At 69.3% G+C, this 57671-nt stretch carries 41 protein-coding genes and 1 pseudogene (1 of these 42 running past the window's edge); 19 read left to right on the forward strand and 23 right to left on the reverse strand.

Translation table 11 applies throughout. From position 1 onward, the window contains the following. Positions 1-265: 265 nt before the first annotated feature. The 4 genes from CIK81_RS13160 to CIK81_RS18870 form a co-directional block, all read right to left on the reverse strand. On the reverse strand, positions 266-1708 hold the full coding sequence (locus CIK81_RS13160) for a sulfatase (protein ID WP_114328005.1): 1443 nt from the start codon (positions 1706-1708) through the stop codon (positions 266-268). 73 nt (positions 1709-1781) lie between these two features. Then, positions 1782-2828 (reverse strand): aldo/keto reductase, encoded by a 1047-nt coding sequence (locus CIK81_RS13165; RefSeq protein ID WP_158542039.1) that lies wholly within the window; start codon positions 2826-2828, stop codon positions 1782-1784. A 1102-nt stretch (positions 2829-3930) separates the two neighbouring features. After that, on the reverse strand, positions 3931-5562 hold the full coding sequence (locus tag CIK81_RS18045) for a hypothetical protein (RefSeq protein WP_147271596.1): 1632 nt from the start codon (positions 5560-5562) through the stop codon (positions 3931-3933). Continuing rightward, positions 5563-5856, reverse strand: a complete 294-nt coding sequence (locus CIK81_RS18870; protein ID WP_369406893.1) for a helix-turn-helix domain-containing protein — start codon at positions 5854-5856, stop codon at positions 5563-5565. It lies immediately after the preceding gene. 149 nt (positions 5857-6005) lie between these two features. On the opposite strand from CIK81_RS18870, the gene CIK81_RS13175 reads away from it, so the two are divergent. After that, a complete protein-coding gene (locus CIK81_RS13175; protein ID WP_114355802.1) occupies positions 6006-7151 on the forward strand; it encodes a DNA cytosine methyltransferase in 1146 nt (381 codons plus the stop codon). 181 nt (positions 7152-7332) lie between these two features. Here CIK81_RS13175 and CIK81_RS13180 read toward each other — a convergent pair whose 3' ends face one another. Further along, positions 7333-8868, reverse strand: a complete 1536-nt coding sequence (locus tag CIK81_RS13180; RefSeq protein WP_241964163.1) for an IS1634 family transposase — start codon at positions 8866-8868, stop codon at positions 7333-7335. A gap of 109 nt (positions 8869-8977) precedes the next feature. Between CIK81_RS13180 and CIK81_RS13185 the strand changes: the two genes are divergently transcribed. Together CIK81_RS13185 and CIK81_RS13190 are read left to right on the forward strand one after the other, a co-directional pair. Then, on the forward strand, positions 8978-9130 hold the full coding sequence (locus CIK81_RS13185; protein WP_199586373.1) for a hypothetical protein: 153 nt from the start codon (positions 8978-8980) through the stop codon (positions 9128-9130). A gap of 251 nt (positions 9131-9381) precedes the next feature. After that, the gene (locus CIK81_RS13190) at positions 9382-10047 is read left to right on the forward strand and encodes a bifunctional 2-polyprenyl-6-hydroxyphenol methylase/3-demethylubiquinol 3-O-methyltransferase UbiG (protein WP_114306841.1); all 666 of its coding nucleotides are present in this window, start codon (positions 9382-9384) and stop codon (positions 10045-10047) included. Positions 10048-10223: 176 nt separating this feature from the next. Here the strand turns inward: CIK81_RS13190 and CIK81_RS13195 are convergent, their stop codons facing one another. The 6 genes from CIK81_RS13195 to CIK81_RS13220 all read right to left on the reverse strand — a co-directional run bounded on the left by CIK81_RS13195 (position 10224) and on the right by CIK81_RS13220 (position 19739). Beyond that, complete coding sequence (locus CIK81_RS13195) at positions 10224-11861, reverse strand: DUF1524 domain-containing protein (protein WP_158542037.1); 1638 nt, start codon at positions 11859-11861, stop codon at positions 10224-10226. Between the two features lie 314 nt (positions 11862-12175). Beyond that, positions 12176-14971, reverse strand: coding sequence for a sugar-binding protein (locus CIK81_RS13200; RefSeq protein ID WP_114355803.1), 2796 nt, complete (start codon positions 14969-14971; stop codon positions 12176-12178). Between the two features lie 50 nt (positions 14972-15021). Beyond that, positions 15022-16326 (reverse strand): carbohydrate kinase family protein, encoded by a 1305-nt coding sequence (locus CIK81_RS13205; protein WP_241964164.1) that lies wholly within the window; start codon positions 16324-16326, stop codon positions 15022-15024. Next, complete coding sequence (locus CIK81_RS13210; RefSeq protein WP_096197516.1) at positions 16323-17126, reverse strand: carbohydrate ABC transporter permease; 804 nt, start codon at positions 17124-17126, stop codon at positions 16323-16325. Before CIK81_RS13210 ends, CIK81_RS13205 begins: the two co-directional genes overlap by 4 nt. After that, positions 17123-18058, reverse strand: coding sequence for a carbohydrate ABC transporter permease (locus CIK81_RS13215; RefSeq protein ID WP_114312186.1), 936 nt, complete (start codon positions 18056-18058; stop codon positions 17123-17125). The genes CIK81_RS13210 and CIK81_RS13215 overlap by 4 nt, the downstream gene beginning before the upstream one ends. Before the next feature lie 301 nt (positions 18059-18359). After that, on the reverse strand, positions 18360-19739 hold the full coding sequence (locus tag CIK81_RS13220) for an extracellular solute-binding protein (protein WP_338076152.1): 1380 nt from the start codon (positions 19737-19739) through the stop codon (positions 18360-18362). A 135-nt stretch (positions 19740-19874) separates the two neighbouring features. Here CIK81_RS13220 and CIK81_RS13225 point away from each other — a divergent pair, with 135 nt between their 5' ends. Genes CIK81_RS13225 through CIK81_RS13235 form a run of 3 tightly spaced genes read left to right on the forward strand, consistent with a single transcriptional unit; the run spans position 19875 to position 22911 of the window. After that, positions 19875-20639 carry a DeoR/GlpR family DNA-binding transcription regulator gene (locus tag CIK81_RS13225; RefSeq protein ID WP_114329630.1) on the forward strand — a complete coding sequence of 255 codons (765 nt, stop codon included), beginning with the start codon at positions 19875-19877 and terminating at the stop codon, positions 20637-20639. Further along, a complete protein-coding gene (locus CIK81_RS13230; RefSeq protein ID WP_114329632.1) occupies positions 20636-22162 on the forward strand; it encodes a 6-phospho-beta-glucosidase in 1527 nt (508 codons plus the stop codon). Before CIK81_RS13225 ends, CIK81_RS13230 begins: the two co-directional genes overlap by 4 nt. Next, positions 22159-22911, forward strand: a complete 753-nt coding sequence (locus CIK81_RS13235; protein ID WP_096197520.1) for a TSUP family transporter — start codon at positions 22159-22161, stop codon at positions 22909-22911. Before CIK81_RS13230 ends, CIK81_RS13235 begins: the two co-directional genes overlap by 4 nt. Before the next feature lie 11 nt (positions 22912-22922). Here the strand turns inward: CIK81_RS13235 and CIK81_RS13240 are convergent, their stop codons facing one another. Beyond that, the gene (locus CIK81_RS13240; protein ID WP_114329634.1) at positions 22923-24284 is read right to left on the reverse strand and encodes an alpha-L-fucosidase; all 1362 of its coding nucleotides are present in this window, start codon (positions 24282-24284) and stop codon (positions 22923-22925) included. A 132-nt stretch (positions 24285-24416) separates the two neighbouring features. On the opposite strand from CIK81_RS13240, the gene CIK81_RS13245 reads away from it, so the two are divergent. From CIK81_RS13245 to CIK81_RS13270, 6 genes and pseudogenes are all read left to right on the forward strand, one after another. Then, positions 24417-26066: a M81 family metallopeptidase gene (locus CIK81_RS13245; protein ID WP_114329636.1), complete on the forward strand. Its 1650-nt coding sequence runs from the start codon at positions 24417-24419 to the stop codon at positions 26064-26066. 240 nt (positions 26067-26306) lie between these two features. Next, positions 26307-27251, forward strand: a complete 945-nt coding sequence (locus CIK81_RS13250) for a hypothetical protein (protein ID WP_241964165.1) — start codon at positions 26307-26309, stop codon at positions 27249-27251. Positions 27252-27293: 42 nt separating this feature from the next. Further along, the gene (locus CIK81_RS13255; protein WP_096165467.1) at positions 27294-28508 is read left to right on the forward strand and encodes a toxic anion resistance protein; all 1215 of its coding nucleotides are present in this window, start codon (positions 27294-27296) and stop codon (positions 28506-28508) included. A 312-nt stretch (positions 28509-28820) separates the two neighbouring features. After that, positions 28821-30070 (forward strand): annotated as a pseudogene (locus CIK81_RS13260) (integrase core domain-containing protein). A 363-nt stretch (positions 30071-30433) separates the two neighbouring features. Next, the gene (locus tag CIK81_RS13265) at positions 30434-31204 is read left to right on the forward strand and encodes an SDR family NAD(P)-dependent oxidoreductase (RefSeq protein ID WP_096165799.1); all 771 of its coding nucleotides are present in this window, start codon (positions 30434-30436) and stop codon (positions 31202-31204) included. A 94-nt stretch (positions 31205-31298) separates the two neighbouring features. Beyond that, positions 31299-33290 (forward strand): hypothetical protein, encoded by a 1992-nt coding sequence (locus CIK81_RS13270; RefSeq protein ID WP_141393715.1) that lies wholly within the window; start codon positions 31299-31301, stop codon positions 33288-33290. Positions 33291-33583: 293 nt separating this feature from the next. Here CIK81_RS13270 and CIK81_RS13275 read toward each other — a convergent pair whose 3' ends face one another. The 9 genes from CIK81_RS13275 to CIK81_RS13315 all read right to left on the reverse strand — a co-directional run bounded on the left by CIK81_RS13275 (position 33584) and on the right by CIK81_RS13315 (position 43378). Further along, positions 33584-34279 (reverse strand): GntR family transcriptional regulator, encoded by a 696-nt coding sequence (locus CIK81_RS13275; protein WP_096165809.1) that lies wholly within the window; start codon positions 34277-34279, stop codon positions 33584-33586. 224 nt (positions 34280-34503) lie between these two features. Beyond that, entirely contained in the window at positions 34504-35547 is a 1044-nt protein-coding gene (locus tag CIK81_RS13280; RefSeq protein WP_096165797.1) for a Gfo/Idh/MocA family protein, read from the reverse strand. Next, positions 35544-36548, reverse strand: a complete 1005-nt coding sequence (iolB, locus tag CIK81_RS13285; protein ID WP_096165796.1) for a 5-deoxy-glucuronate isomerase — start codon at positions 36546-36548, stop codon at positions 35544-35546. Before iolB ends, CIK81_RS13280 begins: the two co-directional genes overlap by 4 nt. Before the next feature lie 92 nt (positions 36549-36640). Next, a complete protein-coding gene (locus tag CIK81_RS13290; RefSeq protein ID WP_241964166.1) occupies positions 36641-37609 on the reverse strand; it encodes a deoxyribose-phosphate aldolase in 969 nt (322 codons plus the stop codon). Continuing rightward, complete coding sequence (gene iolC / locus CIK81_RS13295) at positions 37606-38640, reverse strand: 5-dehydro-2-deoxygluconokinase (protein ID WP_096165795.1); 1035 nt, start codon at positions 38638-38640, stop codon at positions 37606-37608. Before iolC ends, CIK81_RS13290 begins: the two co-directional genes overlap by 4 nt. Positions 38641-38933: 293 nt before the next feature. Beyond that, the gene (locus CIK81_RS13300) at positions 38934-39323 is read right to left on the reverse strand and encodes a tautomerase family protein (RefSeq protein WP_096165794.1); all 390 of its coding nucleotides are present in this window, start codon (positions 39321-39323) and stop codon (positions 38934-38936) included. A 93-nt stretch (positions 39324-39416) separates the two neighbouring features. Then, on the reverse strand, positions 39417-40421 hold the full coding sequence (locus CIK81_RS13305) for a sugar phosphate isomerase/epimerase (protein ID WP_096165793.1): 1005 nt from the start codon (positions 40419-40421) through the stop codon (positions 39417-39419). Between the two features lie 94 nt (positions 40422-40515). Continuing rightward, positions 40516-41712 (reverse strand): Gfo/Idh/MocA family protein, encoded by a 1197-nt coding sequence (locus CIK81_RS13310; RefSeq protein ID WP_096165792.1) that lies wholly within the window; start codon positions 41710-41712, stop codon positions 40516-40518. Between the two features lie 55 nt (positions 41713-41767). Continuing rightward, a complete protein-coding gene (locus tag CIK81_RS13315) occupies positions 41768-43378 on the reverse strand; it encodes an MFS transporter (protein WP_096165791.1) in 1611 nt (536 codons plus the stop codon). 411 nt (positions 43379-43789) lie between these two features. Between CIK81_RS13315 and iolD the strand changes: the two genes are divergently transcribed. From iolD to CIK81_RS13340, 5 genes are all read left to right on the forward strand, one after another. After that, entirely contained in the window at positions 43790-45700 is a 1911-nt protein-coding gene (gene iolD / locus CIK81_RS13320) for a 3D-(3,5/4)-trihydroxycyclohexane-1,2-dione acylhydrolase (decyclizing) (protein WP_096165790.1), read from the forward strand. Positions 45701-45748: 48 nt separating this feature from the next. Then, the gene (locus CIK81_RS13325) at positions 45749-47245 is read left to right on the forward strand and encodes a CoA-acylating methylmalonate-semialdehyde dehydrogenase (RefSeq protein ID WP_114355804.1); all 1497 of its coding nucleotides are present in this window, start codon (positions 45749-45751) and stop codon (positions 47243-47245) included. A gap of 437 nt (positions 47246-47682) precedes the next feature. Continuing rightward, positions 47683-48660: a TIM barrel protein gene (locus tag CIK81_RS13330; RefSeq protein ID WP_241964167.1), complete on the forward strand. Its 978-nt coding sequence runs from the start codon at positions 47683-47685 to the stop codon at positions 48658-48660. A 77-nt stretch (positions 48661-48737) separates the two neighbouring features. Next, positions 48738-49607, forward strand: a complete 870-nt coding sequence (locus CIK81_RS13335; RefSeq protein ID WP_096165788.1) for a sugar phosphate isomerase/epimerase — start codon at positions 48738-48740, stop codon at positions 49605-49607. A 145-nt stretch (positions 49608-49752) separates the two neighbouring features. Then, positions 49753-50913 (forward strand): Gfo/Idh/MocA family protein, encoded by a 1161-nt coding sequence (locus CIK81_RS13340; RefSeq protein WP_096165787.1) that lies wholly within the window; start codon positions 49753-49755, stop codon positions 50911-50913. A 256-nt stretch (positions 50914-51169) separates the two neighbouring features. Here CIK81_RS13340 and CIK81_RS13345 read toward each other — a convergent pair whose 3' ends face one another. Together CIK81_RS13345 and CIK81_RS13350 are read right to left on the reverse strand one after the other, a co-directional pair. After that, positions 51170-54259 (reverse strand): alpha-mannosidase, encoded by a 3090-nt coding sequence (locus CIK81_RS13345; protein WP_114306830.1) that lies wholly within the window; start codon positions 54257-54259, stop codon positions 51170-51172. A 25-nt stretch (positions 54260-54284) separates the two neighbouring features. Then, the gene (locus CIK81_RS13350; protein WP_199586375.1) at positions 54285-55646 is read right to left on the reverse strand and encodes a glycosyl hydrolase; all 1362 of its coding nucleotides are present in this window, start codon (positions 55644-55646) and stop codon (positions 54285-54287) included. A gap of 243 nt (positions 55647-55889) precedes the next feature. Here CIK81_RS13350 and CIK81_RS13355 point away from each other — a divergent pair, with 243 nt between their 5' ends. Both CIK81_RS13355 and CIK81_RS13360 read left to right on the forward strand, forming a co-directional pair. After that, positions 55890-57194 carry a sugar ABC transporter substrate-binding protein gene (locus tag CIK81_RS13355; protein ID WP_096165785.1) on the forward strand — a complete coding sequence of 435 codons (1305 nt, stop codon included), beginning with the start codon at positions 55890-55892 and terminating at the stop codon, positions 57192-57194. Further along, on the forward strand, positions 57191-57671 hold the 5' portion of the coding sequence (locus CIK81_RS13360) for a carbohydrate ABC transporter permease (RefSeq protein WP_096165784.1). 467 nt of this gene lie beyond the right edge of the window; 481 of the gene's 948 nt are visible here — the first part of the coding sequence; the start codon lies at positions 57191-57193; its stop codon lies off the right edge, out of view. Before CIK81_RS13355 ends, CIK81_RS13360 begins: the two co-directional genes overlap by 4 nt.

Below are 57671 nucleotides of genomic sequence, written 5' to 3' on the forward strand. Positions count from 1 at the left end.
CAACTGTCACCGATGTCCTGATACAGAACTGTCACCGAAGTCCTGAGACATCACAACCGATGCTGTGCCGCGCATCGGTCGCTGGCCCGCAAAACTCGCTCGCGGCGGCAGCAGCGGCAGCGGCAGCGGCAGCGGCAGCGGCAGCGGCAGCGGCAGAACCTGCTCACGACGGCCGACACGGCGTCTCTCTCAAGTGGGCCACCCCAACAGCCGGCACGGCGTCCCTCTCAGGCGGGCCACCCCAACAGCCGACACGGCGTCCCTCTCAAGCAGGCCACTCCAGGCGGGGCGTGTCCGGGCCGCGGTAGGGCTCGTCGCCGTAATGCTCCTGCAGGTCCGCGAGCAGCTGCTCCATCTCGGCGAGCGCTCCTGCGTGGCCCGGATCTGCGACCACGTTGGTGAGCTCGTTCGGGTCGGCGACGAGATCGTAGAGCTCGTCCTCGACGGGCATGATGCGGTCCGACGAGCCCGGGCTGCCGAGTCCGTCGTTGTAGTAGCGGATGAACTTGTGGGTCTTCGTGCGCACGCCGTAATGGGCGGGCGCGTGATGCTCGGGGTCGTCGTGCTCCCAGTAGCGGTAGTAGACCGACTGCCTCCAGCCCTCGACGCTCTCGCCGCGCAGCTGCGGCAGGAAGCTGCGACCCTGCTGCTGCGGGAGGTCCGACGGGGACCGCCCCGCGACCTCGAGCAGCGTCGCGGCGAAGTCCACGTTGGTGATCATGTCGGTGATGTGGGAGCCGGCCGGGACCTGCGCGGGCCAGCGCACCAGCATCGGCATCGTCAGCGACTCGTCCAGCATCAGGCGCTTGTCGAACCAGCCGTGATCGCCGAGGAAGAACCCCTGGTCGGAGGTGTAGATGACCACGGTGTCCTCGTCCAGCCCCTGCGTCTCGAGCCAGCCGAGGATCTCACCCACGGAGTCGTCGACGGCCTGCACGCAGCGCAGGTAGTCCCGCATGTACCGCTGGTACTTCCAGGAGGCCCGCTCACGGCCCTTCCCCTCGCCCTCGAGCTCGGGCGGCAGCTCGTCCTTGTAGTCCGTCGGCCGCAGATCATCCAGGTTCATCCGGACCTGCTGGACCACCTCAGCGCGGGTCGCGTGGTCGTCCCACATCGTCTCCGGCTCGGGGATCGTCCCGGCCTCGTACATCCCCTCGTACCGGGGGTGCGGTACCCAGGGACGATGCGGCGCCTTGTGGTGCACCAGCAGGCAGAACGGCCGATCGGGGTCGCGCTGTTCGAGGAAGTCGAGGCTCTGCTGCGTGACGATGTCCGTCGCGTAGCCCTCGATGGTCTCCTCCCCGTCGGGCCCGATCATCACCGGGTCCACGTAGTCGCCCTGGTCGGGGAAGATCCGCCAGTCGTCGAAGCCGCGCGGCCGGGATCCCTCGGAGCGGCCCAGATGCCACTTGCCGAACAGTGCGGTCTGATAGCCGCAGTCGTGCAGGACCTCCGGGAACGTGGGCACCCGGTAGTCGAACTCGGAGTAGATCGACGGGGCGCGGTTGATGTGGCTGTAGGTGCCCGTGAGGATCGAGGCGCGCGAGGGCGTGCAGATGGAGTTGGTGCAGTACACCGCGTCCATCCGCGCCCCCTCGTCGGCGAGACGGTCGAGGTGCGGGGTGGTGTTGACCCTGCTGCCGTAGGCGGAGATCGAGTGCGCCGCGTGGTCGTCGGACATGATGAACACGATGTTGGGGCGGGACAAAGCAGATCTCCTCAAGGTTCCTGGGGCGTTGATGGTCCGGGGTGCTCTCGGCGTGGTCAGGACCGCCGGGCGATCACCAGCGGGGGTGGATGTTCTTGCGCAGCAGATCGTCGTAGGTCTGCTGCACGGCTGCGTCGAACCGCGCGAGGACGGCCTGCTGCTCGTCGGCGGGGGCACTGCCGGCGGCGGCGTTGCGACGAGCCTGCTCTCCGCTGCTCGCGCCCGGGATCGCCGCGGTGACGCCGTCCTGGGCGAGGATCCAGCGCAGCGTGGCCTCCGGCAGCGGCATCGCCCCGTCGAGGGCCTGCTCGAGCCGGGCCACGGCCTGCAGCCCCACGTCGTACTCCACACCGGAGAAGGTCTCGCCCTGGTCGAAGGCCTCTCCCGCGCGGTTGAAGCTGCGGTGGTCGTTCGCCGCGAAGGTCGTGCCCGGGGAGAATTTGCCGGTGAGCAGACCGGAGGCGAGGGGCACTCGCGCGATGATCGCGACGCCCTTCTCACGGGCCAGCGGCACCACCTCGTCCAGCGGCTTGAGACGGAACGGGTTGAGGATGATCTGGATCGAGGCGAGGTGCTCCCGCTCGAGACTGATCAGCGCCTCCTCGCAGGTCTCGACACTGACGCCCCAGGCGGCGAGCTTCTGCTCCGCGACCAGGGCATCCAGCACGTCGAACACCCGGTCGTCGCGGTAGATCGCGGGCGGCGGGCAGTGCAGCTGCACCAGGTCGAGGGTGTCCATCGCGAGGTTCTGCCTCGAGCGCTCCACCCAGGCGCGCAGGTTCTCCTCGGTGAAGGACTCCGGAGCGAAGGGATCCGCCCGACGGGACGCCTTGGTGGCGACGAACAGCGGGGCCGACGGGGACGATCCGCCGAAGGGCTCGTCGCCGTTCGCCTGAGATCCGCCGGCGTTCTGCCGCATCGCCCCGACCAGGCGCTCGCTGCGCCCGTCGCCGTAGACGTCGGCGGTGTCGAAGAACGTCACGCCCGCGTCGAGGGCGGCGCCGAGCACTCCCTGCGCAGACTCGTCGGAGACCTCGCCCCAGTCGGCGCCGATCTGCCAGCAGCCCTGGCCGATCACGGACAGCGGACGGCCCAGACGGGCGGGGCTGCGGTACTGCATGAACATCGTTGACCTCGTTCTGTAGGACGTCGCAGAGCTGCGGCGCCAAGCGTTCACCCAGTCTTGCAGAAATAGCTCGGACTCCGCCCGTCGGCCGCTTTCTTGCTCATGCACTTCCGGTTTCCCTGATTCGGACACGAGTCCGACTCAGCGTTCGATGACCTCCCCCGCGGCGATGTTGTACCGCCGCCACTGGCCCTGAAGTCCTTCAAAACGCGCCTCGGGATCGATATTCTCTATTCAGCCCCCGAGATTTAGACCGTCCCATCGAGGCCAGCGGAGATGCCGAAGACGGCGGCCAGCACCATGTCGCAGAAGGACCCGGCAGACGAGCACAACCCATCGATGATGTAGGGCAGTTGAGCGGGTGTCTTGCGCGCTCCCCCATCTATTGCGTCGATCCCCTACCCAATGAACTGGGCCTGCCGGGCGGACCCTGGTTCGTCGATCGCGCCAACCCGGGCAGCCAGTCGAGAACGGCCTGAGAGTCACCGACGGTGATCGTGCCCGAGCGGCTTCCGGCGGCCACGCCGGGTAGGCGCCGTTCCACTGGTGGTCCGCCCTGATCGCGTACCCCGCATCCTGATCGAACGGGGATACCGCGCGAAGCCACGACGTCGCGCGAAGTTCACGGACGAAGAAATCGGTCATATCGCGACGCATCGGCTCCGGCAAGTCGTCAGAGATCGTGCGGCAGCCCCAGCCGGCCACTCGTACGGCACCTCGACACGGAGACGTCACCGATACGACGGGTGAGAGCGCGCAATCCGCCGCGCCGTTACCTTGTGAGCACCCCCCGACAGTGAGGAGAAGACCGATAATAAAAGCGACTAGCGCATCCCGGACGCACTGCTTCCGAAACATCCATCAGCACCCCAGGCCAAAAACCAAGCCGCTTACTGGGTCTTGCCAACCCTGCATCAAACGAGACTCGGTTCCGCCGAAGGCTCCCCACCCCGGGGCGCCCATATCGCACCGAGTGGCTAACCATGACGATTGAACGGTCAAAAACTTTTTGACACGGGCGCCTAATTGCCGGCGGAGACCCCGAGACGGGGTATCTGTTTAACGCAAAACGACTCATTGCGAAATCGCCCAAAAACTAACCAAGCGAGATTTGGTTGAACCGTTCCTTCACGCCATTTGGGACCCATTGACTCTGAAGCGGCTCCACAACACGGTACAGGAAGATCTCGTAAAGCTCATCTTTACCCAAGAGTTGAGACACTTGCCTCCAAACCTCGGAAAACGTCTCAAACTTCCAACTGACCACAAAACCTTCGATATGGCTCTCGGCAAGACCATCCGCGACGGGTCCGATATCGTGAGCAATAAAACGAATACACATATTCCATTGGTCAGCCTCGCCAAGCTGCTCAAGCTCCACCAGCCTAGCTTTCAATATACGTCGCAATGAAAGGCGGTGCAAATCTACGTAAAGCTCCTCTAGCGCACCTCCATGCGCCTCAAAAGCTTGAACCCGCCGTTCCGCCTTATACAGGAACTCAACGTCCCCCAGCTTCTTCCTGGCTGAATTGCTGGCCGAAACAGAATCGCCTATTCCCCTGCTTACGCTTTCCGCTGGCCTGGCCCGATCAAGCGCCACTGCGAAGCAGTCCACGGCTCGCTGCTCGAGAATTCCTCGGGTGCGCGAATTTTCCTGACTCACACCCTCGAAGAACCTCTCCATTCCCTCGATTCCGGGGGGAGACACGGTCACCGCCAGCACCCTATGCACGCTCTCGATTCTAGCGAGCCATGCACGAATCGACCTAGCCAGCTCACGCCGTGCTGGATACGACATCCGGCTCAAATAGAACAGAAGGTCCGCCAGTGCAAGCGCCTGCCGGCGGAGTCCCCCCTTTCGAGACCATGCCCAGTCACTATCAAATGCCGATGCACCTTTGGAGTTGTTCAAATATGCGTTCTCGGTGGATGCATACGACGGATGGAATTCTCTTTGAAATTCTAGAGATAGCTGGCTTCTCGGCGAAAACTCATACGCCGCATTGGCCGGATGGTCAAAAAATTCGGAAACGAGAAGATTATAGTGAAGAATAACCGCGTACTGTGGGACAAAGTCAATACCGTCCCCGTAAAACCTCTGAAGATCTTCAGCAATGGGACCTATGTATCCCAACGACTCGGCTTCGGAGGCTATCTGCTCAATGCACTCAACAGGGGAAGCGTCAGCGAATTTGCGCTCAGATTCCGCCTCGTCCGTTTCGTAAACTTTTCGAGCTTCAATGTCATCGATCACCGGGAGCGCCTTCAATTGGCGCGCCACAATTTGGACCTGCTTCCAATTGTACTCGTACCCTCCGAGTATGGCGGTGAGGACCGCGGCTACTTGCGCGCATGACATATGCTGGCGCACCAGGAGTTCAGCAATCGTCGCGGACTGGCTCAACAAAGCGGAAGCGTTAGAAAACTCCAATTCGCCCTGCTCCATAAGCTTCCTATGCGTCGTAAAGAAGCTCTTGCTGAAGTCTGGGTGGAAGGTTTCAGTTACCCGAAGACATTCACGAACTAGATCTCGCAGAAACGACGACACGGAAAGATCGTGACGCCAGCTTTCGATATGCTGAACAAGCAAGTCACCGTACGAGTCGCATGCAACCGTCGCATTGCTAGCAAAATAGGTGGACGCGGCCTCGACGACTTCCGCCTGATTATCGGGCTTTACCGGCAGAAGGAGCCTGTCGAGAGCGTCCTTTAACGCCTTATTCTGCACTTAGGTATCTCCATTCAATTCTTTATACTCATCAGGCGCTGAACACAGAAATGCATCGAGCACCTCACCGGGTTTGACGTTTAATGCGAACGATATTTTGGTGAACACCTCCACACTGCAGCGTGTTGTGCCGGACTCCAATCTCGATATGACAGAGGCATCGACCCCGATCTGCACGGCCAGCTCGCTTTGTGCTAGGCCCGCATGCAACCGCAACCATAGAAGCTGCTGGCCAAAAGCCGCCGAAAAGTTCGCCACTGTGCCTCCCGGTCGATCGTCGCTCACCAAGGTCACCAGGCGTCTGCATGCCTAGCATGTGCTGACGGCCACTCTACCGGTCAGTCAATCACGCAAAGCAGGACCCAGGGATGGTAGTGTAAGCCAGCAACTTGCAGTTCCAGCAAGAGCCCACCCCTTGAGACCACACCTGCTTGGAGGACCGAATGAGCGCTCCCCGCGTCGTCTCACTTTTCAGTGGAGCCGGAGGTCTCGACATCGGCTTCGCGATGGCCGGATATATACCTGTTTTTGCGAACGAGATAGATCTGTTTGCGGCAAAAACTTATGAGAGCTGGATTAGCGCTGCTTCAAAAAAGCATCCTCATCTCCAGTTGGATGGCCATCGTGTCGCGGTAGGAGATATTACCCGTGTCGACGGGATTCCTGGACCGGGCACGGCAGACGTTGTTATTGGTGGACCGCCATGCCAGGGCTTCTCGGTCGCCGGGAAAATGGACCCAAATGACCCTCGCTCCAAGCATGTGTGGAATTTTCTCAAGGTTGTTGAGCGCGTCCAGCCGGTTGCATTTGTCATGGAAAATGTTAAATCTCTCGCGGTGAACACGCGTTGGGCGGGTTTGAAAACTGACCTTATCGAACGCGCCGAAGGCTTGGGCTACAAGACGTCTCTTCACGTTCTTAATGCGAGCCACTTTGGGGTCCCCCAGTCGCGTGAGCGCATGTTTCTCGTCGGGGTTCGGGACCGCGAATTGCCGCTACCCGCCCCAGAAGCGGTCACGGCAAGCCGACCTCCCGCATTGAGGTGGGCCCTTGAGTCGTTACCTACCTGGGGGGCGCCAGGCAACGATACAATCTGCACTGCACGAGTCACCCCGGCCAAGAAGCCAGTGCTTAGGAAGTCTCCGTTCGCAGGAATGCTATTTAACGGTCAAGGAAGACCAATGGATCTTCAACGCCCCGCGCCTACCTTGCCAGCATCAATGGGTGGCAACAGGACGCCAATTATTGATCAGCACCAGTTTGCCCAAGGTAGTGCCAGCTGGGTAGCTGATTACCATTCATCACTTATTGCCGGGTCCGATCCGATTGCCCGCGTTCCGGACCGCCTCCGTCGAATCACGGTCGAAGAGGCGGCGGCTATTCAAACGTTTCCGAAGGAACTTGATTGGCAGGGTCCTCAGAGCGCAAGATATAGGCAAATCGGTAATGCGGTGCCGCCAGTTCTTGGATACCACGTAGCGAACGCTTTAGGAGAGTTCCTGGGATTCGACTTGTCCCACGCCATAGGTTCTCTTTTGGGCCTATCCCCGGACATGCATTGCCCACAAGAGGATCCGGTCGCAGCATAAGGGACTCATCGCATCTGAGGGTGTAGTAGGCTTCCGAATCCTCCGGTGTCGAGCAGAGAGCGAAGGAAGTAGTGGGTCAGGTTGCGGAACCCCAGGAGGTGCCTCGGAGGTGCTCGAGGCGGCCGTTGAATCTCCTATGTTTGTCAAGCGGTGAGTCTGGCGCGCCCTGACTTGCACGGGTTTAGTGTGTCAGCGCGTTGCGGACGTGTCGGGCGTCGTCGGTGTGGTCGGGCTTCGCGGTGATCTGCTGCCCGGCCAGGGCGATCGTGACGTCCTGCAGCGGACAGAGAGTGCGGATGATCTTGCGGATGCTGAACCCGGTCTTGTCCTGCAGGAAACGGGCGATTGCGAGCGCGGTGAGGACGATGGTGAGGTGGGCTTCGATCGCCTCGCGCTGATGATGAAACATGGGCCTGGCCTGGAGGTCTGTCTTGCTCATGCGGAATGACTGCTCCACGTGCCAGAGGTTGTGGTAGCTGGAGAGCACCTCCGGCGCGGCCATAGTGCTCGAGGGAATGTTGGTGACGTAGCCCTTCAGACCGACCAGCTGCTTCGCCTTCTCCAGCGAGTCCTCATCCAGTTCCTTGCCGGCCTTGGTGGATTTGATGAACCGCGTGCCCTTAACCGAGGCGTCTCCGGCGATCACGGCTCGGGCCCTGTTCTCCTGCTGCGTGAGGGTGTAGTTGTCGTGGACTGCGCGTTTGCGGGAGTAGGACCAGACCGCGCGCCAGTGCCCGGGATGCTCCTGCGCGTCCCAGACCGGCTCCCTGCGGCGCCGCTTCGACTCGGTCTTGGTGGAGCCGTGGCGCGGGGTGATCGTGTCGATCAGCTGCCCATCGCTGAACGCGTCGCCGTTCCAATGGAAGTGATTGGCCAGGTCACCGGGCGCCTTCTTCGGCCGTGAGCCGACGATGAACTTCAACTCCGCCTCGGCCAGGGCGTTCAGGTTCGCCATCGATAGCATCCCGGCGTCCGCGACGACGACCATGTCCGCCGGGTTGTGGCGGGCCTGGAACTGCTTGATGATCGGCACGATCGTGAGGGTCTCAGCCTTGTTGCCCTCGAAGCAGCCGATCTCCAGCGGGAACCCTTCACGATCGACCAGGAGGCCGACCACGATCTGAGGATCGACCCTCCGCTCTTTGCTGAAGCCAACCTTCCGGAGCTCGTCTTCCTTCGGGGCTTCGAAGTAGAGGGTGGTGACGTCGTAGAGCACCAGGGAGATGTCTCCGCTGGTCGAGGCGTGTGTGAAGCACCTCGTGGCGATGCGGTCGCGGTACTCACGCTCGGCGCAGCGCCGTAGAGCGGCGTGGAAGGTGTTGCGGTGGACCGGCTCCACCCCGACGTCGGAAAGGACGCGGCGGGAATCGCTCATTGACGTTGGCTCGATCAGCCTCGCGGCGCCGAGCTGGAAAAACGCCTCATCCTCGACGACGTCGAAGCCAAGCGCGGACCAGGCCGAGCGGAGGGTCTCCACCAGCAGGCGAGAGTGTTTCGAATCGACCACCGCGGACTGAGGATCCTGGGAAAAGTCGAGGTCAAGAGCCAGTTGCCCGGCGTGGATCTTGTCCCTGCCGACACTCATCAAGGCCGCGAGTTCCGCTTCGGTACGCGCGGAGCCGAGGTGCTCAAGGACCACGTCCCGGCGGTTCTTCCGCTCAGCGATCTGCACGGCCGTCGCACCCGAGGCCGTGGTCACCTTCCGCAGAAACGCCACCCAGTTAGTGTGTCACTTTCTCACCGCGCGATGCGCTCACCAGCACGAACACTCCCAAATCTCCAGAATCGGCTCTCACCTGTGCAAGTCAGGCGTGTGGCTCCCCTTCGTGTCCTTCAAATCCATCCGACTGGGCACCCGACGTTTCCAGAAGTGCCCGGTCCATCAGCGCTGGGAGCTCGCTCGGGTGGTCACCGAAGACGAGTGGAGCGAGGAGATCGTCGCCGAGGCCGCAGCACATCGCGACTCGAACATCATCTGATCTCTCGTCGGGCGCCCGTCAGCCGTCGTGCGGATGGCCGCTGGCCGCATATCCAGCTCCACACATCCAGATCCGAAGCCCGCCAGCCTGTCACCGTCCCGGCGGCGTCGCCCATCCCGCATCGCGCGCTCGAGTGATCGTCACCGCACCTTTCCTGACCACGTATGCGCGACGCGCACGTCTCGTCACCCTGCGGCGGCGTTCCGCGCACGCACCCTCCCGGCCACCCGCGCATCTGCCAGGCTCTGCCCATGACCCACCAGCACCAGCACGCCGCCACGCACGATCACACCCCTGCCGAGCCCGGTCTTTCCCCCGCCGAGCACTGGGAACAGCGCTACGCCGGCGATGACCGCGTCTGGTCCGGGCGGGTCAATGCCACCCTCTCCGCGGTGGTCAGCGGCTTCGCTCCCGGCACCTCGATCGACCTCGGCTGCGGGGAGGGCGGGGACGTGCTGTGGCTGGCCGAGCGCGGCTGGCAGGCGACAGGCCTCGACATCTCGGAGACCGCCGTTGGCCGTGCCCGGACCGAGGCCGCCGCACGCGGTCTGCACGGCGCGACCTTCACCGCGACGGACCTCAGCGCCTGGCAGCCGGAACCCGCCACGACGGACCTGGTCACCGCATCCTTCTTCCAGTCCGACGTCGAACTGGACCGGCGAGCGATCCTGCGACGGGCCGCCGGCGCCCTCCGCGAAGGCGGGCACCTGGTGGTCATCTCCCACGCGGCGCCGCCTTCCTGGGCCGACGATCACCGGGCGGACATGGTCGGCGCGAGCGAACAGGTGGAGCAGCTTGCCCTTCCCGCCGAGGAGTGGGAGGTGGAGGTCGCCGAGGACCGCCGCCCAGCCACCAGTCCCGATGGCGAGCACGGCGAGCATCTGGACGCCGTGGTGGTGCTGCGCCGCAGGCGCTGACCGCTTTCATGGCTCTGGCGACGTTGTTCTACGAAAGACCCCAGCGTCACAACGCAGATCCCTGATCATGGCAAGCTGCCTGGTCCGCGCCAATCGCCGTCGCACGAGCCCGTGCGGCACTCACTCACGACTGTCCTGCCACCACGCCATGACCCCTCGGAGACAGCAAGGATGCGTTACTCGCAGCCCACGCCGTCCCCGTCGCGGTCCAGGTGCTTGGCGTATCCGGGGTCTCCGGAGTGCACGGGCGCCGCGCCTGCGGCGCGGGCGGCGTCGCAGTTCTTGTAGTACACCGAGCCGCCCGAGGAGGAGCCCGACCCTTCCGAGCTCGACCCGCTGCGGGTGCCCGAGCTCGAGCCGGAGCCGCTGCTCGGAGTCGTCGCCTTGGCGGGCTTGGGCGCCGGGGCGGGTGCGGGCTCCGGTTCCGGAGAGGGCGCCGGGGCGGGCTCTTCCTGAGTGGCGATCACGTCGCCCTCCCCGGCCGCGGGCCACAGCAGAGTGTCGTCGTCGGCGATCGCGGCGAAGCCGTCGCAGTCGGCGAGCACGCCCTCCATGGCGTCGGCCTCGGCGGGCTTGACCCACAGGTCGTACTTGTCCTTCACCGCGATCTGGCGCCCGACGTACTCGCAGCGGTAGTCCTTCTTCGGCGGCAGCCAGCTGGCCGCGTCGCTGTCGCTCTTCTGCCGGTTCAGGCTCGACTCGACGGCCAGCAGGTTCAGCGGGTCGTTCGCGAAGGCGGCGCGGGTGGTCTCGTCCCAGGCGAAGGCGCCGGTCTGCCAGGCGTCGGAGAGGGCGACGACGTGGTCGATGTCGATCGAGTTGTCGTCGCGGTCGAAGGCCACGGAGTCACCGCTGTACGGGGACTTCAACGTGCCCAGCTGCACGACGCAGCCCTTGGAGCCGCCCTTGAGGGTGATGTCCTCCAGGTCCCGGCGCAGGATGTCGTTGCGGGTGTCGCAGCCGTTGTGGTCCACGTCGTTCCGCCAGCCGAAGGAGTCCCGGTCGTAGTCGGTCTTCGGCGCGCGGCCCTTCTCCTCGAGGCCGGCGAGCATTGCGAGCGCGGTGCCGTCGGCCGCGATCACGGCGTCCGTGGTCGGGGCGGGCTCCGTGGTGGTGGGCGTGGGGTCCGGTGCGGCGGTGGTGGTCGGTGCGGCCTCGGTGGTCGGATCCTCGACCGGCTCCGCCGTCTCCTCCACCGGCGCCTGGAGGTCCTTGGTCTCCGCTGCCGGCGCTGCGACCTGGGATTCAGTCTCCGGTGGCGTGGGAGTGTCGATCGAGCCGGCCACGGCGAAGAGCGCGAAGACGCTGGCGACCGCGACCGCTGAGATCACCCGGGAGGGCCACTTCGCCGTCTCGAACTGCTGCAGCGGGCGCCCCTTCGCATCTCGCACCGTGCCCGTGAGCAGGAGCACGAGGTCGATGAGGTACCAGACGAAGAAGCCGCCCATCGTGACGAGCTTCAGCAGGCCCGTCTTCCATCGTCCGAGGTAGAAGCGGTCCACGCCCCACACCCCGAGGAACAGCGACAGCGCCCAGGCGACGGCGTAGCTCTTGCCGGGCGCCGACAGCCCGTTCTGCGGCGTGCGGTAGGCCGACGACGCCAGCGGCGTCTTGAGGTGGTGCGGCCCCGAGGCCGACACGTTCGACCAGTCCTGCCCGGCGGGCGGGGCACTGGGCCAGTCCTGCCCGGCCGGAGCGCTCGGCCAATCCTGCCCGGCGGGCGGGGCGCTGGGCCAATCCTGGCTGGCGGACGAGGCGCTCAGGGGGTCCTGGCTGCTGTCATGGGGCTGCGGGGCAGGGCGCTGCGGAGTCATGCGCATCCTTGGAAGTCGTCACCGATGCCCGAGGGTCGCCTTCCGGGCGCCTCCGAGCCGGAGCGTAGGCACCGGCCGTCTGCTCACAGCGCCCCGACGGGACGCAGTTGCAGCTTACTGTTCAACTACCCGTTTTCTCCGGGTTTCTGGACACTGGTCACCGAGGTCACAGGGACGCTGGACACAGCGCGCAAGGTGCGCAGCAGTCCTCTCCCCCGGGCACCGGGCACCGGGCACCGGGCACCGGGCACCGGGCACCGGGCACCGGAGCATCCGAGCGACAGCGCATCGGAGGAGGCGTTCCACCGCCGTGCTCAGAGGGCGGCGGCCGCCGCGGACGTTCCACTCTCCCCCTCCAGGGACGCCACCACGCGCAGCCTCGCGCCGTCGGCCGCGTCCTCGTCGAGCGGCACCTCCAGCTGCTGCGTGCCCGCAGTGATCTCACCCGCCTCGAGCTCCCCGAGGATCGTCGTCCCGTCCCACAGGTACACACGCAAGGTGCCGGCCTCCTGGCTGCGAAGACGCACGGAGATCATCTCTCCGTCCTGTCGGGCCTGATCCAGGCGCAGACTGCCGCTGGGCAGCGCGGGAGCGCCGCCGAGGCCGGTGCCGTCGACCGCGGCCTGGAGGATCGAGGCCGGGGACTCCACGGAACGGGCTGCGGAGTCGGGGATCCGGGGCTGGACCGGGGCCTCCTCGCCGGCGGGCAGGTCGGGCAGCTCGAGCACGCCCCAGCGGTAGGGATCCGCCTGGATGCCCGGGAAGGTGGACCATCCGATCCGGGACTGGCCCGTCTGGTCGTCGGTGTCCGAGTCGTAGACGACCACGTTGAAGCCGATGTTCGTGGGATCGACGCCGTCGGGCAGCTCCGCGAACGGGATTCGGGTCTCGATCACGTACCCCTCGTACGGCTCGGAGATGCTCGCCGCGATCCGCACGCCCGGCGCGACCTCGTCGATCGGTCCCTGCCGGTTGTCATGATCGCGGCCCGCGACCGGCCCGCCGATGCCGTCCTCGGCAGCGGTGCCGGGCAGGACCCCGAGGATGAAGGTGCTCGAGGTGTCGTCCGAGGCGCCGCGCGGATCGATCATGATCTCGATCGAGTCGGTGCGGAAGCGCTGCTTGTTGTCCTCCGCGGGCAGCAACGCGCCGAGAGTGTCGTCGTTGACCTGCACGAACACGAACAGGTTCTCGTCGTCGTAAGTGACCCAGGTGCTGCCGGAGGCGTCCTCGGGCGTGACCTCCTCACCTTCCCAGAGGGTGCCGATGTCGATCGGATCGCCGGGGTATTCCGTGTCGCCCCGCTGCCCGTCGACCTCGACGCCGTCGCTGCGCGCGGCCACCAGTCGCGGAACCAGGTGGAGTCCTTGGGTGAGGGTCGCGGTGATGCCGTCCGCCGTGGTGGTCGCGGTCAGCGGGTAGACGCCGCCGTTCGGTGCGCGGTTCGCCGTGGGCAGGTCGGGATCGGTGTTCTCGATCCGCACCTCGGCGGAGGCGGTGCCGCCGGCGGGAACTGCCTCCAGCAGCAGCTCGGGCGGATCCGCGGTGATCCCCTCGGGCAGCTCGAGCACCAGTTCGGCGTCCTGGTCGTGCTCGGAGTGGTTGCGAGCGATGATCTCGAAGGTCTCGGCGCGTCCGGAGCCCAGAGCGCGCCGCGTGGGCACCAGCGCGTCCAGGCGCTGCATGCCGAGCTCCTCGGTCCACTCCAGGAACGCGGCGATCTCGGGGCGCTCGACGAGCCCTGCCTCGACCGGCCCGGCGGTGCGCAGCGGCAGCACGTTCTCGCCGTCGCCTCGTCGCGAGGTGACCCGGGCGCGCAGCAGCACGTGCTCCCCGGTGGCGGCGCCCGAGGGGACCGACACGGTGAACGTCGCGGTGCGCTCCCGGTGCGCGGGGATCGTCCCGATCCCCTGGGCCCGGCCGACGCTCCATCCGTCGGGGCCCTCGAGCGCGACCTGCACGCCGGGCAGGGCGCTGCCGGGCGCGGCGATGCGCACCGTGATCTCGACCTCTCCGTCGGGCAGGACGGCGAAACGGTCAGCGGTGACCTCGAGCCGTGTGCCCAGCGGCAGGCCGCCCTCGATCGGCAGCGACGCGCCCTCGAGGGCGGCGGTGTCGGAGCTGGTGGGATCCGCGAGCGGGGTGCGGGAATCGATGAGCGTGAACCAGGTCGCGGGGATCTGCTCGGGGTCGGTGGGCGAGGGAGGGTTCACGTGCCAGCCCTGGGTGCGATAGGCGTGCACGGAGTCGTCGCGCACCGCGCTCCAGCGCTTGTCATGGTGCGCGGAATCGGTGCCGTCCCAGGCACCGAAGACCACGTCGCTGGCCACCTCGGGCTCGTATCCCTGCGAGACGGCGTCGGGTCCGGTCCCGGAGCTGCCGTTGGATCCGGAGCGCAGGATCCGGCTCGGGGAGAACGGGGCGAGACCTTCCTCGAAATGCTCCGGGAACACGTCCTCGCGCCCGGCCAGGTGGTACGCCTCGACGGCGAACATCGCGGCCTGCTGATGGTTGCCATGATTGCCCTCGACGGCGGACGGGTTCATGGTGACGATGACGTCGGGCCGGGTCGCGCGCACCACCCGGATGACGCGGCTGAGGATCTCGGCGCCGTCCCAGACGTCGTAGGTCAGGGGCGCCGAGAGGGTGTAGAAGAAGTCGACCGCGTCGAGGTTGAAGACGTGCTCGATGCCCGCGTAGCCCACGGCGGTGCGCTCCTCGGTCTCGCGGATCAGGCCCAGCTGGGGGCCCTCCTCGAGGCCCACCGCGTTGCCGCCGCCCTCGCCGCGGGTCACGGTGATCACTCCGGCCTTCTGGTCCGCGAACTCGTTCCACTGCCCGAAGGCCGCGAGGGTCCACGCCTCGTCATCCGGGTGAGCACCGATGTACAGGATGTCGAGATCGACACCGCCGTCGGCGAGCGCCCGCTCCATCGGCGGGAGGGACGGAAGGTCGAGGACGCTCGCTCCGGCGGCGAGGCCGAGAACGGCCGAGCCCTGCAGCAGGCGCCGCCTGCTCAGCGAGAGCTCCGGGCCCCGCTCGGGGCGCCTGCGAGGAGTCCGGTCGGGGTGCGGAGCGGCGGGATCGAAGAGGAGGGGTGTGGTCGACATGGGATTCTCGTCTCTCACGGGCGCCGCGACGGTGCGGCGCTGGGATCAGGTCAGTGCTTCCCGGCGTCGGAGCGCAGGGCGAAGGTTCCCTGGGCCCGGCGTCGGCCCTGCACCTGGTGGTCGGGCACGATGTCCTCGAGGAAGCAGTACCCGTCGCGGGTGTAGGCGGCCCGCAGGTCGCCGCCGTCGGAGGCGTCGGTCAGATGTCGCCACCAGTCGGTGATGTCGCCCCAGCCGGGCGCGGCCAGCGACCCGCCGAACTGCTGCACGGCGAGCGCCGAGCAGAGCGAGCCGAACTTGAGGCGCTCGGACAGCGGCCAGTCGGCGAGGGTGCCCAGCACCATGGCGGCGGCGAACACGTCGCCGGCGCCGGTGGTGTCGGTCGCGGTGACGGGCACCGCCGGGCAGTACGCCTCCTCGCCGGTGGTGCCGTCGATCGCGTAGGAGCCGGCGGCGCCATCGGTCACCACCGCGAGCGGGACCATCTCCGCGAGCTTGCGCACAGCCCGGTCGGGGCTGTCGGTGCGGGTGTAGCTCATGGCTTCGAGGGCATTGGGCGTGAACGCGTGGCAGTGGGCGAGCGGAGCGAGGTCGGCGAGGTCCCAGCGCCCCGTCTCGTCGAAGCCGATGTCGGCGAAGATCTTCGAGCCGCGCCGGGCCAGGTCAGCCCACCAGGCGGTCTCCCCCGCGAGATCCACGACCGCGGCGCGCGCGGCAGGGGCCTGCGCGATGAGTGCGGAGAGCGGCTCGGGGAGGTCGTGCCCGTGGGTGGTCATCGCCCGGTCCCCCTGGGTGGCGACGGAGACCGTCAGGGAGGAGTGGAAATCGGGGAAGCGACGGGAGGCGCTGAGGTCGATGCCCTCCTCGTGCGCCATGGTGTGCCACATCCAGTCGGCGTAGGCGTCGTCCCCGAACCCGGCGACCAGCCCGGTGCGCAGGCCCAGACGGGCGGCCGCGACGGCGAGGTTGGCGATCCCGCCGGGACTGGATCCCATGCCCTTGCTCCACAGCTCCTCGCCGGGCTGCGGTAGTCGCTCCAGCCCGGTGAACACGATGTCGAAGAAGACCGTGCCGGAGAGCAGGACGTCCAGGGGCGGATCGTCCGCACGGCGCTGCGCGGCCAGGGGATCCCATTCGTGGGCCGCGTCGAGCGCGGCGATCTCCTCGGGCGTGCAGGGGCCGGCACCTGGGGCGGGCGGCGGTATGCCCGCGTTCGTCGGCGCGATCGTCGGGGACTCGGCCGCCGACAGCTGCCGGGGCGTCGGGCCGGGCGTCGTCGGGCCGAGGGCCGTCGGGTCGGGGGTCGTCCCGTCGGGGGTCGTCGGGCCGGGGGTCGTCGGGTCGGGGGTCATCATTTGACGGCTCCTTCGAGCATTCCTCGGATGAAGTGGCGCTGCAGGAACAGGAACATGATCACCATCGGCAGGGCGACGATCACGGCACCCGCCGAGAGCAGCGCGGTCTCGGCGGTGTACTGGCCCTGGAAGTTCGCCAGGCCCAACGGCGCGGTGCGCAGACTGCCGCCCGGTGCCATCACCAGGGCGATGAGAAACTCGTTCCAGGTCCACATGAACACCAGCACCACCAGTGTGGTCAGCGCCGGCACCGAGGCGGGGGCGACGATCCGCAGCAGCGTGCGCATCGGACCGGCACCGTCGATCGCGGCGGCCTCGAGCATGCTCTCCGGCATCGACCGGAACTGGGCCCGCAGCCAGAAGGTGCCGAAGGCGACGGACTGCGCGATCTGGGGCAGGGCGATCGCGGCATAGGTGTCGGTCAGCCCCACGGTGCGCAGGTCGAAGAACAATGGGATGACCGTGGCCTCGGTGGGGATCATCAGCCCAAGCAGGAACACGTAGAACAGCACGGTCGATCCGGGGAAGCGCATCGTGCCGAACGCATAGCCGGCCAGTACGGACAGCGTGACCGCGCTGGTCACGACGATCGCCGCGATGATCAGCGAGTTGCCCAGCGAGCGGCCGAAGCCACCCACCTCCCAGGCCTCGAGGAAGTTGGCCAGGTGCAGGCCCGGCGCCTGGCCGATCTGCGGGGAGACGGCGGTGGCCAGGATGGTGATCACGGGGATGAGCGCGAAGAGGGCGAACACCCCCAGCACCACGTAGTTCATCGTCCGCTCGGCGGAGGAGACCCTCATGAGGCACGCTCCCCGATCCGGGTGACGCCCACGTTGATCGCGAACACGAGCAGGGTCAGCACGATGGCGACGGCGCTCGCGGAGCCCACCTCGCGCAGCTGGAAGGCCCGGAAGTAGACCTCGTAGCTGGGCACCGTGGTGGCATTGCCGGGCCCGCCGGAGGTGGTCAGGTAGACCAGGTCGAAGGTCTTCAGCGCGGCGATGATGGTCAGCACGAGCGCCACCACGATCTCTCCGCGCACCGAGGGCAAGGTGATCGCGAAGAACTCCCGCACCGGGCCGGCGCCGTCGAGGCGGGCGGCCTCGAAGAGATCATCGGGGATCCGGCTCATCCCGGCCAGCAGGAGCAGCATCACCAGCCCCATCTCGAGCCAGGTGCCGATGAAGCCCACGGCGGGCAGGGCCGCGCCGGGGTCCCCCAACCAGCCCCGAGCCAGCCCGTCCAGCCCCACGGCGCGCAGCGCCTCGTTCAGCGGCCCGCCGGGCGCGTAGATGTTCCGCCAGGCGACGGCGACCACGACCAGCGCGATCACCTGCGGCAGGAAGATCACAGAGCGGAAGAAGCCCATCCCCCGCACCTGCCCGCGTCGGAAGATCGCGGCGAGCACCAGTCCGATCACGAGAGGCAGCACCGCATAGAACACGATCAGCACCAGGGCGTTGCCGATCGCCGCGAGGAAGGCGGCGTCCGAGGCCAGATCCACGTAGTTCTGCAGCCCCACGAAGGTGGACGGCCCGAAGCCGGGCCACTCGAAGAGCGAGAACTGTGCGGCCCGCACCAGCGGGTACAGCGAGAACGCCGCGTATACGACGAACGCGGGCAGGATGAACAGGTACGGGGTGGCACGGGACCGCACGACGGCCGAGGGACGGTGCCGCGCCACGGCCGAGGGGCGGCGCCGCGTCACGGCCGACGACCCAGCGGTGCGCACGCGCCGGCGCGTGTCCTGGGCGGGCCGCTGGTGACGCCATCTGGCAGATATGCCACCTCGCCTCACCAGCGGCCCGTCGGGAACAGGCCCGGTGGCTGGCGGGAGCTCACCAGTGGCCGGCGGGGTCCCACCGGTGGAACCGGGCCGGGCCCCGCGGGTGGAGCCGAGCGGGGTCCCACCGGTGGAGCCGAGCGGGGTCCCACCGGTGGAGCCGAGCCGGGCCCCACCGGGGGAGCCGAGCGGGGTCCCACCGGGGGAGCCGGGCGAGGGCCCGCCTGCCTGTTCGGATGCCATGCGCTGCTCAGGATCCCGCGGTGAATTCGGAGTAGTCCGCCTGCAGCGTCTCGGCGGCGGCCGACGGCTCGGACTGGCCGCCGATGACCTCCTGCAGAGCGGCGCCCGCGGTGTCCGCGAAGGACGGCGTCGCGTAGTCGAGATAGGGCAGCAGCACCCCGTCGGTGGAGACGGCGTCGAAGGCTTCGTAGATGTCCTTGTTGACCCCCGACGACGGGGCCAGATCGGCGGTGTTCAGCACCGGCATCCCGCCCTTGTCGGCGATCAGCTCCATCGCCGTGTCGCTGGTGATGTAGTCGATGTATGCCGCAGCGGCGTCGGCCTGGGCGGCCTGGGCCGGGATCGCGAAGGGCAGCCCGGTGCCGCCGGTGGTGGCGACCGTGCCGTCCGTGCCCGCCGGGGGCGCCATGAACCGCAGGTCCTCCCCCATCACGGCCTCCATGTCCGGGCCGAGCCAGGAGCCGCCGATCAGGAGCACGCCGGTGCCCTTGGTGAAGTCCGCCCAGGCGGTGTCGTAGGCGAGGCCGTTGGGCGAGTCGCCGAAGGCGCCGCTGGCGGCCCAGTCCGCGAGCTGGGTGAGCGCCTGGACGTTGGCGTCGTCGGTCCAGTCCGCACCGGCGTTGCCCATGGCGAGGGTGACGATCTCGTCGCTGGGCACGAAGTGCGCCTGGAGCGGGCCGAACACGTGCAGGGCCGGCCACTGCTCGAGATTGCCGAGCACGAGCGGCTGCTCGTCGGCCTTCTGCGCGGCCTCGACCAGGGCGAACAGGTCCTCCCAGCTGGCGGGAGGCTCCGCCCCGAGGGCCTCGAGCTTCGTCGCGCTGTAGTAGATGCCGCACACCTCGCCCGTCTGCGGAAGTCCCCACAGGGGCCCCTCTCCGAAGGTGACGGCGTCGGCCGAGTAGCGGGCCTTGGCGAGCACGGAGTCGGCGAAGCGATCCTCCCAGCCGTAGGCCTCGGCGTAGCCGGAGAGGTCGGTCAGCTGGCCGGCCTTGACGAACTCGCCCATGTCGCCGCGCGCGTTGTTGACCTGCAGCACGTCCGGCACGTCGTTGCCGGACAGCGCGAGGCCCGTCTGCTGCTGGAGGTCGTCGAAGGACTGCGAGACGCGGTCCACCGTGATGTTCGGATAGTCCTTCTGGAACGCCTCGATGAGGGCCTCGATCGCATCGTTCTGCGCGCCGCGCACCTCCTGGTCCCAGACCTTCAGAGTGATCTCGCCGAGTGCGGCCGGGTCGGTCTCGACGTCGGACGCGGCAGGGCCGGAGCCGCCGCCGTCGCTCCCGCCGGAGCCGGAATCGGAACCGGGCGCGCAGGCGGCGAGGAGGCCGAGGCCCCCGGCGGCGGCGCTCGAGCCGAGGAAAAGACGACGGGGCAGTCGACGCATGGGGTCCTCCTGAGGGGCGTGGGGCGACAGCCGCGATGCTGTGGCGCAGAGCACCATGATGGCACATCGTGAGCGGAGATGACAGGTCATGCGCGATCCTGCTCGAAACTGCGCGGACGGTGCTACGGTGACGTCATGCTCAGCGAAGAACGCCACGAGGCCATCGCGGCCTTCGTGCGCCGTCACGGCTCCGCATCGGTCGGCACGCTGAGCGTCGATTTCGCCGTCTCCGAGGCCACCATCCGGCGTGACCTGGAGATGCTGTCCGATTCCGGCGTGGTGCGCCGGGTGCGCGGGGGCGCCTGCGATGTGCGCGGCTCCGTGCGCCCCGAGGCTGACGCACGCGGCTTCGCCGAAGTGGCCACCTCGGCCTCCGCCGCCAAACGACGGATCGCCGAGCGCGCGGCCGGCTGCATCGCCGACGGCGACGTGATCGCACTGGACATCGGCACCACCGTCGCGGCGATGTGCCCCCTGCTGGTGAATCGCTCGCTCACCGTCGTCACCGCCTCGCTCGCGGTGGTCAAGGCGCTCGCGGACGCCCCGAGCATCGACATCGTGGTGCTCGGCGGGCTGCTGCGCCCCAACTACCAGTCGCTCGTGGGCACGCTCACCGAATCCGCCCTGCGCCAGGTGCGCGTGGACGCCGCGTTCGTGGGCACGTCGGGGGTCCGGCCCGACGGCACCGTGCTCGACTCCACGCCCAGCGAGGTTCCCGTCAAGCGCGGCCTGCTCGACGTCTCGACCTCGGCGTTCCTGCTCGCCGACCACGAGAAGTTCCCGGGCTCGGGCTTCCTCGAGGTCTCGACCCTGGGCCGTTTCACCGCCCTGGTCACCGACCGCTCCCCCGATTCGCTCACCCTTCCCGACGGGGAAGACCTGGAGGTCCTGCTCGCATGAAGCTCACGATCCTGGGCGGTGGCGGCTTCCGCGTGCCGCTCGTGTACGAGGCGGTGGCCACCGGCGCCACCGGCCTGCAGGTCGACGAGATCGCTCTGCAGGACGTCGATCCGGACCGCCTGCGCACGATCGCCGACGTCATCGAGGGGCTCCGCGCGCAGCTCGAGGCCGACGGCCGGATCAGCCATGCCCCACGCCTGGTCGCCACCACCGACCTGCGCGACGCCGTCACCGCAGCGGACTTCGTGTTCAGCGCGGTGCGGGTGGGCGGCGCCGAGGCCCGCACGGTCGACGAACGGGTCGCGCTCGGCCTGGGCCTGCTGGGTCAGGAGACCATCGGGCCCGGCGGCCTCGCCTATGCGCTGCGCACCCTCCCCGTCGCGCTCGACATCGCCCGCACGGTCGCCGAGGTCGCCCCGGCGGCGTGGGTCATCAACTTCACCAACCCCGCCGGGATCGTCACCGAGGCCATGCGAGGCGTGCTCGGGGACCGCGTGGTGGGCATCTGCGACACCCCGATCGGGCTGGTGCGCCGCGTGGGCCGCCTGCTGGACGTGGATCTGGTGGCCGGCGAGCGGGGCGCCGAGGTCGACTACGTGGGCCTGAACCACCTGGGCTGGCTCCGCTCGGTCACGGTCGACGGCACGGACCGCCTGCCCGACCTGCTCGCGGACGATGCCGCCCTCGAGGAGATCGAGGAGGCCCGCCTGATCGGCAAGGACTGGGTGCGGGCCGACGGGGCGCTGCCCAACGAATACCTGTACTACTACCTCCACACCGCCTCGGCGATCGACCGGATCACGGGCTCGGCCACCACGCGCGGCGAGTTCCTGGCCAAGCAGCAGGGCGACTTCTACCTCGCGGCGGGGAGCGCGGACGCAGCAGGGAACGCGCACACGTCGACGAGCGCCGCACCGTTCGACGGAGCGTCGTCGGCCGGCGCAGTCCCGTCGGCCGATGCCTGCTGCACCTCCCCCCTGGACATGTGGCGCGAGACCCTGCACGAGCGGGAGGCCACGTACATGGCCGAGTCCCGCGACGAGGAGCGTCGCGAGGAGGATGTCGCCGGCGGCGGCTACCAGGAGGTGGCGCTGCGGCTGATGACGGCGCTGGCCACCGGGCGCCGCGAGCGGATGATCCTCGACGTCGGCAACATCGGCGCCGATCGCCAGGAGGCGCCGGCCTCGGAGCGGATCGTGCCGGAGCTCCCGGCGGACGCCGTACTCGAGGTGCTCTGCGAGGTGGACGGCGACGGGGTGCACCCCCTGCCGGTCAGGCCCGTCGAGCTCGGGCGGCTCGGCATGATGAGCTCGCTGCGCGCGGCGGAGCGGAAGATCCTCGACGCCGCCAGGACGGGCTCCCGGGACGCCGCCTGGCAGGGCTTCTCGATGCATCCCCTGGTCAGCTCCCCGGAGCTGGGCGCGAAATTGCTCGAGGGCTACATCGCCGGGCACCCGCAGATCGCGGAGCTGCTCGACGAGGGAGCACCGAGGGGCTCCGAGCCGTCCGAGCCCACTCGATGAGCCTCGCCCTCTCGCTCTCCCTCCTCCTTCTCGTACTGATGGCCGCGACCATCCAACGCGTGGTCGGCCTCGGCCTGGGCATGCTCTTCGCGCCCTACGCGGTCGTGCTGATCGGCGCGCACGAGGGGATCATGCTGGCGAACTTCCTGGGCACCCTGATGCCCGTCCTGCTGCTGCCGCGGATCTGGTCCGACATCGAGTGGCGCACGGTGGCATGGATCGGGCTCCCGGCCGTGGCAGTGATGCCAGCGGCGGCGTGGGTCTCCTCGATCTCGCCACCGGGCCCGCTCTATCTCGTCGTCGCCGCACTGGTGCTGCTCAGTCTCGTGATCTCCGTGGTGCTGGCGCGGGTGGACCTGACAGTGGGTGGCCGCAGGGCGCAGGTGGTCACCGGTATCGGCTCAGGCCTGGGCACGGTGCTGGGCGGAGTCGGCGGGCCGGCCGTGACCGTCTACGCGGTGCTCTCCCGGTGGCCCGTGCTGCCGATGGTGGCGACCCTGCAGCCGCTGTGGATCCTGATCTCCTCGACGTCGTTCGCGACCAAGTGGGCGTGGGACGACGGGCAGCTGCCGGACCTCCCCGTCTGGTTGTGGATCGCCATCGTGGTGGTCGTCGTCGCATCCATCGGCCTCGGCGAGGCCGTCCAGAAGCGGCTCCGCGAGAAGACCATCCAGCGCGGCGTGATGGTCCTCGGCTTCGTCGGAGCGCTGCTCGCGCTCGGCACCGGGGTGCGCCTGCTGCTGGGCTGACGCCGAACGGTTCAGCGCACAGGCAGCGCGACCGTACCCACCGGACCGGACGTCCCCGCCGGTGTGAGCACCACGCGCTCCCCGACGAGACCAGCACCCTCTGCCGCCGAGACGTCGACCCGCTCGCGGATCGCTGCGGAGACCTCGAGGTCCAGCTCCACCGGCCCTGCCGCCGGGTCCAGCAGCAGCGCGTGGAGCACCTCCCCGCCGTCGGCCGACGCGCCGAGCGTGAAGCGCACGCCCGGTGGCGGCGTCCGCACCGCCTCGTGGAACCACGGCCGCGTCCCGTAGACCGCCGTGCCGTGCCGTCCCAGCCATTCCCCCAGCTCCTCGAGCGCGCGGGCCTGCAGCTCGGGGATGCTGCCGTCGGCCCGGGGGCCGACGTTGATCAGCAGGTTCCCGTTCTTGGAGACCACGTCGACCAGCAGCCGGATCAGAGCGGTGCCGTCGAGTGCGTGGTCGGTCGACTCATCGGCGTTGCAGCCGAAGGAGAGGCCCAGGCCGCGAGTGGATTCGAAGACCTCGTCCTGCACGGTCCCGATGTCCTGGTACTCGCGGGTGAGCACGCCGTGCGCGGGCACGCCCCAGCGGTCGTTGACCACGCCGTCCGGCACGGCGTCGAGGTAGCCGCGGAAGAGCTCCTGCAGGGAGTCCGGGCCGGCGTACTTGCCCGCGTCGGGCCAGTCGATGTCGTTCCACAGCACGTCCGGGGCGAAGCGGCTGATCAGCTCGCGCAGCTGGGACGCGGCGAAGCCGGCGAAGGCCTCGTCATTGCGACGCAGCGCGAACAGCTCGTCGTTCGAGGTCAGGGGCGGGAACTCGCTCGCGTGCCAGTCGTGGGCGCCCGAGTAGTACAGGCCCAGCCGCAGCCCGGCCTCGCGCACCGCGGCGGAGAACTGGGCGATCAGGTCGCGTCCCGGCCCTCGACGCGCGGCGGTGAAGGGCGTGGTGGCGCTGTCCCACAGGCAGAAGCCGTCGTGGTGCTTGGTCGTCGGCACCACGTACCGGGCACCGGCGCGGCGCGCGAGATCCACGATCCCGGGGACCGCGTCGGCCGCCGGGTCCCAGTCGTCGGCGAAGTCCTCGTACGAGTGCCCGACGCCGTAGAGCCGCTCGTGGCGCTCCCGCGTGGGGCTCCCCTCGATGCGCACCGTGTTCGCGTACCACTCGGCGTACTGATGGCGGGCGTAGGCGTTCTCGGCCGTGACGTCGTGGCGGTCCAGCACGTCGGCCCAGGCGGGCACGGAGTACAGGCCCCAGTGCACGAAGACCCCGAGCTTCGCGTCGCGGTACCAGTCGGGCACGGACAGCCGCGGGTACGCCGTCGCAGGTGCGGCGTCCTCGGGTCCGTGGCGGTCATCGAAGCTGATCATGGGAGGGCTCCTTCGGGGCGCGGCGTCGCGCTCCTGGTCGGGTCCGTCCCCGCGCCGCCCCTGGCGGTGGCGGCGGTCGGGTGGAAGGATGTCCCCACCATTATCAACCGCTTAAGCCACGGGAGCACCCCCATGCCTGCAACGACGCAGTCCGACCGCCGCCCCCGCATCGCGATCGCCGGCATCGCCATCGAATCCTCGACCTTCACCCCCTACCGCTCCACCGCCGAGGATTTCGAGGTGCGTCGCGGCACCTCAGCGATCCTGGAGAGGTACCCCTTCTTCAGCGGCGCGGACGATCCGGGATCCGCGCCAGGGCCCGCAGCCTCGAGCGGTCTCGGCGGCGGTCCGTCGCCGGCCGGGCGTGCGCTGCGAGAGGCCGCCGAGTACGTCGGAGTGCTGCATGCGCGCGCTCTGCCCGGCGGCCAGCTGGTGCGCGAGGTCTACGAGGGCTGGAAGCAGGAGATCACGGAGGGTCTCGCCGCCGCGCAGGCCGAGGCGCCGCTGGACGGCTTCTTCTTCGACATCCACGGAGCGATGAGCGTGGAGGGCCTCGAGGACGCCGAGGGCGATCTGATCACTGCGATCCGCGCGGCGATCGGGCCGGACGTGGTGGTCGGCACCGCGATGGACCTGCACGGGAACGTCTCCGAGACCCTCTTCGACGCCTGCGACCTGCTCACCTGCTATCGGCACGCCCCGCACATCGATGCCTGGGAGACCCGCGAGCGCGGCCTGCGCGATCTCGTCGAGACGGCGGCTTCCGTGCGGGACGGCGGCGCGCTCCCCCACAAGGCGCTCGTGCACGTGCCGATCCTGCTGCCCGGGGAGAAGACCTCCACCCGCATCGAGCCGGCGAAGTCGATCTATGCCGGGATCCCCGCGATCACGCAGCGCGAGGGCATCACGGACATCTCGTACTGGATCGGCTTCGCCTGGGCCGATCAGCCCCGCTGCCAGGCCGCGATCGTGGCTTTCGGGGACGAGGCCTCCGCCGTCGAGCAGGCGGCGCTGGAGCTCGCCGGCAGCGTCTGGCAGGCTCGCCACGACTTCGAGTTCGTCGCTCCCACCGGCACCTTCGAGGAGTGCCTGGACCAGGCGATCGCCTCGTCGGCCCGGCCGTTCTGGATCTCCGATTCCGGGGACAACCCCGGGGCGGGAGGGGCCGACGACACCACGCACTGCCTGGCCCGTCTGGCCGAGCGCGAGGAGATCCGCTCCGGAGCGGTGAGCGCTCTGATGGTCTCCCTGGTCGATCAGGTCTCGGCCGACGCCGCCTGGGAGGCGGGCGTCGGCGGGAGGATCCAGGTGCAGGTCGGCGCACGGATCGACACCCGTGAGCCCGGGCCGGTGCCGCTGGCCGTCGAGGTGGCCGCGCTCGACGAGTCCGGCTCGACGGGCCGCGCCGCCGCTCTGCGCGTGCTCGACGTGGGCGTGCGCGGCGAGGGCACGACCACGGATCTCGCGGCCGCCCGGCCGACGGGCCTGACCGCCGTGGTCACCGCGCGGCGCTCGCAGTGGGCGCGTCATGAGATGTTCGAACGCCTGGGCCTGTCGATGACCGGCTTCGACGTGGTCACCGTGAAGATGGGCTACCTGGAGCCCGACCAGTACGAGGCCGCGGCGGACTGGCTGCTCGCACTCACCCCGGGCGGTGTCGACCAGAACCTGGTGCGGCTCGGCCATTCGCGGATCGAACGGCCGATGATCCCCTTCGACGAGGAGATCCCCGCACCGAGCGCCGCCGTGGTCCGGCACGGCGGCGGCTCGACGCGGGGATGATCCGGGCCCGTCGGCTGCCGGGTTGAGGGCCACAGTAGCCCCGCTGACGGGCATCCGGTGCGCGGTGCGTCGAGAGACCGTGGAGCCTCCGTCGAAGCAGGGTCCTGGAGCCGTCCAGCCACCCGCGTTAGTCTTCGATGACGCCCCGGACGAGGCACGCGCGGGATACGGAGCGGACACGCCGCATCGCCCCGTTGCGCAGCACCTCGTCCCCGCTGTCGGAGGGAATCGCGGATTCGCGTGAACGAAGGGATCGATCCACCGGCCCGCAGGCCGGACACCGGGGACACCACGCCCCGCGGCCCCCTCACGCCCGAAGACCCCGGCACCGACGAGGTCTCCCCGAGCAGCGTGCACGTCTCCCCGGGGGACATCGACCTGCCCTGGAAGGCGACCGCCGAGCGCCGCTCCCTCTGGGGCCCGATCCAGAAGCCGCTCGAGGGCACCGTGCACGCCCCAGGCTCCGCAGCCGTCGGCCACCCTCGTTCCGCACGCTCCGGCCTGTTCTCGATCGGCGTCCCCCTGCTCACCGGCGGCCTGGTCGCCGCGGCGTGCCTGGTGGTGGGCCTCGGCACGGCGATCGTCGGCCCGCTCGCGGCGCTCGGGATCGCCGCCGGCGCCGGAGTGATCGCCGCTGGAGGCAGCGGAGCAGCCGTGCGCGCTCTCCGCGCGCCGACGACCCTGCAGGTCACAGCGTCGGCCGGAGAATCGGGGACCACCGCGCAGATGCTCGCGGAGATCCGGGCGGCGACGGCCCGCAGCCGGGAACGGACCGCGGAGCTGCGTCGTCGGGCCTCGGAGCCGACGGTCGGCCTCGTGCTCGAGAACGTCGACTCCCTGGCCCGGCGCATCGACGCCCTCGCCGACTCCGACACCCTGCGCGGGCAGCGCCCCTACGAGAGCGAGGTGACGCTGCTCGAGGGCATCGCCACGCGCTATGTCCCCGAGCTGCTCGACAGCGTCGAGGAGATCGTCGGATTCCTCGCGACCTTCGCAGGATCCGCCCGACGCGAGGCGCTCGCCAACCTCGAGGACATCGACCAGCAGCTCGCCGTGCTCGCCGAAGGGGTCGAACGGGTCGAGAGCGACATCGTCGCCGGCGTCTCCCACTCCCTGGACGTGCACGCCGAGTTCCTCCGCGCCCGCTTCGCCGACCAGCACCTCAGCCCGATCATCGACGTCTGATCCCCCACCATCCACCAGCCCCATCGCCCCGAGGAGGCCCCCATGGACAAGCTCCAGCCGCCCACACCCGAGCCCGAGATCACCCCCTCCGAGCCTGTCGAGGAGGTCCCTGCGGACCGGGCCGTCTCGATGCTCCCCGAGCTGCCCGACGAGCAGCAGCAGGACCTCGCCGCCCGCGCCGACCAGTGGGTCGACCAGATCTCCGCCCTGAACCCCCACTCGCAGGAGTTCAGCGCCCAGGTCGACGCGCTCGGCGCGGTGGCCCGCCGCACCTTCGAGCGCACCTCCGGCACCTCCTCGCGCTTCATGCAGCAGTCGCTGCGCGATGCGAAGGAGAGCGGTGGAGGCCAGGAGTCGGTCTCGAAGTCCCTGTCCCAGCTGCGCACCACCATGGAGGACCTCGCGCCGAAGGAGGACACCTTCGGGTCGAAGGCGCTGTCGTTCCTGCCGGGCAAGAAGTCCGCGAAGCGGTACTTCCGCAGCTACGAGTCCAACCAGAAGCAGCTGGACGAAGTGCTCGCGGCGCTGGGCCGCGGGCAGGAGATGCTGCAGCGCGACAACGCCGAGCTGTCCGTCGAGCGCCGCGCCCTCTGGGAGGATCTCGGCGCGCTGCAGAAGGCGTCCTCGCTGCTGGGTCTGCTCGATGAGCGCACCGTGCGCAGGGCCGACGGGCTGCGCGGCGAGGGCAAGCCCGATGCGGCCGACGCCCTCGAACGGGATGTGCTGTTCGCCGTGCGCCAGCGCCGCCAGGACGTCGCCACCCAGATCGCCGTCACCGTCCAGGCCTATCTCGCGATGGGCCTCATCGAGGACAACAACACCAAGCTCGCCCAGGGCGTCGACCGTGCGCGCACCACCACCGTCACGGCGCTGCGCACTGCGGTGATCACGGCGCAGGCGCTCGAGAACCAGAAGCTGGTGCTGGACCAGATCGACGCGGTCAACCGCACCACCGACTCGCTCATCGATCGCACCTCCCAGATGCTCGCGGACAACACCCTGAAGATCCAGGAGCAGGCCGCCACCTCGGGGGTCTCCCCCGAGACCCTGCAGAAGGCCTTCGACAACCTGTTCACCACGATGGACGGCATCGATTCCTTCCGCACCCAGGCGAACGCCAACTTCCTGACCACGGTGAACGCCCTGGAGCAGCAGGTCCAGCGCTCGCAGCCCTATCTCGAGCGCATGCAGCAGGAGGGCGGCGACGAGCACGAGACCCTCGAGAGCGTCTCGGACCTGCTCGAGATCGAGGACTGAGCCGAGGCCTGGACCGCGGTCGAGGCCTGAGCTCGGCGGGCGGGCCCGGCCCATGCCGGCCGACACAGGTCGGCAGGCGCAGGTCGACGCGTCGACGCTTCCCCGAGTTTTGTGGCCTCACGACCGATGCGAGCGCCTTGTTATGTCGCAGGACATCGGTGACAGTTCTGTATCAGGACATCGGTGACACTTCCGTGGCTCTTGGTGGTGACACTTCGCCGGTAAAAATGGGCGGTGAGCAGAAACGAGCCCGTCGATCCCACTGTCCGCCTGGCCATCTCGCGGTGGCCTGATGACGCGCCGCGTGGGTCGGTGAGCACGTTCTGCGTCGAGCACGGCATCTCGCGCAAGACGTTCTACGTCCTCCGTGCTCGCGCCCGCGTCGATGGGCCCGCGGCCGTGCTCGAGCCCCGCACCAAACGACCACATACCTCCCCGGGCCAGCTCGATGAAGAGGTCAAGGACCAGGCTGTTCAGGTCCGCGCCGCACTCGAAGCGTCTGGGCTGGATCACGGTCCGATCAGCGTCCACGACCGGATGAAAGCGATGGGACTTGAAGCGCCATCGATCGCGGCCCTGGCACGGATCTTCCGCGAACGAGGCGTGGCTCGACTGGAGCCGAGGAAGCGGCCTCGCGCGTCCTGGCGGCGGTTCGTCTATCCGGCACCGAACGCGTGCTGGCAGCTGGATGCGACCCAGTACGTCCTCACCAACGGCCGGACCTGCGTGATCTTCCAGCTCCAGGACGATCATTCGCGCCTCGCGGTCGCCTCTCACGTGGCGGGCAGCGAGACCGCTGAAGCAGCGATCGCGGTGTTCAACAAGGGCACCGCGCGTTGCGGAACTCCACAGCGTCTGCTCACCGACAACGGAGCCGCGCTGAACCCCACGCGCCGTGGGATGAAGGGCCAGCTCGTCATCCACGTGACCGCGCTGGGAGTCGAGGCGATCACCGGGAAGCCCTACAAGCCGACCACGCAGGGCAAGAACGAACGATTCCACCAGACCTTGTTCCGCTGGCTGGACAAGCAGCCCATCGCGGGAAGCATCGAAGAGCTCCAAGCACAGGTCGACGAGTTCGACGTCATCTATAACGAGCAACGCCCTCACCAGGGACTTCCCGGACGGATCACACCACGCCAAGCCTGGGACGCGACTGAGCCGGCACCGTCTCCCCGGCCTGTCGTGGAGCCCAGCCTGATCATCGAGTCCGTCGGGGACAGCAAGAAGCGTTCCCGGAAGCTCCCCCGGGAGCGGGTCATCCAGACCGGTGAACGAACACGGGTGGTGAACAACAACGGCACGATCACCCTCCACGGCGTCGCGTTCCAGGTCTCCTACCCTCATGCCCAGCAGGAAGTGCACGTCCTCGTCGAACAGGCCAGCGTCACGTTCGTCGACCTTCACGGCGAGATCCTGGCCGAGCACGCTTGGCCCCCGCTCGGCATCCGATACGCCTCCAAGCACACGGGTCAACGGAGCGGCAAACGCCGAGGCCGGCCACCGAAGAACCCCGAACCGTCACCGATGTCCTGAGACATCAACTGTCACCGATGTCCTGATACAGAACTGTCACCGAAGTCCTGAGACATCACAACCGATGCGAGCGCCGACATCGGTCGTGGGGCCACAAAACTCGCCGGCCTGTGGTGCCGGTCGGGTCATCCCGCCGCTCGTGCGGGCGGCGGGGCCCTCATGGCGCCCAGGCGGGCGTCCGCCCCCGCCCCCGTCCGACGAACGCACCGTCCGACGAGCGCCCCGTCCAACGAACGCCCCGTCCGACAAACGCACCGACCTTGAAATTGGTCAACCGGTTGGGCAGACTGAGTGACATCACGAGCCGCCGTCGTCGTCCGGGCACCTGCCCGACACCGCGCCCGTGCCACGCAGCAGAGAAGCTCCGCCCCCGATGAACGGATAACCCCATGCCCCGTCTCGCCTCCCGCACCGCGCTGGTCACCGGAGCCGCCTCCGGCATCGGCCTCGCCGTGGCCTCCCGCTTCGCCCGCGAGGGCGCCCGCGTCGTGATCGCCGACCGCGACGGGGAGTCCGCCGCGAGCGCCGCCGCCTCCATCGCCCAGGAGAACGGCGAGGGCACCGCCCGCGCGCTCACCGTGGACATCTCGGACGAGGCCGCGGTCGAGTCCGGTTTCGCCGAGCTGAACTCCGCGGGCTGGGCGCCGGACGTCGTGGTCGCGAACGCCGGCGTGCAGCTGTTCGGGCAGGACGCGAAGATCGCCGACCTCGATCTCGAGGTCTGGCAGCGCACGGTGGACGTGAACCTGACCGGCACCTTCCTCACCGTGAAGCACGCCGTGCGGTCGCTGTCGGCCAGCGGCGGCGGATCGATCATCCTCACCGGCAGTCCCACAGGTCTCACCGGTGAGGGCAACGACTTCACCGCCTACTCGACGACCAAGGCGGGCATCCACGGCCTCGCCCGGACCGTCGCCGCCGCCTATGCGGCCGACGGCATCCGCGTGAACACTGTCGTCCCCGCTTATACCGAGACCCCGCTGGTCACGACGATCTCCGACGATCCGGACGAACGTTCCGCGATCGTGGGTCGTATCCCGCTGGGCCGCGCTGGCCAGGCGGAGGATGTCGAGGGGATCATGGTCTTCCTCGCCAGCGACGACGGCGCCTTCGCGACCGGCTCGCTGTTCGCCGTCGACGGCGGCATGACCGCGCTGTGAACTGCCCTGCGAGCCGCGCCGCCAGTCGCGCTGCGGACCGCCCTGTGAACCACGCCCTGAGCCGCCCCCAGCAGCCGACGCCATCGCCCGCCTCATGAGCACGAACTCTGCTGCCCCCTCCCCTGTCTGGGGGCCCGTGCCCTCCGGCGAGCGCTGGGGGTCAGGCCGATGGTCGCTGGATCTGCGCAGCGATGAGCTGGCGGACATCCGCTGCGACGGCCTGGTCGTGCTCCGCGGGGTGCGGGCCGTGGCCCGGGATGCCGATTGGCAGACGGCCGCTTCGCGCGTCACGCACGTCGAGCGCAGCTCTTCGAGCCTCGTCATGGAGCTGGAGATCGCCGATCGCGGGATCGACCTGGCCGGCGCCCTGCGCGTCGAGGCCGACGGGGACCAGCTCTCGGTGACCTTCGAGGGCGAGGCGCGCTCGGACTCCCCCACGAACCGGACAGGGCTCGTGGTCCTGCATCCACCGCACCTGGCCGGCACCGATCTCACCGTCGGCCGCACCGACGGCACCGAGCTCGCGATGACCTTCCCGGCAGCGATCAGCCCCCACCAGCCGGCCCGCGATATCGCAGCGCTGAGCTGGGCGGATCATGGCACGACGTTCCGCGTGGACCTTCGCGGCGACGTCTTCGAGATGGAGGACCAGCGCAACTGGTCCGACGCCTCGTTCAAGACGTACAACCGATCCCTGGACGAGCCGTTCCCGTACACGCTGGCCGCCGGTGAGACGGTCCGGCAGCAGGTCGTCCTCACGGCCACGGGGTCGACGGGCCCGCTCGCACCGGCGCAGGTGCCGGCGACCGTTCAGGCCGCGGCGGCGGGAGCCACCGGGCCGGCAGAGCACGCGGAGCCGACGACGACGGCGTCTGTCACGAAATCCACAGGCGCACCGGATGCCGGCACGGCCGCATCTCCCACCGTCCTGACGCTCGTACCCTGCGGCCCGTTCCCGACCATCGCCGTCGGCGCGTCGACCGCACCGGAGCCCGGGCCTCAGCGCACCGGTGAGCTCCGCGACGTCCTGCACGTAGAGCTGGATCTCGCCGATCCGGCCTGGTCCGCCGCCCTGGAACGCGCCCGTCGTGAGGCGGACGGGCTCTCGGTGATGCTGGTGAGCCCGACGCCTCCGGAGCCCGCCGTGCTGCGCACGGTCCTGGACACCCTCGCGGACGTCGACCTGCACCGCATCGGAATCGTTGACGCGTCATCGCACGTCTCCGAGCCCGCGCTGGTCGAGGCGCTGCGCGCGGTCACGCCGCCCGGGATCCCCGTCGTCGGCGGCTCCCGCTCGCACTACACGGAGCTGAACCGGGAGTGGGATCGGCTGCCGCACGCGGACCTCGATGGCCTGACCTTCCCGATCACGCCCCTGTTCCACACGCTCGAGACGGAACAGCTGGTGGAATCGGTCGCGATGCAGCGCGTGATCGTCGAGGATGCGACTTCCCGCGCGCCGGGCGTGCCGGTGCACATCGGTCCGGTGACGCTCCGACCGCGCTTCAACAACGTCGCGACCAGGCCCGTCGCCGCACCCGCACGAACGGGCCTCTCGGCGGGGTATGGCGCCCACCGCACCGCGGCCGACGATGCTCGGCAGGCCTGTCCGGAGCTCGCGACCTGGACGATCGCGAGCGCCGCGGCCCTCGCGGTGCCGGGCGTCGCCTCGTTGACCTGCTTCGAGCAGTGGGGGCCGCGCGGAGTGCGCACGGCCGACGGAGCCGACCTGCCGGTGCGCGCCGCGATCGACGCGCTCAGCGCGCTGGAGGGCGGGCAGCTGCTGACCGCGGCGAGCCCGGACGGGCTGGTCTGGGCGATCGGGGCACGGCGCAGCACGCGTCTCCCACACCATGCCCAGGTCCAAGACCAGGACCGGAACCAAGACCAAGACCAAGACCAAGACCAAGACCAAGACCAAGACCAAGACCAAGACCAAGGTTGCGGCACGCCCGGCCACCACGACGAGGTGCTGCTGGCGAACCTGTCCGGATATCAGCGCCGAGTGGAGCTGCGGAACACTGGCGCCGACACGTCGCGGCACGACCTCGGTGCCTTCGAGTGGGTCCGCAGCGGCACGCCGTAGGAAGCGGGCGGAGCGCTGAACCGGCAGCAAATGTCGCCTCAGGACCCATGTGGGCGCGTCACATGGGTCCTGAGGCGACACTTGCTGAGTGCTGGAGCCTGTAGGGCCGGTCGCTCGGTCCGGGCCGGTCAGACGAGTCGAGCGGGTCGAGCGGGTCGGGCAGGTCGCTCGGGTCGCGCGGGTCGGGCAGGTCGCTCGGGTCCCGCGGGTCGCGCAGGTCGCGCAGGTCGGGCGGGTCGAGTGGGTCGCGCACGGCCGGCCTGAGGTGAGGCACGGGGCCGAGGGTGCCCGGCTCAGGAGTCGACGAGGGTGACCTCGAAGGAGTACCGCGAGGCGCGATACACGTGGTAACCGAACTCGACCACGCTGCCGTCGTTCGCGAAGGACTTGCGCTCCATGGTGAGCAGGGCCGCGCCCTGCTCCTCGTCGAGGAGCTCGGCGTGCTCCGCGTCGGCCACGGTGGCACCGATGCGCTCATGAGCGAGCACCGAGACGACGCCCTGCTCACGCAGGGAGGCGTACAGGCCGTTGCTCGCGAGGGCTTCGCGACGCGGGGCGATCCGTTCGGGCAGGGTGTTGCGCATGACCGCGAGCGGCTCGTCGTCGGCGTAGCGCACACGCAGCAGCTCGAGCACCTGCTCACCCGGGCCCAGCTGCAGACGGTCCACCGCCTCGGAGTCGGGGCGGCCGATGCGGTACTCGATGATCTCGGTGCGCGGGGCCTTACCGGCGCCCCGCAGGTCGTCATACAGGGAGGTCAGCGCGACCTGACGGTTCACGGGCGCCTGCACCACCTGGGTGCCCACGCCGCGCTTGCGCACCAGCATGCCCTTGTCCACCAGCTCCTGGATGCCCTGCCGGACCGTCGGCCGAGAGAGCTTCAGCCTGCCCGCGAGATCGAGCTCGTTCTCCAGCCGGCTGCCCGGAGGGAGCTCCCCGGCCTGGATCGCCTTCTCGATCTGGGTGGCCAGCTGCAGGTACAGCGGCATGGATAGGTCGCGATCCACCACCAGGTCCACTCTCACGGCACGATTCCCTTCGGCTCCGTCCACTGCACTCTCCTCGGTTCACGCCGGTGTGACCGCGCCAGGATACGGCGCGGTCACCGGTTGTTCGTCCAGTCCGGCTCTCGTGCGCACGGTACGGACCAGTGCTCGGGCGGCCGACGCCGACCCGAGACCGGCCTCGTGCTCAGCTCAGTCGGCCTTCGTGCTCAGCTCGGCCGGGCCTCGAGGGCGATCTCGACGGGCCCGTCGGCGGTGAGGGAGCGTTCCGTCGCCTCGCACACCGCGGCACCCACGTACCCGTCCCAGGCGGTCGCCGAGCGCGCGGCGACATTGCTGCCGTCGGCCACGGCGTTGATCCAGGCCTGGACCTCGGTGTCGTAGGCGGCCACGAAACGGGGACGGAAGTCCGGCGGCACGCTGCCGCCCCAGCGCCCGCCCTCGAGCTGGGTGGTGACCCGGCCGATGTCCTGGCCGATGGTCGAGGCGCCGCGGGAGCCGACCAGCTCGGTGCGCACCTCGTAGCCGGCGTTCGTGCTCACCCACAGCTCGTCGGTGACGACCACGCCGGACTCGGTGCGGAACAGGAACAGCAGCGGGTCGTGCAGGCCCTCGGGGGCGAGCTCGGTGCTGCGCGGCACGACGGTCTGCACGGAGACCACCGGCTCCTCGAGGAAGTAGGAGATCGCGTCGATCTCGTGGACGGCCGAGTCGTAGACCATCATCGTGTCGTCGAAGCCCGGGAGCACGGTGGCGTTGCGGTGCTTGCAGTTCAGCAGCAAAGGCGTGCCCAGCTCGCCGGCGTCCAGGGCGTCCTTGAGCTCGGCGTACTCGGCGTCGAAGCGGCGCATGAAGCCCAGCGACACGTACTTCGCGCCCGACGCGGCTTCGGCCCGGACCACCTCGTAGGCGTCCTGCGGGTTCATGGCCAGCGGCTTTTCGCACAGCACGGGCTTGCCGGCGGCGATCGCGGCGAGGGTCTGGTCGCGATGGAACGCGCCGGGGCTCGCGATGAGGATCGCGTCGACGTCGTCCGCGCCGATGACCTCCTCAGGGGTGTCCACGACGCGCGAACCGGGGGTCTCGGCCGAGACCTTCTCGGCGGTCTCCCGCACGTAGTCGCTGATCACGCTGATGCGGGCGCCCTTGATGCGGGAGCGGACGCGCTCGACATGGTCGGCGCCCATCCGGCCGACGCCGATGATGCCGACGCGCACGTCTTGCGGGAGGGTGGTCTGCTGGGTGTCGCTCATCGATGCTCTCCGTCGAGTCGGGGGTCGATCCCGGCGTCGGCCCAGGTGTCGCGCACCCAGGTCTGCTCGGGATGGTCGGTGATGTTCCAGGCCCGCACCGGGTCCGGTCCGGCCATGACGTTGAGGTAGTACATGTCGTGCCCGGGGGCGGCGGCGCAGGGGCCGTGCCAACCGTGGGGCACCAGCACGGTGTCGCCGCTGCGCACCTCGGCCAGCACGTCGATCGGCTTCGCCTCGCCGCTCGAGGTGGTCTGGTGGAAGCCGAATCCGGGTCCGCTCGGGCCGTCCTGGATCTCGTAGTAGTAGATCTCCTCGAGCTCGGACTCGACGTGCTCGCCGTCGTCGACGGTCTCGTCGTGCTTGTGCGCGGGGTAGCTGGACCAGTTGCCTCCAGGAGTGATGACCTCGCAGGCGATGAGGCTGTCACAGCCGTCGAAGGCGCCGACGGTGCCGAAGTTGCGCACCTTGCGGGTCATGTTCCCGCCGCCGCGGATCTCGACCGGGATGTCCTCGGCGGGGATCAGCGCCACGGGGTGCACGCCGGTCGCGACCGCGGTAGCCACGGCGAAGCGGCCGCCGGCCTCGGAGGAGATCGTCGGCTGGGAGCCGACGGGCACGTACAGCACGTCGGTCGCCGACGCGAACACGTCGGCGCGGCCGCGCAGCGTGTACGTCTCCCCCGCCACGGAGACCTCGCAGCCCCCGTTCAGGGGCACGATCATCGCCTCGACGCTGTTGGCGGTGAAGATCTCGCTCTCACCGGGGCCGAGCGCGAGCACGCGCAGCCCGGTGTGGACCCAGCCGTCACGGGCGCCGGGATCGATGATCGTCTCGTAGTTCCCGCGACCCGTGGAGCCTGCGGGCAAGTGCAGCTCGGAGGAGTCCGGGACAGCGGAGGCGTGCTGGGTGGCGGGCGCCGAGGCGGAGCCGACGGTGGCAGCCGAAGCGGAGCCGGAGGTGGCAGCCGAGGCGGAGCCGGAGGGGGTGGAGGCGGAGGACATCGGTGGTCTCCCTTCGAAGGGGCCGGTCGGTCGGGGCGCCGATCGGCGGGGTGCCTCTCGGCGCGGGCGCCGATCGGCGGGGTCGTCTGTCGTCAGCGGAGCATGTCGACCGAGGCGGTCACCGCGGCGGTGACATCGTCGTCGGCCGGATACAGCAGGGTGCGACCCACCACGAGGCCGCGCACGTTCGGGCGGTCCAGAGCCCGCTTCCACGTGGCCCGCAGGGTATCCGGATCGTCGTTGGCGGGGTCGCCGCCGAGGATCAGCGTGGGCAGGGTGGTCGCATCCATGACCCGCTCCATGTCGTCCACCGCGGGGAGCTTCAGCCAGGTGTAAGCGCTGGTGGCGCCGAGACCCTGGGCGATGTGGATGGACTTGATGACGGCCTCGGGGCTGAGATCATTGACGATCTTGCCGCCGCCGGGCCGGCTGGACATGAACGGTTCGACCATCGCGATCAGCTCGTGCCGGGCGAGGTCGGTGACAGCGTTCGCGCTGGCCTCGAGGATGAACGAGGTGCGATCGTCGGCCAGGTCGATGCGGGTGAGCATCTTCCCGCCGTCGAAGCCCGACTGCTTGATGGCAGCGGCGTCGTAAGCGGTGAAGCGATCCTCGATCTCCCACGAGCTGCCCTGCAGGCCGCCGCGGTTCATCGAGGCGAAGACGATCTTGTCCTCGAGCGCCCCGAGCAGCAGCAGGTCCTCCAGGATGTCGGCAGTGCCGAGCACGCCGTCCACACCGGGCACGGCGAGCGCCTCGCGCATCCTGTCCAGCAGCTCACGCCGGCTCTCCATCGCGTGCGGGCGGCTGCCCACACCGAGGGCGCCGCGTGCGGGATGGTCCGCCGCGATCACCATCATGGTGCCGTCGGTGTCCGCCACGGTGCGGCGGCGACGCGCGGCCGCCAGGCGGGCGATCCGCGAGGGATCCTCCAGGCGCACCCGCGTGACCTCGTCGTAGGTGCTCACGAACTGGTTCGCGGCACCTGCGGCCTGGGCCGCGGACTGAGGGGTGGAGCGGGAAGCCGTCTGGGAGGTGGTCTGGGAGGCGGTGCTGCTCATGCGGTCTTCTCCGGGGCGGGGGCGTCGACGCCGCGATTGCGGAGCGCGCCGAGCATCTGCTCGACGGTCTGCCCGTGGTTGGGGTCGCCGCCGGCGACCAGCAGGTCGATCTCCTCGCCGGTGGGCATCGCCGTGGAGCACTCCAGGCGGCTGGTGACGATGGCGCCGGCCGCATTGCACCTGGTCAGAATGGTCTCGAGATCCTGGCCGGCGAGCAGACCGTGGCAGAGGGAGCCGCCGAAGCTGTCCCCGGCGCCGAGGCCGTTGATGACCTCGATGAGGTTCGGGGCCACCTCGACCCGGCTGTCGCGGGTCTTGCCGAGCACGCCCTTGGGGCCCTGCTTGACGATCGCGATCTCGACACCGGCCTCGAGCAGGGCGTCGGCCGCGCGCTCGGGCTCGGTCTCGCCGACGGCGACCTCGCACTCCTCCTTGTTGCCGACCGCGACGGTGGTGTGCTTGAGCGCCTCGCGGTACAGCTCGCGGGCCTCCTCCGGGGAGGACCAGAACATCGGGCGGTAGTCGAGGTCGAAGACGGTATGCGCGGTGCGGCCACGGGCCTCGAGCGCCGCGAAGTGGGCCGAGCGGCTCGGCTCCTCGGAGAGCCCGGTGCCGGAGAACCAGAACAGCGGCACGTTCCGGATGGCCTCGAGGTCGAGGTGCTCGGGCGCGACCTGCAGGTCCGGGGCGCTGGGCTTGCGGTAGAAGTACAGCGGGAAGTCGTCCGGCGGGAAGATCTCGCACAGGGTGATCGGGGTGTTCAGCTCGTTGTTCGTGACGACGAACTGACCGGAGACTCCCAGGCGCTCCATCTCCTTGACCACGTAGCGGCCGAAGGGATCATCGCCCACTCCGGTGATCACGGCGGGGGTGTGCCCGAGCCGAGCCGCGGCGACGGCGACATTGGTGGGGCTGCCGCCGAGGAACTTGCCGAAGCTGTTGATGTCCTCGAGCCCCTTCTCGATCTCCAAGGGGTAGATGTCGACACCGCTGCGACCGAAGGTGATGATGTCGAGGTCGGGTGCTGCCATGATCTCAGAGCCTCTCTGCGTTGAAACCTGGGCGGTGACCAGGGCTGTCTGCCCGGTGGTACCGCTCGATGGTCCTATCGTGCCATTGCCGGAATCATTTGTCCAGACAAATGAGCGAACATGTCCGGAAGGAGTGGGGAAGGGTGCAGGGTGGATCCGCGTGAGGCGTAGCGCGAGGCGGTGACATGCCCGCCTCAGAGCCCCGGCACGGACCGGGCTCCGGGGCCCGGTCCGCTGGGCTCCGGGCCGCGGGGCCCGGGCTCCGGGCAGAGTTCCCGGTGGCGAGCTGCGAGTCAGAGCTCCCCGGTGAGGAACTGCGCCCGACCATGGCCGAAGGACCAGTCCTCGCGATCGTTGTGCACGACCGAGATGATGAGGTCCTCCGGCCGCACCAGGTCCGCTGCGGCGAGACGCTCGGCGAGCGCCGCGTAGACCGCCTGCTTCTGCTCGGTGCTGCGCCCCTGCTGGGTGACATGGATGATCACCACGCCATCGCTGCGCTCGATCCCGAGCCCTGTGTCCTCCGCGAGGATCGAGCCCACGGGCAGTGTCTCCACGATCTGGTACCGGTCCCCCGCCGGCGCGGAGAACAGCTCGAGCATGACGTCCTGGACGATGTCCGCCATTCGGCGCGACTGCTCAGGGGTGCGGACGGCCTGCTGGGTGATGCGTACGAGGGGCATGATCAGTTCCTTGTCAGGTGAGGAGGGGCGCCGTGGATGACGACGCGTCGGACCGCACGCGCGCTGGAGGCGGCGCGCAGCCCGGGACGGCTCTCAGAGGCCGGACTGTGCGGCGGCGGCCAGGAGCGTCTTCGCGCCGCGGGCGATGCCCTCGACGCGGTCGAAGGCGGCATCCTCGTGCTCGATGTTGACGTTGAGCTGGGGATCCACTGCGGCGAGCGCCGCCAGGAACCGGCTCCAGTACTCGGCGTCGTGGCCCTCGCCGATCGCGACGAAGCGCCATGCCGGGTCCTCCGGCCAGGTCGAGCAGTAATGGCCCATCCCGGTGGGGGTGCGCTGGGCGGGGTCCTCCGGCACGGGGCCGAAGTCGGTGTCCAGCACACCGCGGGTCGCCGCACCGGGCAGCACGGAGGTGTCCTTCGCGTGCACGTGCGTGATGTACGAGCCGAGGCGCTCGATGCAGTCGATCGGCTCCATCTGCTGCCAGAACAGGTGCGAGGGGTCGAGGTTCACGCCGATGTTCGTGGGCTCGACGAGCTCGACGAAGCGCTCGAAGCTGGGCGGGGAGAACACGAGGTTGCGCGGGTGCATCTCGAGGGCCACCTTGACGCCGTGCGTCCGGGCGAGGGCGTCGATCTCCTTCCAGAAGGGCACCGCGACGGACCACTGGTACTCGAGGATCTCCAGGTCGATGCCGTTCCAGGGGTTCACGATCCACGCCGGGTAGCGCGCGCCCGGATCGGTGCCCGGGGTGCCGGACATGGCCACCACGTCGCGCACGCCGAGCAGCCCGGCGAGCTCGATCGTGCGGCGCAGGTCATGGGCGTGGCCGAGACCCTCGGTGGGCAGGGGCGAGAGCGGGTTGCCCGACGCCGTCAGGCCCGTGAGCTGCATCTCGGCGTCGGCGAAGACCTGCAGGAACTCGCTGCGTGCGCGCTCGCTGGCGAGCAGGGCGTCGACCGGGGCGTGCGGGGAGGGGATGAAGCCGCCGGTGTTGACCTCGGCTCCGGTCAGTCCGATCCCGCGCAGGACCTCGAGGGCCTCGGGAAGGGTGCGATCCTGCAGGCAGGCGGTGTAGGCGCCGTAGGTGAACGACATGGGGTCTCCTCTCAGGGAAACGGGTGAGGTGGGGTAACGCGGGTGAGATGGGATCACGCGGGCGACGGGTCACCCGGGTGACGGGTCACGAAGGTCAGGAGACCTCGATCGCGGAGCCGCCGTCGGCCGCGGAGCGGGCCACGGCATCGAGCACCCGCATCTGGCGGTAGCCGTCGGCGAAGGTGGCGCACTGCGGCAGGGCGCCCTCCGTGATGCCGGCGACCTGCTGCAGGAAGGCGTGCGCCTGGTAGGTGAACTGTTCGATCTGGTTCAGGCCCACGCCGCCGAAGGCCATCGAGGAGCCGTTGCCGAAGTAGGGGAACTCGGGGTTCACCAGCACCTGGCGCATTCCGCCGAGGCCCGCGGGCGAGGAGGAGTCGGCGATCTGGATCTCGCCGGTGCGGTCCAGGGACCAGCTCGCGGTGCCGCCGGTGCCCAGAACCGTGAGCGCCTTGTAGTTGGGCAGGCCGTGGGCGACGCGGGAGACGGAGAAGGTGCCGGCCGCGCCCGAGGCGAAGCGGGCGGTGAAGGTCGCGACGTCGTCGTTCTCCACGGCCTCCTTCGGGGCGTCGGCCGCAGCAGCGACACCGCGGCCGCCTGCGACGGCGCCGCCGGCGACCGGGCGCTCGGAGATGGTCTGCACGAGCTGCGCGCCGGAGACCTCGACCACCGGGCCGAGGATCAGCTCGGCCGAGTCGACCAGGTGGGAGCCCACGTCGCCGAGCGCGCCCGAGCCCATCGGGCCCTTGTACCGCCAGGCCATGGGCACGTTCTCGTCGGCGCCGTAGTCGCACCAGTAGCGGCCGTCGAGGTGCGCGATCTGACCCAGCGCACCCTCGGCCGCGAGCTTGGCGAGCATGGCGACGCCGGCATTGCGGCGGAAGGTGTAGCCGGTGGCGAGCACCAGGTCGGGGTGCTTCTGCTCGAGCGCAGCCATCGCCTCGGCGTCCTCGAGGGTGCCGGCCAGCGGCTTCTCGCACAGCACGTGCTTGCCGGCCGCGGCCATGGCCTCGGCGATCTCGCGGTGCAGGGCGTTGCCCACCACGATCGAGACGATGTCGATCGAGTCGTCCTCGGCGACGTCGCGCCAATCCCCCACGGCCTTCTCGTAGCCGTAACGGGCCGCGGCGTCCTCGGCGAAGGGCAGGTGGGCGTCCGCGATCGCGGCGAGCCGCACGGGCGGCAGGCCGAGGTCGTAGACGGTCCCGGCCTGTCGCCAGGCGTTGGCGTGGGTCTTGCCGGCCATGCCGGCGCCGATGACGGCCACGGAGAGTGGTGCGGAAGAGGTCATGTCAGGTCCTTTCGGGGGTGATGCGGGGGTAGCCGTCAGGGAAGGGTCGAGGCGGTCACCGCAGGCGGATCACGCCGCCGGCCTCGCGGAACTCCCACTCGATCCGTTCGAGCGAGAACTTCTTGGTCTCGGGGATGCGCAGGAAATACCAGATCACGGCGAAGATGTTGATCCCCGCGAAGATCGCGTAGGTCGCCACCGGGCCGATCCCGTCCATCATCACGGGGAAGGTCACGGTGACCGCGAGGTTCGCGATCCACAGGATCATCACCGCGAAGCCGTTGGCCGCGCCGCGGATGGCGTTGGGGAAGATCTCCGAGAGCATCACCCACATGACGGGACCGGGGCCGGACTGCATGCCGAGCATGAACAGCACGATCACGACGACCACGAGATAGGGCACGAACTGCGGGATGTCCGGAGAGACGGCCCCGTCGGCCGAGATGTACGGATTGATGCCCAGCAGGAAGATCGCGGTCATCGCGATCAGCGAGAGGGTCAGGATGGTCTGGCCCACGAGCAGCACCTGGCGCCTGCCGAAGCGCCGCAGGGCGAGCAGGCCGGCGGCCGAGCCGATCACCGAGGCGAGCCCGGTGAAGACATTGAGGATGATCGAGGCCTGGGCATCGAAACCCGCCGCCATCAGCACCTTCGGGGCGTAGTACATCATCGTGTTCACACCGGTGAGCTGTTGGAGGATCGCGAAGATGCCGCCGAAGATGATGATCGAACGCAGCCAGGGGACCTTCAGGCCGGCTCGCAGGGTGAGCTTCGTGCGCTTCTCCTCCGCCCGACGGTTCGCCTCCATCTCGGCGACCTCGACGGTGATGTCGTGCTTGCCCTCCACGCGCACCCGCTTGAGGTTCGCGATCGCCTGGACCAGCTCGCCGCGGCCCACGTGCCAGCGGGCCGACTCGGGCATCATGCGGATGCCCAACCACAGGGCGATCGCGGGGATCGAGCAGAGCAGCAGCATGAAGCGCCAGGCGTGGCCGTTGCCCTCGGAGACGGTGAGTCCGCCGATCCCGGCCAGCAGGCTCCACGAGGCGGTCTCGCCCGCCTCGAAGGTACCCGACGGGTCCCCGGCGACGACGGCTTCGGGGCCTCCCTGGAGCGAGGCGATGAGGGCGTTCATCCCGAAGGCGACGAATTGGCCGGTGACGATCATCAGCTGGTCGACGGCGACCAGCATGCCGCGCTGCTCCTTGGGAGCGGTCTCGGAGAGGTAGACGGGCACCGTGGTCGAGGCGCCGCCCACGGCGAGGCCGAGCACGAAGCGCGCGGGGTACAGGACCCAGAGGCTCGGGGAGAGTGCGCAGGCCACCGCGCCGACGAAGAACACGAGGGCGAGGATGATGATGTTGTGCCGGCGTCCGTAGCGGTCCGAGAGCCGCCCGCCGATGATCGCGCCGACGGCGCAGCCGCCGAGCAGGAATCCGCCGACGAGCCCCTCCTCGAGAGAGGTCAGGGCGAGGCCGCCGGCCTCCTTGGGCATGTACATATAGGGCAGAGCGCCGGAGATGACCCCGGTGTCGTAGCCGAAGAGGAAGCCGCCCAGGCAGGCGACGACCGCCAGCAGGCCGATGGACCGTTTCGGTCCGGCGGCGGGCGTGGTGCGGACGAGCTCGGAGATCCGAGTCCGTTCCGCGTGATGCGACTGGCTCATGTTCCCTCCTTGGAACCTGAGGCCGGCGCGAGGGTCGCTGCCCTGCGCCGGGGCCGGTCCGGGACCGGTGGGAGTCGGGATCCGGACACGAACGCACCTGGGGATGACGCCCTTGTCTTCCAGGAGCCACCATCACGGCGATTCATGTCCGGTCGAAGTGAGTTGAGGTCACTGACTTGGACGCAAGTTAGCACACAGGTCACACCCGACGGAACCCGGACGTCGTGCGGATTCGCGGGTTCGGACGGAGCGATCGCGCCACCACCAGCGCCGTCTTGTCCTAACAAACTCTTGACAAGGGTGGTGATCGCTCGGCATGCTGGGCACATCTGAACTCACCGTCGAGTCCCTGCGACAGATGGTGTCACCCAGGGCCCGCCCTCGCGGCGGAGTCCGCACCATGGAGGCAGCATGAGCGTCCCCCCGACGACCCCCGCCGGCACCGTCCGGCTCACCGTCGCCCAAGCCCTCGTCCGATTCCTCGCCGCCCAGTTCACCGAGCGCGACGGAGTGCGTGAGCGAACGATCCCCGGCGCCTTCGGGATCTTCGGCCACGGGAACGTGGCCGGTGTGGGCCAGGCCCTGCTGCAGAACGCGACCGATCCCGGCGAGGGCGAGAACCCGCTGCCGTACTACCAGGCGCGCAACGAGCAGAACATGGTGCACTCGGCCGTCGCCTATGCACGGACGAAGAACCGTCTGCAGGCCCTGGCCTGCGCGGCCTCCATCGGCCCGGGGTCCACGAACATGATCACCGGCGCCGCCCTCGCGACCGTGGACCGCATCCCGGTCCTGCTGCTGCCCAGCGACATCTTCGCGACCCGCACCGTGGACCCCGTGCTCCAGCAGCTCGAGGACGAGACCGGCGGGGACGTCTCCGTCAACGACGCCTTCCGCCCCGTCTCGCGCTACTTCGATCGCATCTCCCGGCCCGAGCAGCTCATCCCCGCCGCACTGCAGGCCATGCGTGTGCTCACCGATCCCGCCGAGACCGGGGCGGTCACCCTGTCCCTCCCCCAGGACGTGCAGGCCGAGGCCTTCGACTGGCCGCTGGAGTTCTTCCGCGAGCGCACCTGGCACGTCGGCCGTCCGGTGCCAGAGCCTGCCGCTCTCGAGCGTGCGGTCGCCGTGATCCGCTCGGCCCGTCGGCCCGTGCTCATCGCCGGCGGCGGCGCCATCTACTCCGAGGCCAGCGCGGAGCTCGCCGCCTTCGCGGACGCCACCGGGATCCCGGTGCTCGACACCCAGGCCGGCAAGGGCGCGCTCAGCGCCGACCACCCGCTTTGCATCGGCGGCGTCGGCTCCACCGGCAACAACGCGGCGAACGATCTCGCCGCCGAGGCCGACGTGATCATCGGCGTGGGCACCCGCTACACCGACTTCACCACCGCCTCCCACACCGCCTTCCGCAACCCGGACGCGCGTTTCGTGAACCTCAACATCAAGGCGTTCGACGCGGCCAAGCACTCCGCGACCATGGTCGTCGCCGATGCTCGCACCGGCCTGGACGCCCTGCGCGAGGCCCTCGGCGAGTACCGCGCGCCGGCCGGGCACAGCGCCCTCGCACAGAAGAAGCGGGCCGAGTGGAAGGAGCTCGTCGAGCCCTGCTTCCAGCCCCACGACCAGGAGCTGCCCGCGCAGACCGAGATCTTCGGGGCCCTGAACGAGCTGATGGGCGACGAGGACATCGTCATCAACGCCGCGGGCTCCATGCCCGGCGACCTGCAGGCGCTGTGGAAGGCCCGCTCCCCGATCCAGTACCACCTGGAGTACGGCTACTCCTGCATGGGCTACGAGCTGCCGGCCTCGCTCGGCGTGAAGATGGCCGCGCCGGACTCGGAGGTGGTCGCGATCATCGGCGACGGCACCTTCCAGATGGCGCCGCAGGAGATCGCCACGATCGTCGCCGAGCGCATGAAGGTCATCCTGGTGATCCTGCAGAACCATGGCTGGTCCTCGATCGGCTCCCTCTCGGAGTCCCACGGCTCCCAGCGCTTCGGCACCAAGTACCGGATGCGCGACGAGCAGACCGGGATGCTGGACGGCGACAAGCTGCCCTTCGACATCCCGGCGAACATCCGCTCCTACGGCCTCGAGGTGCAGGAGGTCTCGAGCGCCGCCGACTTCCGCGAGGCCTACCGCCGCGCCGAGGCGTCCACCGAGGCCACCGCGATCGTGGTGAACACGGACCTGTACGGGCCGAACCCTCCCGGCAACGGCTGGTGGGACGTGCCCGTCTCGCAGGTCTCCCGCCTCGAGTCCACCCAGCAGGCCTTCGCGCAGTACGAGGCGGAGCAGGCCCCGCAGCGCCACTACCTCTGAGCACCCGCCGCTCACCCCCAGACCACCCGACTATCGAGGAGAATCCCCATGGGACATGACGTCAAGCACTGGATCAACGGCCGCGAAGAAGCCGGCACCGGCTCCACCCAGCCGATCCTGAACCCCGCCACCGGCGAGGAGATCCGCACCCTCCACCTGGGCGATGCCGCCACCGTCGACCGCGCCGTCGAGGTGGCCGTCGCCGCGCAGCGCGAGTGGGTCCAGGTGTCGCTCGCCAAGCGCACCCAGGTCTTCTACCGCATGCGCCAGCTGGTGATCGATGCGACCGACGAGATCGCCGAGGTCATCTCGCAGGAGCACGGCAAGACCGTGGGCGACGCGAAGGGCGAGATCGCCCGTGGCCTGGAGACCCTCGAGTTCGCCACCTCGATCACGCAGGACCTCAAGGGCGGCTTCTCCGAGAACGTCTCGACCGGAGTGGACGCGCACACCATGCGCCAGCCGCTCGGCGTCGTCGCGGGCATCACCCCGTTCAACTTCCCGGCCATGGTCCCGTTCTGGATGCACCCGGTCGCCCTCGCCACCGGCAACGCCTTCCTTCTCAAGCCCTCCGAGCGCGATCCCTCCGCCTCGAACATCGTCGCCCGCCTTTACCAGGAGGCCGGCCTGCCCGACGGCGTCTTCCAGGTCATCCACGGCGGCAAGGACACCGTCGACGCCCTGTGCACCCACGACGACGTCTCCGCGGTCTCCTTCGTGGGCTCCACCCCGATCGCCAAGCACGTCCACGCCACCGCGTCGGCCGCCGGCAAGCGGGTCCAGGCCCTCGGCGGCGCCAACAACCACGCCGTGGTGATGCCCGACGCGAACATCGAGTTCGCCGCCTCGCAGGTCGCCTCCGGCGCGTTCGGCTCCGCCGGCGAGCGCTGCATGGCCGTCCCGGTCGCCGTGACCGTGGGCGACATCCACGACGAGTTCCTCGCCGCGATCACGGCCGAGGCCGAGAAGCTCGTGGTCGGCCCCGGCGACGACGAGAAGACCGACATGCCGCCGGTCATCACCGCCGAGGCGCGTGAGCGGGTCATCCGGATGACCGACGAGGCCGAGAAGGCCGGCGGCCGTGTGGTCGTCGACGGCCGCGGCCTGGTGGTCGAGGGCTACGAGAACGGCAACTTCGTGGGGCCGACGGTCATCACCGATCTGGACCGCAGCCACGCCACCTACACCGACGAGGTGTTCGGTCCGCTGCTCGTGGTCATGCAGGTCGACAACTTCGACGACGCCCTGGAGCTCGTGAACTCCTCCCCCTTCGGCAACGGCACCGCGATCTTCACGGACTCCGGTCACTACGCGCGCCGCTACCAGGAGGAGGTCCAGGTGGGCATGATCGGCATCAACGTGCCGATCCCGACCCCGGTGGGCTACTACTCCTTCGGCGGGTGGAAGGACTCGCTGTTCGGCGAGCACCACGCCCACGGCCCCGAGGGCCTCAGCTTCTACACGAAGCAGAAGGCCGTCACCACTCGCTGGCCCTCCCAGAACGAGACCGTCGAGAGCTCGATGAGCTTCCCCACCCACGACTGACCGTCCACCTGCGCCGGTGCATGGTCAGCCCTGCTGTGGCGGGCCGAGCGCCGGGCCAGGTATGGCGGGCCGAGCGCCGAGCCAGGTGTAGCGGGCCGAGCGCCGAGCCAGGTTCGGCGGGCCGGGTGGCGGGCCGTGTGGCGGGCCGGGTGTCGAGCCAGGTGTGGCGGGCCGAGCGCCACCCCTGCAGCCCGACCCGGGGCTCGGCCGCCGCACATCAGGCCGAGCCCGGCGGCAAATGTGAGCTGTGGACCGATGCGGACCCCTCACATCGGTCCACAGCTCACACTTGTCACACTTGCCACTCCCGCTGGCCCGCACGACCCCTCATCAGGCTCACCGGGCACCCCGGACCCCGTCGCCGGCCCGCACGCTCGCCGGCCCGCACCGTCCGCGGATCCGGGCAGCCCCCGTCCGACCTTCGAAGGAGCAGTGTCTTGACCACCATCGACCCCGACCGCAGCGTCGACCCGCAGGCAGGCCCCCACATCGACCGTTCCCGCAACCCCGAGCCACCGTTCGACAAGCTCACCATAGGTGTCTGCCCTGATCAGTGGGGCGTGTGGTTCCCCGAGGACGAGAAGCAGATCCCGTGGCGCACCGCGCTCGGCGAGATGGCGCAGGCCGGCTTCTCCGTGATGGAGACGGGGCCCTGGGGCTACTTCCCCAAGAATGCCCGCGAGCTGCAGTCCGTGATGGACGAGCACGGCTTCCAGGTGGTCGCCGGCACCGGCTGGGGCATCCTGCACAAGGAGGAGGCCTGGCCGGAGACCGAGCGGACCTTCCGGGCGATCGCCGAGACCCATGCAGCCGTGGGCGCGGAGTACATGGTGCACCTGCCCCCGATGTACCGCGACGAGAAGACCTGGGAGTTCACCGACGATCGGCAGCTGACCGGCGATGCGTGGAAGCGGTATGTCACCAACGCCAACGAGCTGGGCCGGATCATGAAGGAGGACTACGGGCTGACGATGGTGCTGCACCCGCACGGGGACAGCCACATCGAGACCCCCGAGGAGATCGCGCGCGTCTTCGAGGCGACGGATCCCGAGCTCGTGAGCTTCTGCCTGGACACCGGGCACATCATCTACGGCGGCGGCGACCCGATCGGGATGATCGACGAGTACCCCGACCGCATCGGCTACGTGCACATCAAGGCCTTCGACCCGGACCTCACGCGGGAGGCGCACGAGAAGGACTGGCCCTTCGGCGAGGCCGTCGCCAAGGGTGCCTCGGTGTGCCCTCCGAAGGGCCTGCCGGACATGAAGGACCTGGTCGCGAAGCTCGCCACGATGGACAAGGAGCTCTACGTGATCTGCGAGCAGGACCTCTACCCCTGCGATCCCGCCCTCCCGCTGCCCAACGCGATCGCCACCCGCGAGTTCCTCGCCGACTGCGGTCTCGGGATCAGGTGATCCCCGGTCCACCGGACCCCGCACCCCGTCCCACCGCGCACGACGTCCCGTCGGCCGCCCGACCCTCAGGAGACACCATGGTCAAGATCCTGCTGGACCCGAGCATGTACCACCCGCACCTCTCGGTCGCCGAGGAGCTGCACAAGGCCCGTGAGCTGGGCTTCAACTATCTCGAGCTGTCCCCGCGCGCGGACTTCCACGAGTGGCATCACTACCCCAAGGTGGACCGTCACCAGATCGCCGAGGTCAAGCAGGCGATGAAGGACACCGGGGTGAAGATCTGGACGTTCAACCCGGTCTTCGACTGGGCGAGCCCGGACGAGCAGGAGCGCCAGGCGCAGGTGCGCAACTGGACACGGATGCTGGAGATCGCCGACGCCCTCGAGGTGCCGCTGATCGCCACCGAGTTCTCCGGGGACCCGCAGCGCGCGCTCCAGAGCGAGCACCAGTTCTACCGCTCGATGGAGGAGCTGGGCCCCGTCTTCGAGAAGTACGGACTGGAGTGCACGATCGAGGCGCACCCGTACGACTTCGTCGAGGAGAACGACCAGGCCGTGCAGATCATCCGGGGCGTGGACCGCGACTGGCTGAACTACGAGTTCTGCTTCCCGCACGCCTATCACCTGGGCCGCGGCGCCCGGGACCCGCGCGAGATGATGGACTACGCCGGGGATCGCCTGAAGCATCTGCACATCGCGGACGTCTTCGACCACACGGCCAACGTGGGCAACCGCTACATCATGAACCCGCCCGGCGTGGACGCCCGGATCCACCAGCACAACGAGATCGGCAACGGCGAGGTCGACTGGGACAGCGCCTTCGCCTACCTGCGCGAGCGCGAGTACGACGGGCCGATGTCCGTGTGCGTGTTCGGCTGGGAGGAGGAGGCCGACGCCATCAACGTGCGGATGCGCGAGCGTCTGCTCGCAGAGTTCGACGGCGACTGACGACGGGCCGTCCACGGCCGGCGGCTGGCTGACTGCCGACGGCTGACGACTGGCGGTTGCCCACGGCCGACCTCTCGGGGCTGACCACGCACCTCGCACCACGAACACGGCGTGCCCTCGCGCCGCCCCACCTCAGGAGAGCACCATGCAGGACATCGGTATCGGCGTCGTGAGCCTCGGCTGGATGGGACGTCTCCATTCGACCTCCTACCAGCGGATCCCGTCGCGCTTCCCCGAGCTCGGCGTGCGGCCTCGGCTCGTCGTCGCGGCGGACCCGCTCGAGGCGAACCACCAGGCCGCGACCGAGCAGTTCGGCTTCGAGAAGGCGGTGGCGAGCATCGACGAGGTGCTCGCGGACCCGGACGTCGAGGCGGTCTCGATCTGCTCGCCGAACTTCCTGCACCGCGACTTCGCGGTCAAGGCGGCGCAGGCCGGCAAGCCCTTCTGGATCGAGAAGCCGATGGGGGTCTCCGCCGGGCAGTCCCGCGAGATCCACGACGCCGCCGCGGCCGCAGGAGTGGCCACGGCGGTGGGATTCAACTACCGCCATGCGCCTGCCGTGCAGCATCTGCGGGAGCTGGTCTCCTCCGGTCGCCTGGGCCGGATCACGAACGTGCGCTGCTGGCTCAACGCCGATTACGCCTCCTCCCCCGAGAGCGCTCTGACCTGGCGCTACGACCGGGAGAAGGCCGGCAGCGGGGTGATCGGCGACCTCCTCTCGCACGGCGCGGACCTGGTCGAGTACGTGACCGGTCAGCGCATCGAAGAGGTCACCGCGACCTCGGACGTGTTCATCCCCGAACGTCCGATCCCGACATCCGCCGGAGTGGGGCACGGCGGCATCGAGGTGGGCAGCGAGCGCGGCCCGGTGCAGAACGAGGACTGGGTCGCGGCCCTCGCATCACTGGCCGACGGCGCGCACGCCACCCTCGAGTCCTCCCGGGTGGCCCACGGGCATCGCAGCGACTACGCCCTGGAGCTGTTCGGCACCGAGGGCTCGGCACGCTGGTCCTTCACCCGCATGAACGAGTTCGAGGTGATGCTCGAGGACCGCGGCACCGAGCACGGCTACACCACGGTGCTGGCCGGCCCCGGGCACGGCGACTACGCGCGCTTCCAGCCCGGCCCCGGCATCCCCATGAGCTTCGACGACCTCAAGACCATCGAGGCCGCCGAGTTCCTCTCCGACATCGTCCACGGCACCCGCCTCGCCCCGAATGCGGCCGACGGGCTCGCCGCGGCCGAGGTGTGCGAGGCCGTGGTCCGCTCCGCAGCGAGCCGGGCATGGGAGCGCGTGCCCCGCTGAGCCGAGCGGAGCTGAGGCGAGGCGAGGCGGGGGCCCACCCGCCCCGCTGACCTGCGGCTACGCCGACGGCCACCTCTACAGCTGCGGCTACGCCGACGGTCACCTCTACGGCTGCGGCTACCCCTACAGCTGCGGCTGCGGCTGCGGCTGCGGCTGCGGCCCACCCTCACACGCACGCACGCGACTCAGCGGACCGCGCGGCTCGTCGGCCCCGGTGCGGTGCCGACGAGCCGGCCACCGCACCGGGGCAGCGAGGTCAGAAGGTCGCGCGCACCGTCGTGATCTCGAAGGGGTTCAGCCGCAGCGGGATCCGCTCCCCCTGCGCCTGCGCCGCACGGTCTGCGAGGGGCGACTGCTCATCGAGCGGACGCTCCAGGAGATCGACGACGGTCAGCGAGCGCGCTCCGGGGACGGAGAGCTCGGTGAGCGCCCGTCGGCCCTCGGACTCGTACAGCCGCACCAGCAGATCGCCGGAGCGGTCCTCGGCGCGCTTGACGGTCTGGATGCGCGCGCTGCTCTCCTCGAGGGTCGCCAACGGCTCCAGCGGTGCCGAGCGGTGGAGCGTGCGCTCCGCCTGGTTCAGCGCCTCACCCATGTCGATCGCGTCGGCGACGCCCGCCTGAGGGCGGATCGCGTAGCGCACGGTGTACTCGCCCTCCTCGGCCAGGGGGTCCGGGAACTCCGCGGCCCGCAGCACCGTCGCCCGCAGCACGGTGGTCGTGCCCGCGCCGTTCTTCCCGCGGAGCACCCGGCGCACGTCGTGCCCGTACGAGGAATCGTTGGCCAGGGCGATGCCGAAGTCCGGCTCGGCGACGCGGACCCATCGATGCGCACAGGTCTCGAACCGGCCGAAGTCCTCGTTCGTGTTCACAGGGATCGGCCGGTCGATGTGCCCGAACTGGATCTCGCTGCTCATCACCGCGGCCCGCACGTCCAGGGGGAAGGCGAGCTTGAGGACCTTCTTGCGCTCATGCCAGTCCAGGTCGAGATCGATGCCCAGCTCGGTCGCCCCCGGGGCGACGGAATAGGTGAGCACGATGCGCGACCCGACGCCGACCGACGGCGCCCCCGCGTAGGGACGCTCCGGGAAGCCCTCAGGACGGGTCCGGTAGGCGACGGCCACGCGCACGGTGCCGTCATCGTCGGTCGTGACCTCGGGAGCGGACTCCGCCTCGAGATCACGGTGCACGTGGCGGTAGAACTCGTCGATGTCCCAGGAGTCCCACGCATTGGGAGCGTCCCGGTGCAGCTGGAGGAGGGCTCCCCCGGCGCCGGGAGCGATCGCCTCTCGGCCGTCGCGCCCTGCGCGCAGCGAGGTGAGCAGACCCCGCTCGTCGATCTCGACATGCAGCTCCGGGGTCTCCACGACCAGGTTCCCGCCCTCACGGGACAGCGTCGGGGCCGCAGCGGGCGGCTCGGAGACGTCGGCGCCGAGCGGGGCGACGCCCTGCACTGCGCGCGAGCGCGAGTTGACGAGCTGCTCGGTGCCGCCGTCGCCGTCGCCGAGGGCCTGCAGCGCCGCGGCCACCAGGGCCTCGCCGCGCTCGGTGATGTACGCATAGGAGTGCTCCGCCTCGCGGTGCACCCAGGCGATGGAGGAGCCGGGCAGGATGTCGTGGAACTGCAGCAGCAGCAGCTTGTCCCACAGGGAGTCGATCTCGTCGTGGGGATAGGCGAAGCCGTCCACCAGCTGCGCCGCCGTCGCGCTCCACAGCTCGACATCGTGCATCAGCGCCTCGGTGCGGCGGTTGCCCTGCTTGCCGTGGATCTGCGAGGAGTAGGTGCCCCGGTGCAGCTCGAGGTAGAGCTCGCCGTTCCAGAGCGGCGCGTCGGGGTATTCCTCCTGGGCGCGGGTGAAGAAGTCCTGCGAGGTCGACCATTCCACCTTCGGCGCACCGTCGAGGTCGGCGAAGCGCTCCTGCGAGCCGATCATCTCGCGCGTGGGGCCGCCGCCTCCGTCGCCCCATCCGGTGGGCGTCAGCCCGAGGTGGCTGGCGCCCTTGTCCTTGAAGTTCTTCTCGAAGTGGGCGAGCTCGGCGGCGGTGAGCTGCCCGTTGTACGCGTCGATCGGCGGGAAGTGCGTGAACTGGGTGGTGCCGTCGATCCCCTCCCACCGGAACGTGTGGTGGGGGAAGGTCGAGTACTGGTTCCAGGAGACCTTCTGGGTCAGGAAGAAGTCGTTGCCGGCGAGCGCGCAGATCTGCGGCAGCGCGGCCGAGTAGCCGAAGGAGTCCGGCAGCCAGGTCTCCTTGGTCTCGATCCCGAACTCGTCGAGGAAGAACTTCTTGCCGTGCAGGAACTGGCGGGCCAGCGCCTCGGATCCCGGCATGTTGGTGTCGGACTCGACCCACATGCCGCCCACCGGCACGAAGCGGCCGTCGGCGACATGCCGGCTGATGCGCTTCCACAGCCCGGGGTACTCGTCGCGGATCCACTGGTACTGCTGAGCGGAGGAGCACGAGAACGTCAGCTGCTCGTAGTGCTCGAGCAGCCAGCACACATTGGTGAACGTGCGCGCGCATTTGCGTCGGGTCTCGCGCACCGGCCAGAGCCAGGCCGAATCGATGTGCGCGTGGCCGGTCGCGACCACGGTCAGGGCCGACGCGTTCGCGGGGGCCTCGAGCGCGGGACGCAGCGCTTCCCGGGCCTCGGGGGCGCTCGCGTGGAGGTCGTCGGGGTCAGCCGCGTCCAGCGCCGCGGTCAATGCCGCCATGAGATCGAAGCGTCGCGGGGACTGCTCGGGCAGCGTGTGCATGAGCCCGTTCAGGGCCACCACGTCCTGCTCGAGCTCCCAGATGCTGCGGCTGCGCCAGGCCAGGCGCAGCTGCGTGAGGTCGTAGATCGGGTCCTCCCCGGCCGTCGCCTTGTCGCCGAGGGCGGTGGGCGTGAAGGTCCAGTCCCCGGGCACGTTCGGGTTCGCCGCGCATTCGAGGTAGTAGTCGACCTGCTCGCCGGCTTCGAGGGTGAGGTACTGGTTGAAGGGGTTGATCGCCTTGACGGTCTCGCCCTCCGGGGTCCAGATGAGCGCTTCGGCCTGGAAGCCGGGCATGTTCGTGAACGACAGGTCCAGCTGGAGCTCGACATCGCGCTCCTCGTCGACGATCCAGCTCTCGGGGACCGTCCCGGTCACATGCAGCCACAGCGTCGACCACGGCCGGCCCCAGCGGTCGCCGACGGCGATGGGGGCGTAGGTCTGCTCGCGCGCGACCTCGAAGGGCACCGGCTCGTCCGGCACCTCCCAGGCCTCGATGGTCAGAGGGGCGGTATCCAAGTGGCGCCGGGCAGGCAGGAGCTCGCCGAGGAACCGGCGAACGCGATCCTCACTGGTGGGTCGATTGTCGTGCACGGGGGTCTCCTTCGTTGCGGACGGGTCAGCGCCGTGCCGCGCGGCGCAGGTTGATCGGTGCCGAGGGGCTGGCGTTGTGGTCGATGGCCTCTTCGGTGCGAGCCTCGTCGGCGGCAGTGACGAGGCGGCAGGGTCTTCCCTCGAGGGCTTCAGCGACCCAGCGGGCGAAGATCTCTCCGCGGGGCCCCAGGACGGAGCGGTCGGAGCCGTCCCGGGCGAGGTCGGGGACGGACAGTTCGGCGACGGGCTGCTCAGCGAAGGGGCGGGCAGCGTCGGGCTGCGCGTCGACGGGCTGCTCAGCGAGGAACTGCTCAGCGAAGGGCGGTTCGGCACGTTCCCCGACGCCCCCGCCCCCGTGCTCCGCGCGGAGCTCCGCGGCGAGAGCCCCGATCGCCTCGCCGATGGGCTTGGTGCGACCGTGCTCGTCGAACAGGCCCAGGCTGTACTCGACCTCGGGGAAGTCTCCGAGGTCACGGCTCACGTCGTGGGAGCACCACCAGGTGACCGCCTCGACGGCGGGGTGGGCCACGGCCGAGCGGATGCTCGTGTCCGCGAACTGCGGCGCATGCTCGGCGTCGACCCAGGGGGTGGGCGCGCCGATCTCCTGCAGCCAGATCCGACGGTCCGCGGGGGCACCGAGGTGCCGCCGCCACAGGTCGGCGACCTCGATGAGATAGCGGCCGTAGAGCGCGAGCGCGGGATGCCCCTCGCCGAAGGTCTGGCCGGCACCGGTGAACACCCAGGAATGGACGGTGGTCGAGGCCCCGAGGGTCACCGCGTCGGCCGGGGTGAAGGGGTGATCGTCCTTGAACCACAGGGTGTCGTCGAAGCTGTGATGGCTGCGTCGCCCCGGAAGGTGCTGATCGACCGTCTCGAGGAGGTCACGGGTCCAGGCAGTGGCCTCCTCGCTCGTGACGGGGTGCGGATCGGGGTGGTAGGACACGGCGAACTGGCCGATCTCGTTGCCGAGGGTCATCCCGGTGACGTGGGAGCGCTCGGCGAGCTCGCCGCCGAGCACGCGGGCGAGCTGCTTCTGGGCGTCCACCACGTCCGGGTCGGTGAACATGTTGCGCCGGTGCCAGGTCGAGATCCACGCCGGGAGGAAGTCGTAGCTGGAGAGGTGGCCCTGGAGCAGGTCCACGGAGATGTCGAGTCCCTGCTCGCCGGCCAGATCGACCACGGTGAGCACGTCGTCGACGGCCCGGGAGGAGATCAGGGTCCGGTTGGGCTGGAGGACGGGCCACAGCGGAAAGATCCGCACGTGGTCGAGACCGAGATCAGCGATCTGCGCGAGATCCTCCTGGATCTGGGCGGGCTCGATCTCCCCCCAGGTGTGGAACCAGCCCCGGCGCGGGGTGTAGTTGGCTCCGAGCGCGGCGTGCGACACGGTGAGCTCCTGCATCGTCGATGTACTTAACCGCTTAAACCTATCAGTTCCGCGCCTGTCCCGGCATTCGCGGCACACTCAAGGTTAAGCGCTATAGTACCGGAGGACTTAAGCGCTGCAGTCGACAATGCTCCACGGTCGGGCACCCCGGTACATCCCCCGGGAAAGCCCCTCCCCGCGAGCATCGGAGCTCATCCGCGCTGCAGCGGACCACCTCGTCGAGGACGCAGAAAGAAGGAGCACATGCTCACACGCCGAGACCTCATGACAGGAGGGTCCCTGACGGGGCTGCTCCTGCTCAGCGGCTGCGGACTGCAACCCACCGGCGGCCCCACCGTCGCCTCCGGACCGATCGGGACCGACATCGAGCTCGAGGGCGCGATCCGCTTCCAGACCTGGAACCTGCGCAGCGCCTATCTCGAGTACTTCGAGGGCCTGATCGACGAGTTCGTCGCCGCTCACCCCGGAGCCTCCGTCGACTGGGTGGACCAGCCCGCCGACGGCTACGCCGACAACCTCCAGGTCGACGCCTCGAACCTCGATCTGCCCGACGTCATGAACCTCGCGCCCGATCTGGCCTGGCCCCTCGCCCAGGCCGGGCTGCTCCTCGACATCGCCGATGCGCGCCCCGAGGTCCTCGACGGGTACGCCGACGGTGCCATCGAGGACTACAGCGACCCGCAGGCCGGCACCACGTTCGCCTACCCGTGGTACCTGAACACCGGACCGATCTTCTACAACCGGGCCCTGTTCGAGGAGGCCGGGCTCGATCCCGACGACCCACCCACGACGTGGGACGAGCTGTTCGACCTCGCGGACGCCATGGGAGACGCGGTCGACGGCCGGTTCTACATGATCGGACAGCTGCCGGCGATCGCCGACTTCGGGATGTACGGCGTCCAGGTGCTCGACGACGACCAGGAGCGCTTCATCTTCAACGACGAGCGCGCCGTGCGCATGGTCGAGCGCTACCGCCAGGCGTACGAGCGCAAGGGCCTGCTGCCGGACTCCACGGTCCTGACCTACACGGGCGGCGGCGAACGGTTCCAGAGCGGCCAGGTCGCGCTCTCCACCGGCTCCGCCTACGACGTCGCGAACTTCAAGGAGAACGCGCCCGATCTCTACGCGAACCTCGGCATCACGGAGACGCTGACCGACACGGGCCACGCCAACATGTTCTCGCAGGGCATCGCGGTGAGCTCCCGCACGGAGCACCCCGAGGTCGCGATCGCCTTCGCGGAGTTCCTCACCTCCCAGGAGAAGCAGATGGAGTTCGCCCACATCGTCGACGTCTTCCCGTCCACCGAGGGTGCCCTCGAGGATCCGTACTTCACCGAGGACGACGGCTCCGACACCAGCGAGGTGCGCGTGGTCGCGGCGGGCCAGCTCGACAGCGCCCGCAACTACACACCGGTCGTCTGGACCGAGGAGATGCGCGTGGAGCTGCAGCGCCAGGTCGGCGACGCCGTCGTCGGGCGGATCACCGCCCAGGAGGCCCTCGATGCGTCGGTGGCCCAGGCCAACCGTCTGGCGGGGGTGAGCGAATGAGCACCGCGACGACCCTCGAAAGGCCCCAGGCCGTGGAGACACCGCAACGGCGCCGCAAGCCCGCACCCGTGCGCACCCATGCGCCTCTGACGCCCTGGCTGCTGATGGCCCCGGCGCTGCTCGCCGCGATCGTCTTCGTCCTCTTCCCGTTCCTGAACACGATCGTGCTGTCGTTCACCGACGCGCGCCCCCTGCTCGGCGGCAGCTTCAACGGGCTGCAGAACTATCGCGACCTGCTCGCCGATCCGATGTTCTGGATCGCCCTGCGCAACTGTCTGATCTATGTGGTCGGAGCCGTCCCCCCGCTCGTCATCCTGCCGCTCCTGCTGGCGATGCTGGTCCGCAAGGCGGTCCCCGGGATCGGCGCGATCCGCACCGCGATCTACACCCCCGTGATCGCCTCGGTCGTCGTCACCGGTCTGATCTGGACCTGGCTGCTGGACTCGCGGGGCCTGGTGAACTCGATGGCCGGATGGC

This window comes from Brachybacterium sp. JB7 (assembly GCF_003335205.1).
GTDB lineage: Bacteria > Actinomycetota > Actinomycetes > Actinomycetales > Dermabacteraceae > Brachybacterium > Brachybacterium alimentarium.

Excerpts from the sequence above, each read along its gene's own strand:
- CIK81_RS13190 (WP_114306841.1), top strand. The coding sequence starts at position 9,382 with ATGACCCACCAGCACCAGCACGCCGCCACGCACGATCACACCCCTGCC.
- CIK81_RS13255 (WP_096165467.1), top strand. The coding sequence starts at position 27,294 with ATGGACAAGCTCCAGCCGCCCACACCCGAGCCCGAGATCACCCCCTCC.
- CIK81_RS13355 (WP_096165785.1), top strand. The coding sequence starts at position 55,890 with ATGCTCACACGCCGAGACCTCATGACAGGAGGGTCCCTGACGGGGCTG.
- CIK81_RS13235 (WP_096197520.1), top strand. The coding sequence starts at position 22,159 with ATGAGCCTCGCCCTCTCGCTCTCCCTCCTCCTTCTCGTACTGATGGCC.
- CIK81_RS13175 (WP_114355802.1), top strand. The coding sequence starts at position 6,006 with ATGAGCGCTCCCCGCGTCGTCTCACTTTTCAGTGGAGCCGGAGGTCTC.
- CIK81_RS13325 (WP_114355804.1), top strand. The coding sequence starts at position 45,749 with ATGGGACATGACGTCAAGCACTGGATCAACGGCCGCGAAGAAGCCGGC.
- CIK81_RS13300 (WP_096165794.1), bottom strand. The coding sequence starts at position 39,323 with ATGCCCCTCGTACGCATCACCCAGCAGGCCGTCCGCACCCCTGAGCAG.
- CIK81_RS13335 (WP_096165788.1), top strand. The coding sequence starts at position 48,738 with ATGGTCAAGATCCTGCTGGACCCGAGCATGTACCACCCGCACCTCTCG.
- CIK81_RS13270 (WP_141393715.1), top strand. The coding sequence starts at position 31,299 with ATGAGCACGAACTCTGCTGCCCCCTCCCCTGTCTGGGGGCCCGTGCCC.
- CIK81_RS13225 (WP_114329630.1), top strand. The coding sequence starts at position 19,875 with ATGCTCAGCGAAGAACGCCACGAGGCCATCGCGGCCTTCGTGCGCCGT.
- CIK81_RS13275 (WP_096165809.1), bottom strand. The coding sequence starts at position 34,279 with ATGCCGCTGTACCTGCAGCTGGCCACCCAGATCGAGAAGGCGATCCAG.
- CIK81_RS13310 (WP_096165792.1), bottom strand. The coding sequence starts at position 41,712 with ATGACCTCTTCCGCACCACTCTCCGTGGCCGTCATCGGCGCCGGCATG.
- CIK81_RS13305 (WP_096165793.1), bottom strand. The coding sequence starts at position 40,421 with ATGTCGTTCACCTACGGCGCCTACACCGCCTGCCTGCAGGATCGCACC.
- iolB (WP_096165796.1), bottom strand. The coding sequence starts at position 36,548 with ATGTCCTCCGCCTCCACCCCCTCCGGCTCCGCCTCGGCTGCCACCTCC.
- iolD (WP_096165790.1), top strand. The coding sequence starts at position 43,790 with ATGAGCGTCCCCCCGACGACCCCCGCCGGCACCGTCCGGCTCACCGTC.
- CIK81_RS13210 (WP_096197516.1), bottom strand. The coding sequence starts at position 17,126 with ATGAGGGTCTCCTCCGCCGAGCGGACGATGAACTACGTGGTGCTGGGG.
- CIK81_RS13340 (WP_096165787.1), top strand. The coding sequence starts at position 49,753 with ATGCAGGACATCGGTATCGGCGTCGTGAGCCTCGGCTGGATGGGACGT.
- CIK81_RS13220 (WP_338076152.1), bottom strand. The coding sequence starts at position 19,739 with ATGCGTCGACTGCCCCGTCGTCTTTTCCTCGGCTCGAGCGCCGCCGCC.
- CIK81_RS13290 (WP_241964166.1), bottom strand. The coding sequence starts at position 37,609 with ATGAGCAGCACCGCCTCCCAGACCACCTCCCAGACGGCTTCCCGCTCC.
- CIK81_RS13240 (WP_114329634.1), bottom strand. The coding sequence starts at position 24,284 with ATGATCAGCTTCGATGACCGCCACGGACCCGAGGACGCCGCACCTGCG.
- CIK81_RS13200 (WP_114355803.1), bottom strand. The coding sequence starts at position 14,971 with ATGTCGACCACACCCCTCCTCTTCGATCCCGCCGCTCCGCACCCCGAC.
- CIK81_RS13245 (WP_114329636.1), top strand. The coding sequence starts at position 24,417 with ATGCCTGCAACGACGCAGTCCGACCGCCGCCCCCGCATCGCGATCGCC.
- CIK81_RS13230 (WP_114329632.1), top strand. The coding sequence starts at position 20,636 with ATGAAGCTCACGATCCTGGGCGGTGGCGGCTTCCGCGTGCCGCTCGTG.
- CIK81_RS13195 (WP_158542037.1), bottom strand. The coding sequence starts at position 11,861 with ATGACTCCGCAGCGCCCTGCCCCGCAGCCCCATGACAGCAGCCAGGAC.
- iolC (WP_096165795.1), bottom strand. The coding sequence starts at position 38,640 with ATGGCAGCACCCGACCTCGACATCATCACCTTCGGTCGCAGCGGTGTC.
- CIK81_RS13315 (WP_096165791.1), bottom strand. The coding sequence starts at position 43,378 with ATGAGCCAGTCGCATCACGCGGAACGGACTCGGATCTCCGAGCTCGTC.
- CIK81_RS13165 (WP_158542039.1), bottom strand. The coding sequence starts at position 2,828 with ATGCAGTACCGCAGCCCCGCCCGTCTGGGCCGTCCGCTGTCCGTGATC.
- CIK81_RS13280 (WP_096165797.1), bottom strand. The coding sequence starts at position 35,547 with ATGAGCGACACCCAGCAGACCACCCTCCCGCAAGACGTGCGCGTCGGC.
- CIK81_RS13205 (WP_241964164.1), bottom strand. The coding sequence starts at position 16,326 with ATGATGACCCCCGACCCGACGACCCCCGGCCCGACGACCCCCGACGGG.
- CIK81_RS13265 (WP_096165799.1), top strand. The coding sequence starts at position 30,434 with ATGCCCCGTCTCGCCTCCCGCACCGCGCTGGTCACCGGAGCCGCCTCC.